Annotated in this window: 56 protein-coding genes (2 of these 56 cut by a window edge); 38 read left to right on the top strand and 18 right to left on the bottom strand. The window is 66.5% G+C overall.

Translation table 11 applies throughout. The annotated features are described in order from the left end of the window. Positions 1-207, bottom strand: partial view of an O-antigen ligase family protein gene (locus ACGFK1_RS07625; RefSeq protein WP_393427623.1) — the start only. The gene continues 1,347 nt to the left of window position 1, outside the view; the window shows 207 of its 1,554 coding nt (coding positions 1-207); it begins with the start codon at positions 205-207; its stop codon lies beyond the left edge, outside the window. A gap of 39 nt (positions 208-246) precedes the next feature. Here ACGFK1_RS07625 and ACGFK1_RS07630 point away from each other — a divergent pair, with 39 nt between their 5' ends. The 13 genes from ACGFK1_RS07630 to ACGFK1_RS07690 all read left to right on the top strand — a co-directional run bounded on the left by ACGFK1_RS07630 (position 247) and on the right by ACGFK1_RS07690 (position 15,137). Further along, positions 247-1,770, top strand: a complete 1,524-nt coding sequence (locus ACGFK1_RS07630; RefSeq protein ID WP_393427624.1) for a Wzz/FepE/Etk N-terminal domain-containing protein — start codon at positions 247-249, stop codon at positions 1,768-1,770. A 2-nt stretch (positions 1,771-1,772) separates the two neighbouring features. Then, positions 1,773-3,017 carry a lipase family protein gene (locus tag ACGFK1_RS07635; protein ID WP_393427625.1) on the top strand — a complete coding sequence of 415 codons (1,245 nt, stop codon included), beginning with the start codon at positions 1,773-1,775 and terminating at the stop codon, positions 3,015-3,017. Then, positions 3,014-3,682: a YveK family protein gene (locus tag ACGFK1_RS07640; protein WP_393427626.1), complete on the top strand. Its 669-nt coding sequence runs from the start codon at positions 3,014-3,016 to the stop codon at positions 3,680-3,682. The genes ACGFK1_RS07635 and ACGFK1_RS07640 overlap by 4 nt, the downstream gene beginning before the upstream one ends. Next, the gene (locus ACGFK1_RS07645) at positions 3,679-4,989 is read left to right on the top strand and encodes a lipase family protein (RefSeq protein WP_393427627.1); all 1,311 of its coding nucleotides are present in this window, start codon (positions 3,679-3,681) and stop codon (positions 4,987-4,989) included. The genes ACGFK1_RS07640 and ACGFK1_RS07645 overlap by 4 nt, the downstream gene beginning before the upstream one ends. Beyond that, the gene (locus ACGFK1_RS07650) at positions 4,986-6,248 is read left to right on the top strand and encodes an acyltransferase family protein (protein WP_393427628.1); all 1,263 of its coding nucleotides are present in this window, start codon (positions 4,986-4,988) and stop codon (positions 6,246-6,248) included. The genes ACGFK1_RS07645 and ACGFK1_RS07650 overlap by 4 nt, the downstream gene beginning before the upstream one ends. Beyond that, positions 6,248-7,468 carry a lipase family protein gene (locus ACGFK1_RS07655; protein WP_393427629.1) on the top strand — a complete coding sequence of 407 codons (1,221 nt, stop codon included), beginning with the start codon at positions 6,248-6,250 and terminating at the stop codon, positions 7,466-7,468. Before ACGFK1_RS07650 ends, ACGFK1_RS07655 begins: the two co-directional genes overlap by 1 nt. After that, positions 7,455-8,339 carry a sialate O-acetylesterase gene (locus ACGFK1_RS07660; protein WP_393427630.1) on the top strand — a complete coding sequence of 295 codons (885 nt, stop codon included), beginning with the start codon at positions 7,455-7,457 and terminating at the stop codon, positions 8,337-8,339. The genes ACGFK1_RS07655 and ACGFK1_RS07660 overlap by 14 nt, the downstream gene beginning before the upstream one ends. After that, positions 8,326-8,940, top strand: a complete 615-nt coding sequence (locus ACGFK1_RS07665) for a YdcF family protein (protein ID WP_393427631.1) — start codon at positions 8,326-8,328, stop codon at positions 8,938-8,940. Before ACGFK1_RS07660 ends, ACGFK1_RS07665 begins: the two co-directional genes overlap by 14 nt. A gap of 19 nt (positions 8,941-8,959) precedes the next feature. Continuing rightward, positions 8,960-10,360, top strand: a complete 1,401-nt coding sequence (locus ACGFK1_RS07670; protein ID WP_393427632.1) for an alpha/beta hydrolase — start codon at positions 8,960-8,962, stop codon at positions 10,358-10,360. Between the two features lie 392 nt (positions 10,361-10,752). Then, on the top strand, positions 10,753-12,243 hold the full coding sequence (locus ACGFK1_RS07675; protein WP_393427633.1) for a sugar transferase: 1,491 nt from the start codon (positions 10,753-10,755) through the stop codon (positions 12,241-12,243). 197 nt (positions 12,244-12,440) lie between these two features. Next, on the top strand, positions 12,441-13,238 hold the full coding sequence (locus tag ACGFK1_RS07680) for a biotin--[acetyl-CoA-carboxylase] ligase (RefSeq protein WP_393427634.1): 798 nt from the start codon (positions 12,441-12,443) through the stop codon (positions 13,236-13,238). Positions 13,239-13,339: 101 nt separating this feature from the next. Beyond that, positions 13,340-14,578 carry a lipase family protein gene (locus ACGFK1_RS07685; RefSeq protein WP_393427635.1) on the top strand — a complete coding sequence of 413 codons (1,239 nt, stop codon included), beginning with the start codon at positions 13,340-13,342 and terminating at the stop codon, positions 14,576-14,578. A gap of 40 nt (positions 14,579-14,618) precedes the next feature. After that, positions 14,619-15,137 (top strand): PH domain-containing protein, encoded by a 519-nt coding sequence (locus tag ACGFK1_RS07690; protein ID WP_393427636.1) that lies wholly within the window; start codon positions 14,619-14,621, stop codon positions 15,135-15,137. On the opposite strand, the gene ACGFK1_RS07695 is transcribed toward ACGFK1_RS07690, so the two are convergent. Then, a complete protein-coding gene (locus ACGFK1_RS07695; RefSeq protein ID WP_393427637.1) occupies positions 15,092-15,760 on the bottom strand; it encodes a GtrA family protein in 669 nt (222 codons plus the stop codon). The two genes, ACGFK1_RS07690 and ACGFK1_RS07695, sit on opposite strands and share 46 nt — an antisense overlap. Positions 15,761-15,872: 112 nt before the next feature. On the opposite strand from ACGFK1_RS07695, the gene ACGFK1_RS07700 reads away from it, so the two are divergent. Genes ACGFK1_RS07700 through ACGFK1_RS07715 form a run of 4 tightly spaced genes read left to right on the top strand, consistent with a single transcriptional unit; the run spans position 15,873 to position 19,599 of the window. After that, positions 15,873-17,075: a 5-(carboxyamino)imidazole ribonucleotide synthase gene (locus ACGFK1_RS07700; protein WP_393427638.1), complete on the top strand. Its 1,203-nt coding sequence runs from the start codon at positions 15,873-15,875 to the stop codon at positions 17,073-17,075. Continuing rightward, on the top strand, positions 17,068-17,571 hold the full coding sequence (gene purE, locus ACGFK1_RS07705) for a 5-(carboxyamino)imidazole ribonucleotide mutase (RefSeq protein WP_393427639.1): 504 nt from the start codon (positions 17,068-17,070) through the stop codon (positions 17,569-17,571). The genes ACGFK1_RS07700 and purE overlap by 8 nt, the downstream gene beginning before the upstream one ends. A gap of 11 nt (positions 17,572-17,582) precedes the next feature. Further along, entirely contained in the window at positions 17,583-18,407 is an 825-nt protein-coding gene (locus ACGFK1_RS07710) for a class I SAM-dependent methyltransferase (protein WP_393427640.1), read from the top strand. Positions 18,408-18,435: 28 nt separating this feature from the next. Continuing rightward, positions 18,436-19,599, top strand: coding sequence for an acyl-CoA dehydrogenase (locus ACGFK1_RS07715; RefSeq protein ID WP_393427641.1), 1,164 nt, complete (start codon positions 18,436-18,438; stop codon positions 19,597-19,599). Between the two features lie 78 nt (positions 19,600-19,677). Here ACGFK1_RS07715 and ACGFK1_RS07720 read toward each other — a convergent pair whose 3' ends face one another. Then, on the bottom strand, positions 19,678-20,346 hold the full coding sequence (locus ACGFK1_RS07720; protein ID WP_393427883.1) for a TIGR03089 family protein: 669 nt from the start codon (positions 20,344-20,346) through the stop codon (positions 19,678-19,680). Between the two features lie 32 nt (positions 20,347-20,378). Further along, entirely contained in the window at positions 20,379-21,848 is a 1,470-nt protein-coding gene (locus ACGFK1_RS07725) for an LCP family protein (RefSeq protein ID WP_393427642.1), read from the bottom strand. Positions 21,849-21,915: 67 nt separating this feature from the next. Between ACGFK1_RS07725 and rfbD the strand changes: the two genes are divergently transcribed. Beyond that, on the top strand, positions 21,916-22,764 hold the full coding sequence (rfbD, locus tag ACGFK1_RS07730) for a dTDP-4-dehydrorhamnose reductase (protein ID WP_393427643.1): 849 nt from the start codon (positions 21,916-21,918) through the stop codon (positions 22,762-22,764). Here rfbD and ACGFK1_RS07735 read toward each other — a convergent pair whose 3' ends face one another. After that, positions 22,765-24,429 (bottom strand): GMC family oxidoreductase, encoded by a 1,665-nt coding sequence (locus ACGFK1_RS07735; protein WP_393427644.1) that lies wholly within the window; start codon positions 24,427-24,429, stop codon positions 22,765-22,767. It abuts the gene before it with no gap. A 159-nt stretch (positions 24,430-24,588) separates the two neighbouring features. Here ACGFK1_RS07735 and ACGFK1_RS07740 point away from each other — a divergent pair, with 159 nt between their 5' ends. Further along, positions 24,589-25,464, top strand: coding sequence for a glycosyltransferase family 2 protein (locus ACGFK1_RS07740; RefSeq protein ID WP_393427645.1), 876 nt, complete (start codon positions 24,589-24,591; stop codon positions 25,462-25,464). After that, positions 25,464-26,543 carry a sugar phosphate nucleotidyltransferase gene (locus ACGFK1_RS07745; protein ID WP_393427646.1) on the top strand — a complete coding sequence of 360 codons (1,080 nt, stop codon included), beginning with the start codon at positions 25,464-25,466 and terminating at the stop codon, positions 26,541-26,543. Before ACGFK1_RS07740 ends, ACGFK1_RS07745 begins: the two co-directional genes overlap by 1 nt. A 46-nt stretch (positions 26,544-26,589) precedes the next feature. On the opposite strand, the gene ACGFK1_RS07750 is transcribed toward ACGFK1_RS07745, so the two are convergent. The 3 genes from ACGFK1_RS07750 to cofD are packed head-to-tail and all read right to left on the bottom strand — an operon-like array spanning position 26,590 to position 29,554. Next, a complete protein-coding gene (locus ACGFK1_RS07750) occupies positions 26,590-27,147 on the bottom strand; it encodes an NUDIX hydrolase (RefSeq protein WP_393427647.1) in 558 nt (185 codons plus the stop codon). After that, positions 27,144-28,493: a coenzyme F420-0:L-glutamate ligase gene (locus ACGFK1_RS07755; RefSeq protein WP_393427648.1), complete on the bottom strand. Its 1,350-nt coding sequence runs from the start codon at positions 28,491-28,493 to the stop codon at positions 27,144-27,146. Before ACGFK1_RS07755 ends, ACGFK1_RS07750 begins: the two co-directional genes overlap by 4 nt. Next, positions 28,490-29,554, bottom strand: coding sequence for a 2-phospho-L-lactate transferase (gene cofD / locus ACGFK1_RS07760; protein ID WP_393427884.1), 1,065 nt, complete (start codon positions 29,552-29,554; stop codon positions 28,490-28,492). The genes ACGFK1_RS07755 and cofD overlap by 4 nt, the downstream gene beginning before the upstream one ends. Before the next feature lie 425 nt (positions 29,555-29,979). Between cofD and ACGFK1_RS07765 the strand changes: the two genes are divergently transcribed. Further along, complete coding sequence (locus tag ACGFK1_RS07765; protein WP_393427885.1) at positions 29,980-30,249, top strand: WhiB family transcriptional regulator; 270 nt, start codon at positions 29,980-29,982, stop codon at positions 30,247-30,249. A 9-nt stretch (positions 30,250-30,258) separates the two neighbouring features. On the opposite strand, the gene ACGFK1_RS07770 is transcribed toward ACGFK1_RS07765, so the two are convergent. After that, a complete protein-coding gene (locus ACGFK1_RS07770; protein WP_393427886.1) occupies positions 30,259-30,681 on the bottom strand; it encodes a metallopeptidase family protein in 423 nt (140 codons plus the stop codon). A gap of 130 nt (positions 30,682-30,811) precedes the next feature. On the opposite strand from ACGFK1_RS07770, the gene ACGFK1_RS07775 reads away from it, so the two are divergent. The 4 genes from ACGFK1_RS07775 to manA all read left to right on the top strand — a co-directional run bounded on the left by ACGFK1_RS07775 (position 30,812) and on the right by manA (position 35,069). Further along, positions 30,812-31,231: a DUF3499 domain-containing protein gene (locus ACGFK1_RS07775; RefSeq protein ID WP_393427649.1), complete on the top strand. Its 420-nt coding sequence runs from the start codon at positions 30,812-30,814 to the stop codon at positions 31,229-31,231. Between the two features lie 85 nt (positions 31,232-31,316). After that, positions 31,317-32,744 (top strand): phosphomannomutase/phosphoglucomutase, encoded by a 1,428-nt coding sequence (locus tag ACGFK1_RS07780; protein ID WP_393427650.1) that lies wholly within the window; start codon positions 31,317-31,319, stop codon positions 32,742-32,744. Next, complete coding sequence (locus ACGFK1_RS07785; RefSeq protein WP_393427651.1) at positions 32,741-33,838, top strand: TobH protein; 1,098 nt, start codon at positions 32,741-32,743, stop codon at positions 33,836-33,838. The genes ACGFK1_RS07780 and ACGFK1_RS07785 overlap by 4 nt, the downstream gene beginning before the upstream one ends. 4 nt (positions 33,839-33,842) lie before the next feature. Then, the gene (gene manA / locus ACGFK1_RS07790) at positions 33,843-35,069 is read left to right on the top strand and encodes a mannose-6-phosphate isomerase, class I (RefSeq protein WP_393427652.1); all 1,227 of its coding nucleotides are present in this window, start codon (positions 33,843-33,845) and stop codon (positions 35,067-35,069) included. Here the strand turns inward: manA and ACGFK1_RS07795 are convergent. The 4 genes from ACGFK1_RS07795 to ACGFK1_RS07810 all read right to left on the bottom strand — a co-directional run bounded on the left by ACGFK1_RS07795 (position 35,066) and on the right by ACGFK1_RS07810 (position 39,705). Next, entirely contained in the window at positions 35,066-36,004 is a 939-nt protein-coding gene (locus tag ACGFK1_RS07795) for a DUF808 domain-containing protein (protein WP_393427653.1), read from the bottom strand. The genes manA and ACGFK1_RS07795 overlap by 4 nt on opposite strands. Before the next feature lie 25 nt (positions 36,005-36,029). Continuing rightward, positions 36,030-36,332: a hypothetical protein gene (locus ACGFK1_RS07800; RefSeq protein ID WP_393427654.1), complete on the bottom strand. Its 303-nt coding sequence runs from the start codon at positions 36,330-36,332 to the stop codon at positions 36,030-36,032. A gap of 10 nt (positions 36,333-36,342) precedes the next feature. Next, positions 36,343-38,259, bottom strand: coding sequence for an acyl-CoA dehydrogenase family protein (locus ACGFK1_RS07805; protein WP_393427655.1), 1,917 nt, complete (start codon positions 38,257-38,259; stop codon positions 36,343-36,345). Positions 38,260-38,334: 75 nt separating this feature from the next. Next, positions 38,335-39,705 carry an FAD-dependent oxidoreductase gene (locus ACGFK1_RS07810; RefSeq protein ID WP_393427656.1) on the bottom strand — a complete coding sequence of 457 codons (1,371 nt, stop codon included), beginning with the start codon at positions 39,703-39,705 and terminating at the stop codon, positions 38,335-38,337. Between the two features lie 53 nt (positions 39,706-39,758). On the opposite strand from ACGFK1_RS07810, the gene ACGFK1_RS07815 reads away from it, so the two are divergent. From ACGFK1_RS07815 to ahcY, 6 genes are all read left to right on the top strand, one after another. Then, positions 39,759-41,228, top strand: a complete 1,470-nt coding sequence (locus ACGFK1_RS07815) for an amino acid permease (protein ID WP_393427657.1) — start codon at positions 39,759-39,761, stop codon at positions 41,226-41,228. Between the two features lie 166 nt (positions 41,229-41,394). Further along, positions 41,395-42,594, top strand: a complete 1,200-nt coding sequence (locus ACGFK1_RS07820; RefSeq protein ID WP_393427887.1) for an alkane 1-monooxygenase — start codon at positions 41,395-41,397, stop codon at positions 42,592-42,594. Then, the gene (locus ACGFK1_RS07825) at positions 42,594-42,755 is read left to right on the top strand and encodes a rubredoxin (RefSeq protein ID WP_393427658.1); all 162 of its coding nucleotides are present in this window, start codon (positions 42,594-42,596) and stop codon (positions 42,753-42,755) included. The genes ACGFK1_RS07820 and ACGFK1_RS07825 overlap by 1 nt, the downstream gene beginning before the upstream one ends. A 21-nt stretch (positions 42,756-42,776) precedes the next feature. Beyond that, positions 42,777-42,956: a rubredoxin gene (locus ACGFK1_RS07830; RefSeq protein WP_393427659.1), complete on the top strand. Its 180-nt coding sequence runs from the start codon at positions 42,777-42,779 to the stop codon at positions 42,954-42,956. Then, on the top strand, positions 42,953-43,597 hold the full coding sequence (locus tag ACGFK1_RS07835) for a TetR family transcriptional regulator (protein ID WP_393427660.1): 645 nt from the start codon (positions 42,953-42,955) through the stop codon (positions 43,595-43,597). The genes ACGFK1_RS07830 and ACGFK1_RS07835 overlap by 4 nt, the downstream gene beginning before the upstream one ends. Before the next feature lie 86 nt (positions 43,598-43,683). Then, positions 43,684-45,153: an adenosylhomocysteinase gene (gene ahcY, locus ACGFK1_RS07840; RefSeq protein ID WP_393427661.1), complete on the top strand. Its 1,470-nt coding sequence runs from the start codon at positions 43,684-43,686 to the stop codon at positions 45,151-45,153. A gap of 106 nt (positions 45,154-45,259) precedes the next feature. Here the strand turns inward: ahcY and ACGFK1_RS07845 are convergent, their stop codons facing one another. After that, complete coding sequence (locus tag ACGFK1_RS07845) at positions 45,260-45,619, bottom strand: heme-binding protein (protein ID WP_393427662.1); 360 nt, start codon at positions 45,617-45,619, stop codon at positions 45,260-45,262. Positions 45,620-45,833: 214 nt separating this feature from the next. Beyond that, positions 45,834-45,962, bottom strand: a complete 129-nt coding sequence (locus ACGFK1_RS07850) for a hypothetical protein (protein WP_393427663.1) — start codon at positions 45,960-45,962, stop codon at positions 45,834-45,836. Between ACGFK1_RS07850 and ACGFK1_RS07855 the strand changes: the two genes are divergently transcribed. Genes ACGFK1_RS07855 through lpqB form a run of 4 tightly spaced genes read left to right on the top strand, consistent with a single transcriptional unit; the run spans position 45,955 to position 50,763 of the window. Beyond that, positions 45,955-46,584: a dTMP kinase gene (locus tag ACGFK1_RS07855; protein WP_393427664.1), complete on the top strand. Its 630-nt coding sequence runs from the start codon at positions 45,955-45,957 to the stop codon at positions 46,582-46,584. The two genes, ACGFK1_RS07850 and ACGFK1_RS07855, sit on opposite strands and share 8 nt — an antisense overlap. A gap of 48 nt (positions 46,585-46,632) precedes the next feature. Then, positions 46,633-47,319: a two-component system response regulator MtrA gene (gene mtrA / locus ACGFK1_RS07860; RefSeq protein WP_393427665.1), complete on the top strand. Its 687-nt coding sequence runs from the start codon at positions 46,633-46,635 to the stop codon at positions 47,317-47,319. Positions 47,320-47,344: 25 nt separating this feature from the next. Beyond that, the gene (gene mtrB / locus ACGFK1_RS07865) at positions 47,345-49,009 is read left to right on the top strand and encodes an MtrAB system histidine kinase MtrB (RefSeq protein WP_393427666.1); all 1,665 of its coding nucleotides are present in this window, start codon (positions 47,345-47,347) and stop codon (positions 49,007-49,009) included. Further along, positions 49,006-50,763, top strand: coding sequence for an MtrAB system accessory lipoprotein LpqB (gene lpqB, locus ACGFK1_RS07870; protein ID WP_393427667.1), 1,758 nt, complete (start codon positions 49,006-49,008; stop codon positions 50,761-50,763). The genes mtrB and lpqB overlap by 4 nt, the downstream gene beginning before the upstream one ends. Before the next feature lie 9 nt (positions 50,764-50,772). On the opposite strand, the gene ACGFK1_RS07875 is transcribed toward lpqB, so the two are convergent. Beyond that, positions 50,773-51,060: a hypothetical protein gene (locus ACGFK1_RS07875; protein WP_393427668.1), complete on the bottom strand. Its 288-nt coding sequence runs from the start codon at positions 51,058-51,060 to the stop codon at positions 50,773-50,775. Positions 51,061-51,264: 204 nt separating this feature from the next. Between ACGFK1_RS07875 and ACGFK1_RS07880 the strand changes: the two genes are divergently transcribed. The 3 genes from ACGFK1_RS07880 to ACGFK1_RS07890 are packed head-to-tail and all read left to right on the top strand — an operon-like array spanning position 51,265 to position 52,950. Beyond that, complete coding sequence (locus ACGFK1_RS07880) at positions 51,265-51,915, top strand: hypothetical protein (RefSeq protein ID WP_393427669.1); 651 nt, start codon at positions 51,265-51,267, stop codon at positions 51,913-51,915. Further along, positions 51,908-52,477 carry a DUF6529 family protein gene (locus ACGFK1_RS07885; protein ID WP_393427670.1) on the top strand — a complete coding sequence of 190 codons (570 nt, stop codon included), beginning with the start codon at positions 51,908-51,910 and terminating at the stop codon, positions 52,475-52,477. The genes ACGFK1_RS07880 and ACGFK1_RS07885 overlap by 8 nt, the downstream gene beginning before the upstream one ends. A gap of 14 nt (positions 52,478-52,491) precedes the next feature. Further along, positions 52,492-52,950: a ubiquinol-cytochrome c reductase iron-sulfur subunit gene (locus ACGFK1_RS07890; RefSeq protein WP_393427671.1), complete on the top strand. Its 459-nt coding sequence runs from the start codon at positions 52,492-52,494 to the stop codon at positions 52,948-52,950. 4 nt (positions 52,951-52,954) lie between these two features. Here the strand turns inward: ACGFK1_RS07890 and ACGFK1_RS07895 are convergent, their stop codons facing one another. Beyond that, complete coding sequence (locus tag ACGFK1_RS07895) at positions 52,955-54,268, bottom strand: DUF2252 domain-containing protein (protein WP_393427672.1); 1,314 nt, start codon at positions 54,266-54,268, stop codon at positions 52,955-52,957. Positions 54,269-54,308: 40 nt separating this feature from the next. Continuing rightward, positions 54,309-56,107, bottom strand: partial view of a molybdopterin cofactor-binding domain-containing protein gene (locus ACGFK1_RS07900; protein WP_393427673.1) — the 3' portion only. It continues 316 nt past the right edge of the window; only the last 1,799 of its 2,115 coding nucleotides appear in the window; the start codon falls outside the window, past its right edge — the gene reads right to left on this strand; its stop codon occupies positions 54,309-54,311.

Here is a 56,107-nt window from a genome sequence, read left to right on the forward strand (position 1 = left end):
TCCGAAGGTCGCCAGCCTGCCGCCAGTGATGACCGCAAAGACCCCCAGCGGGACTACAGCAACAGTTGCGACGGCTAACATATATTTGCCGAGCGGATTCCAGCGGGGCTTCACGAGGTCTATGGTGTCAGGTCGAACGACATGACACCAGCTTGCCCCGAAGACTTCACAGACTCTTCGGGCGGCACAACCGGATACCCTAGACATTGTTTGCCGAGTTTTTCGAAAGGGCTGATCTTGGAGATCATGGATTACCTGCGCATATTTCGCAGGTACTGGTGGCTGGTAGTGGTCCTGACGATCGTCGGCGCGGCCGGCGGCTATGTGACGACGCTTTTCCTGACACCCGAATATCAGTCCACTGCTCGGCTGTTCGTGGCAACGCAGAATGGGACTTCTGTCACAGAGGCGTACCAGAACAATCTTTTTTCCCAAGAACGGGTGAATTCATATGCTGGGTTGGCCACCAGCGAACAGGTGGCGGCGCGAGCGGTCGACCAGCTGAAGGCGCCCATTTCCCCTGAAGAACTCCGCAGCAAGATTCTCGCGGCCCCAGAAGGCAAAACCGTCCTGCTGGACGTCGCCGTCAGCGACCCCAATCCCGCCCAGGCCCAGACCTACGCAAACGCCGTTGCCGATCAGCTCGTCGGACTGGTCAGCGAACTGGAAACCTCGCGCCGCGGTGGCAGCCCTGCCGCGGGTGTCGTCGTCGTCGACGAGGCCAGCTACCCGACCGAAGCCACCGGACTCGGCTTCTGGACGATGATCGGCCTTGGCGCGGCCGCCGGTCTGGTGGTGGGGATCATCGCCGCGGTGCTGTGGGGCGTATTCGACAAGCGGCTGCGCGGCCGCGATTCCGTCGAGGGCACAACGGGCACCAACCTGATCGGCGCGCTGCCAGAGGATTCCACGCGGCCCAGGGTCGAGGTGGTCGACCTGGACGGTAACGGGCTGTACGCCGAGCGGATCCGTGAGCTGCGCACCAACCTTCGGTTCGCCGTGCCGGCGGGCGGCAGCGCTCCGGCCCGCACCGTGGCCGTGACCAGCCCCTCCAGCGGAGAAGGCCGGACCACCACGGCGATCGACCTGGCGGCCGCGCTGGCCGAATCCGGCCGGTCGGTGGTTCTGGTGGAAGGCGACCTGCGCAACTCGACACTTGCCGATCGTCTGACGCTGGACCCGCACGCCAGGATGGGCGCCGCCGAGCGCGGGGTCAGCACCGTGCTTTCTGGTGAGCACGCGTTGCCGCAGGCGCTGATCGGCGAGGTACCGGTTGGCGCGCATGCCATCGCGCTGCTGCCCGCCGGGCCCAAGCCGCCGCGGCCTGGCGAGTTGTGGGCCAACGACCGCGCCGGCGCACTGTTCGAAGACCTCTCACGCGGCTTCGACTATGTGGTTGTCGACACGCCGCCACTGAACACCTACGCAGACGGGGCCAATGTCGGCGCGTTGTGCGACGGAGTCCTCGTGCTGTCGCGCATCGGCCGCACCACCAGTTCGGCATTGCGACAGGCGATTCAGGCGCTCAAGGCCGCCAACGTCAAGATCCTCGGGCCGGTCGTCACCTTCGACCGCATCGGCATGCTCAGCAAGCGCCAGCACCGCAAGCAGGTCGAGCACGACGCTGCGGGCAACGGCAATCCACACACCGAGTCGTCGAGCGGCGGGAACGAGAGCTCGGATGACACCGCGGTGATCGGGACGCAAGAGGGTCAGCTGGTCGGGTCCGGCGGCCAGCAGCGTCCCAGAGCCAGGCACGGAAGCGATTGATCGTGCGGTTGCGGCGTGTCGTGGCCGTTGCCGGCGCGATGTCGATCCTGGCTGGCTGCGCTCCGAGTCCACCGGCGCCGCCGCCCCATTACGACCGTCCACAACGGTCGGTCGTGCCGCCGTTCGCAGGTGCGGCCGAGTTGCCCGCGCCGAACATGGCAGACGACGGCCCAGGATCGTTGGTCGACGTTAAGCCGTACACGAGCAGCGTGGTGTTTCAGACCGCCAACGCAACGGCGGTGCGGGTGGTGTACCGCTCGACGTCGAGCACGGGCGACGAAACCCAGGTCTCTGGAATCGTCGCGGTGCCTGCGGGTGAACCGCCCAAAACCGGATGGCCGGTCGTGTCGTTCGGGCATTCCCTTACGGGGCTGGACATGAAGTGCGCGCCGTCGATGGCGAAGGAACTCGGCGGCTACTCCTCGGCGATGGTGACGTTGCTCAACCGCGGCTATGTGGTGGTGATGTCGGACTACCAGGGCCTCGGCATCAAGGGCCAGGACCACGACGCAACCGACTGGATCACGCTGGGCAACAACATGATCGACGCGGTTCGCGCGGCCCGCCGAGTGTCGCCCGACACCAGTGCGAACTGGGCCGCCGACGGTAGCGGCCAGGGCGGTCTTGCCGCATGGGCAGCCGCACAGCGGGCGCGCGCCTACGGGACCGGGCTCAACATGGTTGGCGCCGTTGTGCTTTCACCGTTCGCCGACCTCTCGCCGCTGGTGGACATCGCGAACAAGGGCGCATTGAGCAACATGCAGGAGCGGCTGATGATGGTGCTGCTGCAGAACGCGGCGGTGCACAGCCCCGGCTTCGACCTCGACCAATACCGGTCGGGCATCGCGAAGGACAACTGGGATGTGCTGACCGACTGTGCCCCCACCGATCCGAATGCGGCGCAGAAGATCGCCTCCCAGGTCAAGGCCGACGACCTTCGTCCGCGGGACGATGCGGCGGCCGATGCGTTGCGCAACCTGCTGAGCGCCGCCGCGTTGCCGGGCAACACCGCGCCCGCGGTGGCGCCGGTGCTTGTCGTCTATGCCACCGACGACACCCTGGTGCCGCAGGCCGGCGTCGCACGGGCGCTGAAGAGCGCATGCGCCAAGGGTGATCAGGTGGTGGTGATGAAGCAGATCGGCGACACCTCGACGACGAACTATCAGATCATCCAGACGTCGCTGAGCTGGCTGACCAACCGCTTCAACGGGGTGAAGCCGACCGACGTCTGCGTGGGCGCCTCATGAAGGCACCCGCCCGGGTGCCGTTGGTGCGCGACTACCTCCGGATGCTGCGCAACGGCTGGATTGTGATCCTGTGTGCGACGGCGCTGTCGGTGGGCGCGGGCTGGCTGGCGTGGGAGACTTCGACTCCGGTGTACAGGTCCACCGCCAAGGTGTTCGCGACGACGAAGGGCAGCGCGACACCGGTGGATGCCTACTACGGGCATCTCAACTCGGTCTCGCGGACCTTGACGATCCAAAGCCTCGCCCGCAGCCCGCAGGTCACCATGCGCACCATCAATCAGCTGGACCTCGATGCGACACCGAGCGATCTGGCCAGTCGCATCACCGTCGTGGTGACCAATTCCGCGCTGATGGACATCATGGTGACCGGCGGCGATCCGGGTCTGACCCGGCGCACCGCGAACGCGGTGGCGGCCAACCTCATGCAGCTGACGCGTGAGATCGGCGGCATCGACACCTCCAACGTGGACCTGACATTGGTGGACAGCGGCAGCGCACCGGAGCGAGTAGGTTCGATGTGGCAGTTCATGTTCCATGCGGGTGCGTTGGGCCTCGCTGTGAGCGCGGTGCTGGTGCTCGGCTACGGGCTGGTGAGAAACAAACTACTTGGCAAAGATCACGTCGGCCGCGTCGTCGACGAGGCTGTCGCGGGAAGGGATGCATGAACCGCGCTCCGTTCGGAACCGCACTGGCGTGCCTGGCCCTGCTGACCGGCATCGCCGTCTCCGGCTGCGGCAAGGACCAGGCGCCGCAGCAGGAACCCTCGGCGGCTCAGGGCATGCACCTGAATGCCGACTACAGCGGCGCAGGCCAGGAGCCCGGCGCGCTGTCGGATGCCACCACACTGCCGACGATCGACCGCAGGCTGCGCGCCGCGACCTCGCTGGCGGCCCGCATCGAGTACACCTCGACGTCGGGCATCACCGGGGGCACCGAACAGGTGTCGGGCTCCGTTTTCGTGCCGCCGGGCAAGCCGCCGGAGGACGGCTGGCCGATCGTCGCATACGCGCACTCGACCACCGGCATCGAACCCGAATGCGCGCCGTCGCTGTCGCCGACACTGCTGAAGTCGTCGACCATCGTCACGACGTTGGTGAAGGCAGGCTTCATCGTGACCATGCCGGATTACCAGGGGCTCGGGCTGGACAAGACGTACCACCCCTATCTGGATGCCACCACGGCAGGCTACAACGTGATCGACGCGGTGCGGGCAACGCGCAAGCTGGTCCCTGAGGCGTCGAATCGCTGGGTGGCTCTTGGCCTTTCGCAGGGCGGGCAAGCGACCTGGGCGGCCAACGAGCTGGCCGCCAACTACAACGGCGGGCTCGCCCTTGTCGGCACCGTCAGCCTGTCTCCACCGGCCGACATCACCGGTTTCGCCGACGCGGCCGCCGCCGGCCAGCTCACCCCTGAGCAGGCGCCCGCGTTGCCGCTGATCCTGTCGTGGTTGAAGAAGGCTCATCCCGATCTCAACCTCGACGACTACCGGCGCGGCGTTGTCGCCGACAAGTGGGACACACTGCTGGCATGCTCGGGGCCGAAAGCCGCCGAGCGCGACAAGGTGACCGATCAGATCACGGCCGATGATCTGCGACCCAGTTCGCCTGAGGCGGCGGACACCTTGCGTGGTCATCTGCAGAAGATGAGCTTGCCGCAAGGACCGACCGCGGCGCCGATGCTGGTGATCTACGGCGGCAAGGACAACCTGGTGCCGTCGTCGTGGACCGATCGCGCGCTCACCGCGGCGTGTGGCATGGGCGATGTCATCGACATCCTGACGCAGCCCGACAAGGGGCACACCGACATCGATGTGTCCTCGGCGTTCGGCTGGATCAACGACCGCTTCCGTGGGGAGCCCGCGCCGAACAGTTGCACGTCGTTCACCGCCGCACAGCGCTTGGGTGCGACCGCCGAACAGGGGCTTGGTGACGGAGGTGCCGACGAAGCAGATTCCGGGGAGCCCCCGGCGTGACGGTCGAGCCGAGACCGGTCACCGACGCGAAGTCCGCCACGCGGTCGGACGTAGGCGCTCGGATCATCGGACTGGACGGAGCGCGTGGGCTTTCCGCCATCGGGGTGGCGGTCATGCACGTCGCGGGCAACTTCTCCCCGCATGCCGCGGCGACCACCAAGATCACGCTTGTCGGCACGAGCCTGATCTTCTTCTACGTGCTCAGCGGCTTTCTGTTGTTTCTGCCTTACGTCCGTCGCCTGACCGAAGACCCTTCTGGCGCAACCATTCCCAGCACGCGTAACTTTGCGATCCATCGGATTGCCCGCATCGTGCCCGGCTACCTGGCGATCTTCTTGCTGTGCAACTACGTCTTTCAGGTCGTCTACGTCGACAACCCCGCGCTGCAGCCGATCGGCACCGACAAGGGCACGGGCATGATCACCGACCCGTGGCAGCTGCTGGCGAACCTCACGTTGGTGCAGACCTACATTCCCAAGTACGCGCTCACCGGCCTCAACCCGTCTTGGTCGCTGACCCTGGAGTTCGCGTTCTATGCGTCGCTGCCGCTGCTGGGCTATCTACTCTTCGCCACCCGGAAGCGTTCTTCGATGCGGCCGATGCGGATCGCGCTCATCGCCCCTCTCATCCTGATCGCCATCGGGTTCATCGGAAAGGCGGTGGCACCGCTGGTCGTCACACATTTCGGAATCACCGATCCCGAACTCATTCAGTGGGGCCCCAACTGGGCAGCGGTATACATGCGCAGCTTTCTGGCCAACGCGGACAACTTCGCATTCGGCATGCTGGCCGCGATGCTCATGGTGGCGATGGAACAACGCACGGTCGGTGAGCGGATCAGCCGTCGAGTGCAGGGATATTCGGCCATCGGTATCGTGGTCGCGCTGGTGGGCTCGCTGGTGTTGATCGCGGCCGGAAATCTGTTCGGACTCAGCGGAATAGCGCTTGCGTCCGCCTTGGCGATCATGGTGATTGTCGCGCCGCTGGCGCGAGGCGAGCGGTCGGGCCTTGGGGAGGCACTCGAGCAAGCGCCATTCAGGTACGTCGGAAAGGTTTCGCTGTCGCTGTACCTGTTGCACTTTCCGGTCATGTTGATGATGTACCGGTTCGGCCTGTTGGCGGGGGACTCGATGTTGGGCATGTGCGCCAACATCGGGCTGGTGCTGGCCGTGACGATGGTGGTGTCCACGCTCACGTACTACGCCGTTGAACAACCCGCGATGAACTTCGCGAGGCGTTACCGGTATCGGTGGCGCTGATGCGCAGGCTGGTCGTCACCCTCGCAGTGAGCCTCGGGGTAGCTCTCGTCGCCGCATCCGTCGTCGTGGCATGGGTATTCGGTCCCGACATCGTGAATCACTTCAAGGGGGCGTCGGCGGAGTCGTCCCAGATCGCGACGGCGCACATCGGCGGCACGGAACCGGGTTCGTTGGTCAGCGCGACGACGATGCCCGAACTCGACAAGGACAAGGACAGCGCGTTGTGGACGTCTGCGCGCGTGCTGTATCACTCCACCAGCGGTGACACGGGGCAGTCGACGGTGGTGTCCGGATCGGTGTACGTGCCGAAGACCCCTGCGCCGCCGGGGGGTTGGCCCGTGGTTGCCTTCGGACACGGCACCACTGGGATCGACGAACCGTGTGCGCCGTCGCTGTCGCCGACGCTGCTCAACATGACGGTCTGGGTCACGTCACTGATCAAGAAGGGTTACGCGGTCGCGTTCACCGACTACCAGGGCCTCGGTGCGCCGGGGGTGCATCCGTACACCGACGCCAAGACCGAGGGGCTCAACGTCATCGACTCCGTGCGTGCCCTGCGAAACACTTTCCCCGACGTCTCCAACCGCTGGGCCGCCTTCGGTGGATCACAAGGTGGCGGTGCGGTGTGGGCCGCCGACGAGCAAGCCGCCTCGTACGCACCGGAACTCGACCTCGTCGGTGTCGTCGCGATGTCACCGGCCGCCGATGTCAGCGGAATCGTCGACAAGGCGATGTCTCAGACGTTGACCGCCGATCAAGCGCCCGCGTGGTTCCCGCTGGTCGAGGTGCTGGCACGACTGCACCCTGACTTCAATCGCGACGACTACCGCAGTGGCGCCGCGGCAAAGTACTGGGACATCTTGACGTCATGTTCAGGCCCGAAGTCGTTGGACCGCAACGCCGCGGCGGCGGAGTTGAAAGACTCCGACTTCATGCCCCGCACACCGGAGGCGGCCGACAAGATGCGAACGCTGCTCGAGCGATGGGCGCTGCCACAGCAACGGGTCACCGCGCCGCTGTCGGTTCTGTACGGCGGCCAGGACACCCTGATCGACCCGCAGTGGACCACCGACGCGATCAACCGGGCCTGTGTGCTCGGCGGCCCCATCGTGTGGGACCTGCAGCCGGACAAGAACCACGGCAACGTCGATATCAGTACTCAATTCGATTGGCTTGCCGATCGATTCGCTGGGAAGCCGGTGGTCAGTGAGTGCCCGTAGGAACCCCGACGGTGACGCCCTGCTGTGGCGGCGCGCGCTGATGGAGGCCAAGTCGGCTGTCAAGCGAAGGCTGGCGCCTGCGGGCACACCTGTCGACCCGCCGCCGACGCCTTATCTCATCGTCCCGGTGCTCGGCCAGTCCAACGCCGTCGGCATGGGTCTCGGACTCGACCTCGACGGCCTCGACCGTCCCGATCCTCGGGTGCACCAGTGGGCGATGTGCGGGCCGTCGAAGGGCAATGCGGTGCTGGCTGTCGATCCGCTCCTGCACGAAACCCCTGCCGGTGGTGTGGGATTCGGGGTCACCTTCGCCAAAAACCTGGCCGCGGAGACAGGACGGGCGGTGCTGTTGATCCCTGGCGCCCGCGGCGACACCTCGTTCACGCCCAAGAACGGCTGGACGTGGGATCCGGCCGACATGCGCACCCGCAGGAATCTGTACCGCGACGCCGTCGCCGCGATCGACGCGGCGCTGGCCCGCCATCCCGGCAGCACCGTCGCCGCGGTCCTGTGGCACCAAGGCGAAACCGACGTACCGCTGATGGCGGCGCAGGAGTACCAGACCAAGCTCGACTCCGTCATCGACGATCTGCGCGCCCGCTACGGTGCGGAACTGCCCTTCCTGGTCGGCCAGATGGTGCCAGAGGAAATGGAACTGAGCGGCAAGGACTACGGGCCGATCAACGCCGTCCACGCCGACACCCCGAACCGGCGGTCGCGTACGGCGTTCCTATCCGGCACACGTTCGTCGATCAACGGCGGAACCGATCGGCACTACAACGCCGCGGGTCAACGTGCAATGGGCCGGGCGATGTGGCTGGCTTTCCGCTCGATCGCAGTCGATGACCTTGCCGACTATGGCGCGCGGTGACCTGCGGCGCGCAGCCGTCGTGATTGCCGCCATCGTCGTTGCGCTCGCGGTGCTGATGGGGGTGTCCGGCATGGCGGTGTTCACCAACGCGAAGGTCGATCAGTTGCAGAGAGCGGACGCGGTGGTGGTGCTCGGCGGCGAACACGACGGGCGTGAGGACTACGGCATCGAGCTGGCGCGCGGCGGTTGGGCGCCGACCGTGGTGATCTCAGATGCGTATGCAAAGGATGATCCGGTGATGGACCGGGTGTGCAAGCCCCAGCCTGCGATCGAGGTGATCTGTGCGCGTGCGCCGCAGATGAATACGCGGGGTGAGGCACAGATGGTGCACCGGTTGGCCGCCAAGCGGTCGTGGAAGAAGATCATCGTCGTCACGTGGCGCTACCACCTGCCGCGGGCGCGGCTGATTTTCCGGCAGTGCTTTTCCCCCGATCCGGACGCGGTTGTGATGCAAGCGGTGCCGCGGCGATACGACTACTCCCTGGCGCGTTGGCAATTCATCTACGCGTATCAATACGCCGCGTTCGCGAAGGCGGCGGCGATGGGCGACTGCCGAGCCGTCGACCGGACCCCGTCGTCGTCGGATCGGGCCGAAATATGACGCGGGTACGGTAGCGGGCATGCCCCATTCGGAACCGATGGCGCTCGCCCCCATCTCGTTGTTGAACGGGTGGGCGCCGTTGGCGATGCAGGCCATTGCCGCCGTGGTGCTTGTCTACGCCGTGGGCTGGCGGACGCGGCGGTGGCGGCTGATCTGGCTGCCGGCGGCGTTGGCGGTCGGGTTGATCGCGGCGGCGCTGACCTATTGGTACATCCAGTGGTCGGACCTGTCGAGCGGGCGGTTGGCGCCGTACTACTTCTGGATCTGGGTCGTGCTCGGCGGTGTCGCCCTAGCGGTGCTGTTCCTCGGTTGGCGCGATACGAACTGGTGGCGACGCGGTGCATCGCTGCTGGCGCTGCCGCTGTGCCTGCTGTGCGTGGCGCTTGCCCTGAACATGTGGACCGGTTACGTGCCGACGCTGCAGACCGCGTACGACCAACTGGCAGGTAAGCCGGTGGCCGGGCAGACCGACGCCGCAGGCGTGAAGGCGATTCAGGACAACGGCGGCATTCCTGACAAGGGCACGGTGACGACGGTGACCATCCCCGACGCCGGCTCCGGATTCAAACACCGCGACGAGGTGGTCTATCTGCCGCCCGCCTGGTACGCCAGCAATCCGCCGCCCAAGCTGCCGGTGGTGATGATGATCGGCGGCGTGATCGGCCGCCCGGGGGACTGGTTGCGGGCGGGCGATGCGCAGAAAACCCTCGATGACTTCGCCGCCAAGCACGGCGGCAACGCGCCGGTAGTGGTGTTCGTCGACGTCCTCGGCGCCTTCCTGAACGACACCGAGTGCGTCAACAGCCAGCGTGGCAACGCTGCCGACCATCTGACGAAAGACGTTGTGCCGTACATGATTTCGAAGTTCGGCGTGAGCGCCGATCCGGCCAACTGGGGCGTCGCAGGCTTTTCGATGGGCGGCACGTGCGCGGTGACGCTTGCGATGAAGTACCCGGAGTTGTTCAGCGCATTCGTCGACATCGGCGGAGATCTGTTCCCGCGTGACGGCGGCGGCAGAGATGAGACGATCGCACGGCTTTTCAACGGTGATGAACAGGCCTTCACCTCCTGGGAGCCGGCCAGTGTGATCCAGGCACATGGTCCGTACGCGTCGACTGCCGGATGGTTCGTCGTGGGTGAGCAGGTCCCGAACATGTACCGGCCCCCGGATCCGAACCCGGGCACGGTACCGTCGCCGGACCCGCCGAAGAGCCCGAGCGACCACGCCGGGGCGGCGCAGTATTTGTGCGAACTGGCCAGTGACTTCGGCGTCGAGTGCGCGGTGGTGTCGGACCCCGGCAAGCATGACTGGCCGTCGGCCGCCAGTGCATTTCCGATCGCGCTTCCCTGGCTGGCAGGTCGGCTCGGCACACCTGACGTGCCCGCGGTGCCGATGCCGGGCGCCCCCGGGTCGTCGTAGGAAGCGACAGATCCCTTCCGGCGTTAGACGCATCGGGTCCACCGGACTCGATGACGGCTCCCAGCGATCACACAGCGCAAGGTTTCCTGTAATGAAATTTGGCTGCCGGCCGATACAACACGTGTCGCTGGGCAATGAAATTATCGACCGCCGCTACCGCTTCGTAATACGGATCGGCACGCGCTATTATTGGCTCGCCTGACGGCCGCCGGAGATTATCTTGGCCGATCAAAACGCCGCAACAGGCAATGCAGCCATCCGAGGGAAAGTGATTGACCAGCGTCTTTTGTGGTTCGCCCAGCGAACTCTTGACAGTAGTGCAATAGTTAACCGGTGGCCGCTATGATCTGCCTCGGCTACCGATTCTTAGCAAACGGAAGGTGCGCACTGCTGTGACCGCGGTTGAGACGTTTCTCGCGCCTGCCGAGTCGCCGGCGGCGGATGTCACCTCGGCATCCCAAACGAACTGGCAAAGGCGGTACCGAGTCTCTCTGATCGTCACCGACGTCGTCGTGGTGGCGATCGCCCTCGTCTGTGGCCAGATGGTGCGTCTCGGCCAACCGTTCACCGAGTTCGATTTGGCGATGGCCTACTACACGTTGGCCTCGCTGATCGTCGGCACCATCTGGCTGACGCTGCTGGCGGCTTACCGCACCCGGTCACCACGGATCATCGGCGCCGGAGTGGAGGAGTACCGGCGTGTCTTCTCCGCGACGCTTGCCACAGTCGGCGTCATCGCGGTCGGTTTGATGATTTTCCGTCCGGAGTACGCGCGCGGATATCTCGCCGTTGCCCTTCCGCTGGGCCTGTTCGCTCTGCTGCTCGGCCGCAGCCTGTGCAGGCGTGCCCTGGCCACGCAGCGGCGCAGGGGCAAGGCGTTGATCTCGGTGCTCGCCGTCGGTGACCCCCGCGCGGTCCGCAGCCTGGTGCAATGCCTGTCGCGCGAGGTCTGCTACGGCTATTCCGTGATCGGTGTGTGCCTGACCGGCCGGGGTACCGGAGGGACGATCGAAATCCCCGGCGCGGGCACGCTGCCGGTGCTCGGCGACGAGAACGACGTCGAGCGCGCCATCCTCGAGACCGGCGCCGATACCGTCGCCTTGACCGCCACCGAGCACCTCGGCCCCGAAGGCATCCGCGAGTTGTCTTGGCAGCTGGACAAACTCGGCGTCGACCTGGTGGTGTCACCGGGCGTCGTCGACGTGGCGGGCCCGCGGTTGACCATGCAACCGGTGTCGGGACTGCCTCTGATACACGTGGAGAAGCCGCAGTACAGCGGCACCAAGCGGTTGCAGAAGCGCGCCTTCGACATCTGCGTGTCGCTGACCGTGCTCGCGGGCGCGCTGCCCGTGATGCTGCTCGCCGCGATCGCGATCAAGCTGACCAGCAGGGGACCGGTGTTCTACCGCTCGGAGCGGATCGGCCTCGACGGCAAGCCGTTCCAGATGATCAAGTTCCGCACCATGGTCGACGGCGCCGACAAGCAGATCGATACGTTGGAGGCGCTCAATGAGAGTGCCGGCGGCGTGCTGTTCAAGATTCGCCAGGATCCACGGGTCACCAAGGTGGGCCGGGTGCTGCGCCGCTACAGCATCGACGAACTGCCCCAGTTCTTCAACGTGCTTCGCCGCGACATGAGCGTGGTCGGGCCGCGGCCGCCACTGCGCCGCGAGGTCGACACGTACGACTACCAAGTGCGTCGCCGCCTGCTCGTGCTGCCAGGCATCACCGGTTTGTGGCAGGTCAGCGGTCGCTCCGACCTGTCCTGGGAGGACTCGGTCCGGCTGGACCTGTCGTATGTGGAGAACTGGTCGATCGCCAACGACCTGCTGATCGCGACCAAGACGGTGCGCACCGTGTTCGCCGGGACCGGCGCCTACTGACCGACCGGCGGCAGCGCCTTACGCGCCACGGCTCACAGCAACATCACAGCGGATCTGTTTGCGCGCACGCTCGCAGGCGTCTGCCGGAGGTGAAGGTGCGTATGGGCTAATTCAAAATTGACATAGACGTTAGAACTGCTTACTTATGCTTACGAAAAATTTAGATGGCTGGGTTCGCTTGATGGATATAAGTTCAGATGATGGCAAACGCGAATGCCGATTCTCCGATTGACGCTCATGCGCTTCGGGACGGTTTAGCGCCGCCGTGGCGGCAACTGGACGTGGTCGAGCGGACGAAATCGACCAACGCCGATCTACTCGCACGCGCCGCCGGGGGTGAGGATATCGCAGGGGCCGTGTTGATCGCCGAACACCAGACCGCAGGGCGTGGCCGCAGCGGCCGCGTGTGGACGTCTCCGGGGGCCCAGCTGACGATGTCGGTCGGCGTCGACGGCGGCGGCGTGCCGCCCGACGGGTGGGGCTGGTTGCCGCTTGCCACCGGAGTGGCGGTCGTGGCGGCGGTGGCCGCGGTCGCCGGCGTCGAAGCGGGGCTCAAGTGGCCCAACGACGTGTTGGCCGGGGGACGCAAGCTGGCAGGCATCCTGACCGAGGTCGCTGCGGCCCAGCGCTTCATCGTCGTCGGCATCGGAGTCAACGTGACGCTGCGCGACGACGAGGTGCCCGACGCGGAGGCGACGTCGCTGAGCGGCCTGGGGGTCGCGGCGCCCGATCGGACTCGGCTCACGGCGGCGCTGCTGCGGGAGTTGGGCGGCCGCATCGACCGCTGGCAGGCGGCGGCAGGCGCCGACGCCGGGCTGATCGCGGAGTACCGGGCACGCAGCGTGACCATCGGATCGACGGTGCGGGCGATCCTTCCCGGCGGTCGCGATGTGGTCGGGGTGGCGCAGTCAATCGACGAGCAGGGCCGGTTGCACATCAACTCCGACGCCGGCACGGTTGCTGTCTCGGCAGGGGACATCGTGCACCTGCGCTGAAATCGGCGTGCCGCGTTGGCAACCGACGATGCGAAGGTTGGTCGGGTAGGTTGTGCCGCGGGTCTTGGACCTTTTGCTGACGACCGAATCCAAGGAGGCGCATGCGCCGTACAGCGCTCTGGTCGGGTGTGGCGCTCGCGCTGGTGGCCGGGATCGCGGCCGTGGTGCTGCTGATTCCTTATCTTCAGCCGTCGGCCATCAAGTTCCTGGATCTGTTTCCCTCATCGGGCGGGCCGCCGACGCGGGTGGCGTCGGCCGATCTGACCGGCGCCGGGCCCGGCAGCCTGGTGTCGGCCACCACGATGCCGGGAGTGACCCGCACCTTCATGGGCAGAGACCTCCAGGCTGCACGGGTGCTGTACCGGTCCACCTCGGGTGACACCGGCGCGCCGACGGTGGTGTCGGGATCGATGTTCGTGCCGAAGGGGAAGGCACCTGATGGGGGGTGGCCGGTGGTCGGTTTCGGGCACGGCACCCTGGGTATCGACAACGAATGCGCGCCTTCGCTGTCGCCTGATCTGTCCAGCTACATCGGCGTGGTGCGGGTGCTGACAAAGCTCGGGTATGCGGTCGCGTTCCCCGACTATCAAGGACTCGGCGCGAAAGGTGTTCACCCCTACGCGGATTCGAGGACTGCGGGTCTCAATCTGATCGATGCGGTGCGGGCGCTGCGCCGGACATTTCCCGGCGTCTCCACCAAGTGGGCGGCGATGGGCGGCTCGCAGGGCGGTGGCGCGGCGTGGGCGGCAGACGAGCAGGCCGCGACCTACGCGCCGGAGTTGAATTTGGTCGGCGCCGCCGCGACGTCTCCCCCGACCGACCTGTCCGGCCTCGTCGACATGGCCCAGGACGGCAAGCTGAGCGCTGAACAGGGCGCGGTGATGCAGGCGATCATCGAGTCGCTCGCGCGGTTGCACCCCGATCTCGATCGCGACCTGTACCGCCACGGCACCGCCAAGAAGTTCTGGAACGCGATGTCGGCATGCAGCCAGGACACCGCATACCAGCGCGGAGAAGCGATCAAGCGGCTGGGCCCCAACGACTTCGCGCCCGATACCGCCGACGCGGCGATCCACCTGCGGGATCTTCTGAAGCAGTGGGCGTTGCCGCAGAAGCCGCTGTCCGCACCGCTTTACGTGTGGTACGGCGGCCAGGACCCGTACATCGACGCGGCGTGGACGAAGGCAGGGATCGCGCAGGCGTGCGAGATGGGTGGCACGATCACGATCGACTTCGACCCCAATGGCGGCCACAACCCGCCCACGGGCGAGACCGTGCTGGCCTGGCTGGCCGACCGCTTCGCGGGCAAACCCGCGGTCAACGATTGCAAGTCAGGGTAAGTCCCGCTCGACAGGGGTGCGGCTGGGTAGAGTCGCAGCCGTGGGCTATCCGGACAACGTGCTCGCCGGCGACGAGCAGGTCGTGCTGCACCGGCATCCGCACTGGAAGCGGCTGATCGGCCCGGTGCTGATCCTGTTGATTGTCACGGCCTTAGCGGCGTTCGGCGCCGGATACGTCAATCAGACGAACTGGGACCGCACCGCGCGCAACGTCGTGCTGATCGTCATCGGAGTGATCTGGCTGGTGATCATCGGATGGCTGACGATGTGGCCGTTCCTCAATTGGTGGACAACGCATTTCGTCATCACCGACCGTCGTGTGATGTTCCGCCACGGTCTGCTCACCAGGTCGGGCATCGACATTCCGCTTGCGCGGATCAACAGTGTGGAGTTCCGGCACGGCTTGTGGGACCGGGTGCTGCGCACCGGCACGCTGATCATAGAGTCGGCGTCGCAGGATCCCCTTGAGTTCCACGACATTCCGCGCGTGGAACGGGTGCATTCACTGCTGTATCACGAAGTCTTCGACACCCTGGGCTCAGAGGAATCGCCGAGCTGACCCAGGCGGCGCGCACGCCGGTTTGGGCGACGCAGTGGGGTGACCGTGCTGTTCTCGTGTGTGCGTTCGTACTCGTCTTCCATCGCCTCGGCGATGCCGCCCGCGGTGATGGATTCGATCGCCATGTCCGGGTGGCGGCCGAACTCGTCGGGGAACACCCAGCGGCGGAAGGCCCAGAACCGGAAGGCCATCTGCAACATGTTGCCGATGATGTACGCGGAGACGAAGTCCGCGATGTTCTCGACGGTCAGCGAGACATCGGGGACCCGCAGTTGCAGTACGTAGCTGGAGAAGTACAGCGGCGCCATGGACAGCAGCACGCCGACTCCGCTGAATGCGAAGAACATCAGCGCTTCGTGATGGCGTTCGCGGCCGCCGCGGTTCTGGAAGCTCCACTCGCGATTGAGGATGTAGGACGCGATCACCGCGACGATGCCTGCGATGATCTTGGCCGTCACCGGCTTGGGCTCGAGGACCGTCAATTTGAGGGTGTAGAACACCGCCGAGTCGATGACGAATGTCGTGGCCCCTACGATGGCGAACTTGATCAGTTCGTGATGCCGCTCGAAGTACGGCCGAACCGGGCGGGGCAGCCGTGCGATCGTGGCATCGGTAAAGGACACAACAGCGCAGTGTACGGAAATACCACAGGCCACGCGTACCCATGCAGGTCACGGCCTGTAAACAAGATGATTGCCGCCATGACACCATGGTGTTGTGCCACGAAGCCCGAGTATGCCCCCTGTGGTCACCATGGTCGGCGGCGGGCAACTGGCCAGGATGACCCATCAGGCCGCGATTGCGCTGGGTCAAACGCTGCGCGTGCTTGCTGCCAGCCCCGACGATCCAGCCGCCCAGGTCAGCCCGGATGTGGTGATCGGTGCCCACACCGACCTCGACGCACTGAGGAAGGCCGCGGCCGGCGCCGACGCGCTGACATTCGATCATGAGCACGTGCCGACGGAACTGCTGGAAACGCTGGTCGCGGAGGGTGTCAACGTGGCACCGCCGCCGTCGGCGTTGATCCACGCGCAGGACAAGTTGGTGATGCGCAGGCGCCTCGAAGCGCTTGGCGCGCCCGTGCCGCGGTTCGCCGAGGTGACGGACATCGCCGACGTCGACGCGTTCGTCGAGCGCGTCGGCACGGACGTCGTGCTCAAGACGGCACGCGGCGGCTACGACGGGCGCGGTGTGACGCTGGCGCGTGACGTCGCCGAGGCGCGGGATGTCGCGGGCAGGTATCTGGCCGGTGGTGCGGCGGTGTTGATCGAGGAGAAGGTCGCGATGCGACGGGAGTTGGCTGCGCTGGTGGCGCGGTCGCCGTTCGGGCAGGGTGCGGCGTGGCCGGTGGTCGAGACCGTGCAGTGCGACGGAATTTGTGTCGAGGTGATCGCCCCGGCACCACGGCTGGAATCCGAATTGGCCAGCGCGGCAGGGCAACTCGCGCTTCGGTTGGCCGACGAACTCGGCGTGGTGGGCGTGCTTGCGGTGGAGTTGTTCGAAACCGTTGACGGCAGGCTGGTGATCAACGAGTTGGCGATGCGTCCGCACAATTCGGGACACTGGAGCATGGACGGCGCGCGCACCGGTCAGTTCGAGCAGCATCTTAGAGCGGTGCTCGACTATCCACTCGGCGACACCTCGCCGATAGCGCCGGTCACGGTGATGGCCAATGTAATTGGCGCGCAGCATATTCCGGCGATGAGCATGGATGAGCGGCTGCATCACCTGTTCGGCCGGATTCCTGAGGCGCGGGTTCATCTGTACGGCAAGGGGGAGCGGCCGAACCGCAAGGTCGGCCACGTCAACATTCTGGGCGCGGCGGGCGGATCGCTCGACGACGAGACTTACGTCGCGGATGTCCGGGAACGGGCGGTGCGGGCCGCGCATTGGCTGTCGCATGCCGAGTGGACGGACGGATGGAGTGGACATGACTAGTCCGCGGGTCGGCGTGATCATGGGCAGTGACAGCGACTGGTCGGTGATGGAGGAGGCCGCGCAGGCGCTGGCCGAGTTCGACGTGCCGTTCGAGGTCGGCGTGGTGTCCGCACATCGCACCCCTGGCCGCATGCTCGAGTACGCGCAGAGCGCGGCGGGGCGCGGCATCGAGGTGATCATCGCGGGCGCGGGCGGCGCGGCCCACCTACCGGGCATGGTCGCGTCGGCGACCCCGCTGCCGGTGATCGGGGTGCCGGTGCCGCTGGCCAAGCTCGACGGCATGGATTCGCTGCTGTCGATCGTGCAGATGCCTGCGGGGGTGCCGGTGGCCACGGTGTCGATCGGCGGCGCCCGCAACGCCGGATTGCTCGCGGTGCGCATCCTGGGCGCCTCGGATGAGGCGTTGCGCGCACGGATGGCGGAATTCCAGAGCAACTTGGCGGACATGGTGTTGCAAAAGGATGCCGCACTGCGAAATCGGCTGCTCGGGCAGTAGGCTGCCTACCGATGCAGCCAAACTTCAATCGATACCGGGCAATTGGCCACCGGTTTGTCACGGGCTTTCTGGAATCAGAGATTCTGTTGGTTCTCGACGTGCTCGACGCGGCGCAGCGCGCAAAGCAGGTGTCGGGTGCCGTCGCGGAGATCGGCGTGCACCACGGCAAACTCTTCATCGGGTTGCGACTGTTGCAGCGGCCGGGAGAGAAGTCGGTGGCGATCGACATCTTCGGCGACCAAGACCTCAACGTCGACGGCTCCGGTCACGGCGACTACGAGAAGTTCGCCAACAACGTCAAGCTGTGGTCGTCGATGGACGACGTTTCGGTGCACCAGGGCGACTCGACCAAGCTGGAGCCGGGCAGGCTGCGTGAGCTCACCGGTGGGGACGTCCGCTTCTTCTCCGTCGACGGCGGGCACACCGACGACATCGTCTACAGCGACATGAAGCTGGCCGAGGCGACGCTGGCCGACGGCGGCATCGTGATCGCCGATGACGTCTTCAACGAGTACTGGCCTGGGGTGGCCACCGGCACACTGCGCTACCTCAACGATGGTGCCAAGCTGGTGCCGTTCCTGATCGGCTTCAACAAGGTGTTCTTCACTCAGCCCGAGCACAGCGAGTTCTATCGCAATGAGGTCGACTCGGCATTGTCAGGCAAGTTGCGCCTGGCCACGGCGACGTCCGAATTCGCCGGTCACGAGGTCGGGCTGGTCGCGCCGCAGGGCGCCATGGACATCCTGCGCAAGAGCCAGCTGGCCAGGACGCTCTACCACAGCACCTACCGTGGGATGGTCCGAGGGCTTCAGGTCGTGTCCGGAGGAAAACGGTAAGGTTACCGGCGAGTAGCAAGGAGTCGCCATGGCCTTCGGTAATCCGTCGTTTGACGCTTTCAAGCTTCCCGACGAGCACATTGAGCTGCGCGCGGTGCTGCGTGATCTGTGTGAGAAGGAGATCGCGCCGTACGCGGCCGACGTCGACGAGAAGGCTCGTTACACCGATGAAGCGCTGGCGGCGCTGACGTCGTCGGGCTTCGCCGCGATCCACATCCCAGAGGAGTACGGCGGCCAGGGCGGCGACTCGATAGCCGCCTGCATCGTCATCGAGGAAGTCGCGCGGGTGTGCGCGTCGTCGTCACTGATCCCGATCTGCAACAAGCTGGGCACGATGGGCATGCTGCTGCGCGGATCCGAGGAGCTCAAGAAGCAGGTGCTGCCGTCGATCGCGGCGGGCGAGGCCGTGGCGTCGTACGCGCTGTCCGAGCGCGAGGCGGGCAGCGACGCGGCGTCGATGCGGACCCGCGCGCGCCAGGAGGGCGACGAGTGGGTGCTCAACGGCGCCAAGTGCTGGATCTCCAACGGCGGGCACTCGACGTGGTACACCGTGATGGCGGTGTCGGATCCGGACAAGGGTGCCAACGGCATCTCGGCGTTCGTGGTGCACAAGGATGACCCTGGCTTCTCGGTAGGTGCCAAGGAGCACAAGATGGGCATCAAGGGGTCGCCGACCACAGAGTTGTACTTCGAGGACTGCCGCATCCCCGGCGACCGGATCATCGGCGAGCCGGGCACCGGCTTCAAGACGGCGCTTGCCACGCTCGACCACACCCGGCCGACGATCGGGGCGCAGGCGGTGGGAATCGCGCAGGGTGCGCTGGATGCTGCCGTCGCATATGTCAAGGAGCGCAAGCAGTTCGGCAAGGCGATCGCAGATTTCCAGGCTGTGCAGTTCATGCTCGCGGACATGGCGATGAAGCTGGAGGCGGCCCGGCTGATGGTGTACACCGCGGCCGCGCGCGCCGAGCGCGGTGAGGCCAATCTCGGGTTCATCTCGTCGGCGTCGAAGTGTTTCGCATCCGACGTGGCAATGGAGATCACCACCGACGCCGTGCAGTTGTTCGGCGGCTACGGCTACACCACCGACTTCCCGGTCGAGCGGTATATGCGCGACGCCAAGATCACCCAGATCTACGAGGGCACCAACCAGATCCAGCGCGTCGTGATGTCGCGTGCGCTGCTGAAGTAGGCGGCATCTCTACGCGAGCAGACGCAAAACTGCCCATTTTCAGCGAATTTCGGGCATGTTTGCGTCTGCTCGCGAGCCCTAGCCGCGGGTGACCTTCTCCATCTGACGACGGCGGTCGAGCAGCGCGGCGTCCGGATTGGCCACCTGAACCAGCGAAGCGCCCGCGGCGAACACCGCCAGCAGATTGGCGATCACGTCATCGCCCGTCGCCCAGTCGGCCGTCGACATCACGCGGTCGTCGCCGCTGAAACCGTTTGCCGCAGCGCAAGATCGGGCGGCCGCGAGGACGTCGTCGACAGAACGTCCGTCCAGCGCGGGGCCGGGCCGGGGTTCCGGCGATATTTGGTCACCGTGCACCCGCACCGCCGTCGCGTAGTCGGTGAGGCCGACCGGCAGATCGGCGACCGGCTTCCCGAACGGGTCCAGCGAGAGCACCGCGATCTCACCGATACCGACCGCAGCGTCGGCGTCGGCAAGCCGGTCCGCCGTGCACAGCGCGAGGTCGGCCTCCCCACTCAGCACGGCTTCGGCGCCGATCCACCAGATCCCGAGCAGTACGGCCGCGGTCTGCCAGTGCGCGGGCAACAGCACGGCGACCCGGCTTCCGGGCCCCGCGCCCAGCTCATCGCGCAGCAGGTTACCGGTCTTGGCCGCCCAGTTGGCGAGCGTGACGGTCGACAACTCGATGCGTTCGGAGGTGGCGTCGTCGTAGTAGGTGATCCGCGGGCCCATCGGATCGGCCGCCATCAGCGGATCCAGTAATGCCGAAGTGAGCGTGGTCAGTTGACGCACTCCGGATCGTTGGCGCCTGCCGTCAGGATCGGCGACGGCGCGGCGTCGGCATCACCAGAATCGGTGCTTCCCGACGCGGCAGGGTCGACCGTGGTCAGGGACGGATCGACGCCGCTGGAACCCGGACCCGTGTAGTCGCCGGCCAGCACCACACGCGCCGAACCCGGTGCCACCGAGGCGTTCTCGACCACCGGTATGCCGCCGAGCTCCCTGGAAACCGCTTGTGCGCCAAGGTCATCGGCCTTGGCCGCCTGCACCTGGCTGCTGGTGACATGGCCGCCGTCGTTGTTGCCCACATTGCCCGACGCGAAGCCCTTGCCGGCAAGCACCTGCGATACGGCGGCGGCCAACCCGTTGATGTCGGTGTCGTTGATCACGTCGACGGTCGTTTTGCTTGGGCTGTACGCCAATTGCTCGGTCTTGCCCTCGTCCTGGTCGTGCAGCAGGCCGGCCACCCACTCCTTGACATGAGCCGGGTCGACGCGCACCACGCTCTGCATCCCGTCGTCGCTCCATCCCGCCTCTTCGACGATCGGAATGGTTGCGAACGCGACGCTGCCCGCCGCCAACTTCTGCAACTGTTCGATGAAATCCATGATGTCCCAACCCTCGGACAGCACAACCGAGCGCTGGACGGCGTCTTGGAGGCGGTTGAGGGTGGCCGGGCTCGACAGCGTCTTGCTGGAGATCACATCGTGGGCCAGCGACGCCATCACCGCCTGCTGTCGGGTCACCCGGTCCAGGTCGCCGCGCGGGAGGTCGTGGCGCTGCCTGACGAAGCTGAGCGCCTGCGGTCCGTTCAGCTTCTGCCAGCCTGTCGGGAAGTCCGCTCCGGAAAGAGGTTCGTAGACAGCATTTTTCAAACAGACGTTGACGCCGCCGAGAGCGTCGGTGATCAACGCGAAGCCCAGCAGCCCGATCTCGGCGTAATGGTCGACGGTGACGCCGGTCAGGCTGGCGACCGTCTTGATCAAGGCTTCCCGGCCGGCTTCGGTGGCCTCCGGTTCGGCCTTCGCGGGATCCATGCCGTCCTGTTCGACGAGTTCGGACTTCTTCTCGAAATAGGCCGAGCCATAGACGCCGTTGATCTTCATCTTGTTTCCGCCAGGCGTCTGGACGTAGGAGTCGCGGGGGATGGAGATGGCCGTCGCCGACTTCCCGTTGTTCGGGATGCGCACCAAGATGATCGTGTCGGTGTTGGTGGACTCGTCGTCGCCGGCCCGCAACGTGGCCAGTTCGTCCTGCGACAGCGGATTGCCGTGCGCGTCGGTCCGGCTGTCCAAGCCGACCAGCAAGATGTCGATCGCTCCGTCCGCGCCGCCCTCGCCGAGCGCAACCGAGGAGAAGTGGTTGATGCCGGATTCGAAGGAGCGGATCTTTCCCCACGCGACGCCGGTGCCGACGACGACGGCCAGGGCCACCGCGACAGCGATGACACGTGTCAGGCGAGCGGGCATCTGCCCAGGTTACTTGCGACGCGCCCGCAGACCGGGTAGCCAAGGTCGGCGTGCCAGACTCGAGTGCATGTCTGACCGAATTGTTATCTCCGGTGCCGGTGGCATGGTGGGCCGCCGCGTGGCCGCGAAGGCTCGCCAGCAGGGGCGCGACGTGCTGGCGCTGACCTCGGCACAGTGGGACATCACCGATGCGACCGCCGCCGAGCGGTACATCGAAGCCGGCGACGTCGTGATCAACTGCGCGGCCTATACCCAGGTCGACGGTGCTGAACAGGAGCCCGAGCGGGCACACGAGGTCAACGCCACCGGGCCGGAGAACATCGCTCGAGCGTGCGCGCGTGCCGGCGCCGACCTGATTCACATCTCCACCGACTACGTGTTCTCCGGCAATCAGCGCCATCCCTACGAAATCGATGACGAAACCGGCCCGCTCAGTGTGTACGGCCGCACCAAACTGGCAGGCGAGGTATTGGTGCTCTCCGCCTTGCCCGACGCGCATATCGTGCGGACCGCGTGGGTGTACGAGGGCGCCGACGGTAAGGACTTCGCCGCGGTCATGCGTCGACTGGCCGCCGGTGACGATGAGGTGGAGGTGGTGGCCGATCAGATCGGATCGCCCACGTACGTCGGTGATCTCGTCGATGCCTTACTTCAACTCGCCGACGACGGATCGATCCGCGAGCCCGTGCTGCACGCGGCCAACGACGGCGCGGTCAGTCGTTTCGAGCAGGCTCGAGCGGTGTTCGAAGCCGTGGGCGCCGACCCTGCACGGGTGCGCCCGGTCGGCACCGATCGCCATCCGCGTCCGGCGCCGCGGCCCGCCTATTCGGCGCTGTCCGCCCGGCGCTCAACCGAGGCCGGCCTCACGCCGCTCCGCCCGTGGCGCGATGCAGTAGCCGCCGCACTGGCGCAGTAGTCAGGCGCGGCGGGCCTTCTCGGCTGGGGCGGTGTCGAGGATCAACTCCGCGGCGCGCCCGGCCATCGCCAGCATCGGACCGGCAAGGTTGCCCGACATCTGCTTCGGCATGATCGAGCAGTCGACGATGCGCAGTCCCTCGATCCCGCGGACGCGCAACTGGTCATCGACGATCTCCTCGTCGGTGGGCCCCATCATGCACGTGCCTGCCGCGTGGCTGCCGGTGGCGCCGGTCTTGATGGTGGCGTCGATGATCTGCTCGTCTGTCTGCACCGCCTCGCCCGGTGTGGTCTCGAGGTCCACGTGTTCGGCCAGCGGCGACTGCTCGAAGATCTGCCGGATCTTGCGCACCACGCCGACCATCGTCGTCCGGTCGTACTCGGTGGCCAGGTAGTTGGGCTCGATCGACAGCGCAGCGCTCGGATCGGGCGAGGTGATCCACACCCGGCCCTCCGATGTCGGCCGCAGTATCTCCGCAGCGCACGAAACACCGCCGTGCGAATCGATTTGACCGCGCTCACTGCCGCTGACGTCGGCCACCGACATCAGCCGCGCGAGGAACTGGCCGTCCACCCGATCGAGTTCGGGTCTGGTCTTGAAGATCGCCATCACGTCACCGGTCGGCGTGGCAAGCGGACCCCGCCGGGTGGCCGCAAACTTCAGTGCGGCAAGGGCTTTGCCGACCGTGGTGCGCAGCTGCCTGTTGTAGCCGAGGTCGTCCTTCAACCGGTAGGTGACGATGGCGCAGAAATGCTCCGTCATCCGACGACCGACGTTCTCGCGTTCGAGATACACCGGCACACCGGCCTTTTCGAGCACCTCGCGCGGGCCGACACCGGACAGCTGCAGGATCTTCGGCGTATGCAATGCGCCCATCGCCACGATCACTTCACGACGGGCTCGCACCTGCGAGGTGTTGCCCCCGGCCCGGATCTCGGCACCGACGGCACGGCCGTTTTCGAAGACCAGTCGCTGCGCGTAGGTGTCGGTGGCCAGGTGCAGATTGGGCCGCTTGAGCACGGGGTCGAGGAACGCTTTGGCGGCGCTGACCCGCAGCCCCCTGCGGATCATGGCCATCGCAGGCCCGACGCGTTCGTCGTCGGATTCGTTGTAGTCCTCGACACTACGCAGTCCGCTGTTGGCTGCCGCATCAATGATGTACTGGCTCAACTCGTCTGGGAACCTCGGTTGCGAGATGTGCAGTGGTCCGCCGACGCCGCGCGTCGGTGAGGCGCCAAACTGGTTGTCCTCGAAGGCCTTGAAGATCGGCAGGATGTGGTCCCAGCCCCAGCCGTGATTACCGAGCCGTTCGAGCTCGTCGTAGTCTTCGCGGTTCCCGCGGTTGTACACCAGGCCGTTGATGGCGGTGGAGCCGCCGACCGCCTTACCGCGCACCCACCGTTCGTTGAGTTTGTCGGCGGCGCCGTACGGCTGGAGCTGGTAGACGAAGCTGTGCTTGTGGCCCTCGTAGGCGTGCGGCTCCGGGTGGTCGGTCCGCTGCTCGAACAGCCCGGCGCCCATCATCGGGATGGCGAAGTACGGACCGCGGGCCGGTGGGCCGGCCTCGACCAGCAGCACCTCGGTTCGAGGATCCTCCGAAAGCCGGTTTGCCAGCACACAGCCGGCGGCTCCTGCACCGAGGATCACATAGTCGAACGCGGGCATGCGGCTTGTCCTTTCCCGGCCGCGTCGTCCACCCCCTTAGCGGCCGTAGACAGACTACCGGGCTGACGCGCCGACACTGGTGTTGGTTGCCGTTGCTGCGGTGGCCCATTCGGATGCCGCTACCCTCTAGCCAATGAGTGACGAACTGGTTTCGCTCGCGTGAGCGACGGTCTGGCCGTGGTGACGGTGACGTATTCACCGGGCCCACATCTCGATCGGTTCCTGGCGTCTCTCTCGCATGCCACCGAGCGGCCGGTGACGGTGCTCATGGCCGACAACGGTTCAACCGACGGCGCACCCGAGGAAGCGGTGCAGCGCTATCCCAATGCCCGGCTGATCCGGATGGACGGCAATTTGGGGTATGGCACCGCGGTGAACCGTGCGGTCGCGGAGATCATGCCGGAGTCGGAGTTTGTGGTGGTCGCCAACCCTGACGTGCAGTGGGGGCCGCGCAGCATCGACTTGCTGTTGGAAGCGGCCGAACGCTGGCCCAAGGCGGGTTCGCTTGGGCCGCTGATCCGTGACCCGGACGGCTCGGTGTATCCGTCGGCTCGTCACCTGCCAAGCCTGATTCGCGGCGGCATGCACGCCGTGGTCGGACCATTGTGGAAGACCAATCCGTGGACGGCCGCGTACCGCCAGGAGCGCACCGAGCCCAGCGAACGTCCTGTCGGATGGTTGTCCGGCTCCTGTTTGTTGCTGAGGCGTTCGGCCTTCGATGAGGTGTCCGGCTTCGACGAGCGCTATTTCATGTATATGGAGGACGTCGACCTGGGAGATCGGCTCAGCAAGGCGGGCTGGCAGAACATCTATGTGCCGTCGGCGGAGATTTTGCACGACAAGGGACACGCCACCGGCCGCGATCCGGCCCGCAACTTGGCGGCCCACCATACGAGCACTTACACTTTCCTCGCAGATCGGCATCCGAAAATGTGGCAGGCGCCACTGCGGTGGACGATCAGGGGCGCGCTAGCTGCGCGTGCGGGCGTGGTGGTGCGCAATTCCCGGCGCAGGCAGAAGAAGGGACGGCTCTAGTGGTCAATCCGGCGGAGGTGGACGCGGTCATACTCGTCGGCGGCATGGGCACCCGGCTGCGACCGTTGACGCTGTCGGCGCCCAAGCCGATGCTGCCGACCGCGGGCCTTCCGTTTCTCACCCATTTGCTGTCACGCATCGCCGACGCCGGTATCGAGCATGTCGTGCTCGGCACCTCATATAAGGCGGGCGTGTTCGAGTCCGAGTTCGGCGACGGCTCCAAGCTGGGGCTGCAGATCGATTACGTGGTCGAGGAGGAACCGCTGGGCACCGGTGGCGGCATCGCCAACGTGGCCGACAAGCTGCGTCACGACACCGCGCTGGTGTTCAACGGCGACGTGCTCTCCGGTGCGGATCTGCGCGCGCTGCTGGACGCGCATGGCGACAGCGGCGCCGACGTCACACTTCATCTGGTTCGCGTCGGTGATCCGCGCGCATTCGGCTGCGTGCCCACCGATTCCGACGGCGTGGTGACGGCGTTCCTCGAGAAGACGCAGGATCCGCCGACAGACCAGATCAACGCGGGCTGCTACGTGTTCAAGCGTGAGGTGATCGAGCGGATTCCCAAGGGTCGCGCGCTCTCGGTGGAGCGTGAAGTGTTCCCGGGGCTGCTCTCCGACGGCCTACGGGTCTGCGGTTACGTGGACTCGACCTACTGGCGCGACATGGGCACACCGGAGGACTTCGTACGCGGCTCAGCCGATCTGGTCCGCGGTATCGCGCCGTCACCCGCGCTCGGTGGTCAGCGTGGCGAAAAGCTTGTGCACGACGGTGCGGCCGTCGCGCCCGGCGCGCTACTGATCGGCGGCACCGTGGTCGGCCGCGGCGCCGAGATCGGCGCGGGCGCGCGACTCGACGGTGCGGTGATCTTCGACGGCGCATGCATCGGGGCGGGCGCGGTGATCGAGCGGTCGATCATCGGCTTCGGCGCCCGCGTCGGGCCGCGGGCGTTGATCCGCGACGGGGTCATCGGCGACGGCGCCGACATCGGTGCGCGTTGCGAACTGCTGCGCGGCGCGCGGGTGTGGCCAGGGGTGGCCATTCCCGACGGCGGCATCCGCTACTCGACCGACGTGTAGGTACCGCCGAAACAAGGTTCCGGTACGCGCATCCGCGATTCGCGTGTCACAACTCTGATCTCGCGGCGATTCGGCGCCTCGCAGCCTCCGCCAGCTGGGTGAGGCCGAAGTCGCAGTCGTCCGGTAGCGCGTCCAGCGGCCACCAGCGCAGGTCCAAAGACTCGTCGCTGGCCGCGATTTCGGCACTCGCCGGCGCGTGCACGACGAACTGGATGTCGAGGTGACGTGTCGGCACCCCCAACGAGCAGGTGACGGGATGCACGTGCAGTGCGGCGGGCTCGGGATCGATCCTCAGGTCGTCGATGCCGGACTCCTCGGTGGCCTCGCGCAGTGCAGTGGCGACGACGTCGGCATCACTTTGTTCGCAGTGTCCGCCCAACTGCAGCCATCGCCCGACGCGTGGGTGCAGTGTCAGCAGCGCGCGGGTCCCTGCGTGATCGAGGACGAGCGCGGAACCGGTGACATGACCTGGTGCGCACTCGCGCAGGCACCCGTCGGGTCTGGCGGCCAGAAACGCCAGCACCGCGTGTCGCAGCGTGTCCTGTGCGGGATCGGGTGCGCGCCACTGTGTCAGCGTTGCGACGGCCGACTCGTGCAGACTCACTTTCGAACCAGCAAGCCGTCGGTGTTGACCGGATCGCGCGGGCCGGACGGCCCAGTGCCCTCGCCGGGGTAGCCGATCGCGATGGCGCCCAATGGTTCCCAGTCACTCGGCAAGTCAAGTTCGTCGCGCACCAGGTCGGCGGCGAAAATCGTCGAACCGATCCAGCAGCTGCCGACACCGCGCACCGCCAGCGCCACCAGCAGCGCCTGCACCGCGGCGCCGACCGCAACCGTGAACATGGTGTGCTCGGCGGCGGTGCGGGCGGCGTCCGGATAACTGTGGGCACCGTCGGGCACCATGAAGGGGATGACGAGTTCGGGTGCGTCGTAGAGGATTTGGCCGCGGGCAACGCGCCGCTCGACCGACTCTGGTGTGCGGCCGTCACCGGTCAGGTCGGCGCGCCACTGCTGCTTCATCCGATCCAGCAGCCGCAATCGTCTGGCCGGATCCTGCACCCACACGAACCGCACCGGTCGGGTGTGGTGCGGCGCCGGAGCGGTGAGGGCTTCGGCGACGGCCGCCTCGACGAGGTCGGGCGCTACGGGGTCGGCACTGAACCGGCGGACCGACCGGCGCAGCAGTTGCGCTTGGCTGCGGCCGAGGGCAAGCGCTTCTTCTGTGCCGAGCCAGAACAGGTCGTCCTCGCCTGACCGCACCAGGGTGCCGGCGTTGGATCCGTTGTCCGACAACGTGAGTCCGCGCACCACGGCGACCGGGATATCGGTCAGCTTGCCCTTCACCAGGTCTGCCGCCGCGGCGATCTCGTCGGCGACGGCGATCTCGGTGACAACCAGGTCGTTGCCGTGCCGGTCCTGCGACCCCGCGTAGCCGTGCAGCACGGTCAGGCCCGCGGCGCCGATCGCGAAGTCGGTCTGGCCATTACGCCAGGCTCGTCCCATGGTGTCGGTGATGACCACGCCGACCGTGACACCGAGTCGTTGGCGCAGCCCTTCTCGCAACGCCGCGGCGCTGCCGTCGGGGTCGATGGGCAGCAGCGCCAACTCGCCCGAGTCGACGTTGGAACCGTCTACGCCGGCGGCGGCCTGCACAAGGCCGAGCGCATTCTCCGTGATCAGGGTCCGGCCCTTGCGGGCCAGCACACGCACGGCTTCAGCGTCGATCAGCTTGCGCCGCAAGACATCCCGCTCCACGGGGTCAGTCGGTGCGTCGACGATGCGGCCCTCGCACTTGGACACTACCTTGCTGGTGATCACCACCACGTCGTCGTCGCGCAACCACGATGCGGCGCCGGCGAGCGCGGCGGCGAGGTCGTCACCCGGCCGAAACTCGGGAAGCCCGAGGACGGGGAGGATCTCGACCGACGCCGCCGAACCGTGCTCGGTCATGGTTTGACTCCCGCGAGATCCAGTCCGGCGTGTACCATCTCGGCGGTCGCGCGCGGATCGGTCATCAGCAGCGGCACCGACCGCACCTCGACGCCGTCGATCTCGGCGTGGTCGCCTTCGTGCACCAGCCAGCCGTCGAGGATGCCGACGCCGGCTCGGGCGCCGTAATAGCCGCCGACCGCTTCGGAGGTGCTGGCCACGCCGATCACCGAGAGGCATTCATCGGCCATGCCGCGCAGAGGTTTTCCGTCGATGATAGGGGAGTAGCCGATCACCCTGGCCGTCGTCGACCGCAGTGCGCCTCGGATGCCGGGCACGGCAAGGATTGCGCCGATGCTGACCACCGGATTGGACGGCGCGATCAGCACCACGTCGGCGGTCTCGATGGCTTCGGTCACACCGGGACCCGCGCTCGCCTTGTCGGCACCGACGAACGCAAAGCTGTGGGTAGGCACCTGCGCGCGGTAGCGCACCCACCATTCTTCGAAATGAACGGCGCGCTTCTCGCCGTCCGCCGGATCGGTGATCACGACGTGGGTTTCGCTGCGGTCGTCGCTGGCCGGCAGCAGTCGCGCGCCGGGTTGCCACCGGTCGCACAGCGCCTCGGTGACTTGCGACAGCGGATAGCCGGCGCGCAGCATCTGGCTGCGCACCAAGTGGGTGGCCAGGTCGCGGTCGCCGAGGCCGAACCAGTCGGGTTGGACGCCGTAGGCCGCGAGTTCCTCTTTGGCGTGCCAAGTTTCGTCGCGACGACCCCAGCCTCGCTCGGAGTCGATGCCGCCGCCCAGGGTGTACATGCAGGTGTCGAGATCCGGGCAGATCCGCACCCCGAACATCCAGGCGTCGTCACCCACATTGACGATCGCGGTGAGTTCGTTATCTGATTGGGATTCGCCAAACCGGCTCGTGCTGGATTGGCCGCCGAACCGGCTCGTGCTGGATTGGCCGCCAAACCGGCTCGTGCTGGATTGGCCGCCAAACCGGCCGAGACCCAGCAGGTGCTGCACGCCCAGCAGGAAACGTGCGCCGCCGACGCCGCCGACCAGAACCGTGACCTTCACATTGATCGAGACTAGGCGGTGCGCGCCAACGGCGGCGCGGCGCGGTGGTGTGACGGACACGCCGATGTGACGACGCGCCGAATTCATGTCACGGAATGGTATGAATTTCTGTTCCAGCGCTTGACCCCGGCAGCTAACACGTGTGTAATCACACCAGTGTCATTTCCTGGTTGGACGGCCGGCTTCGGTGGCGCAGACCGAGATTCGATCACTTGTTCGAATTGAGATGGCCGCACATGGAAATAGTGGGGCTCAATTTAGGGATCTACGAGACACAGGTGAGGAGGCGGAGCATGGCGTTTGAGCAGGCCCAATCCGGGCAAGACGATCGATTCGACAACCGGATTCTCGGCTCAGTAGGCGACATCCGTCACACCATTACCGGACCTACACCGATTGGGGTGCCGGGACGTCCTCAATTGAGTTTGGTGCCCGATTCACCCGAGAGATATGACGTTGCTCCGGCAACTACCGAAGATGATCAATGGCAAGAGCGCGCATTGTGCGCTCAAACCGACCCCGAGGCGTTTTTCCCCGAGAAGGGCGGATCGACTCGCGAGGCCAAGCGAATCTGCCTCGGTTGCGAGGTCCGCGATCGGTGCCTGGAGTACGCGCTCGCCCACGACGAGCGCTTCGGCATCTGGGGCGGCCTGTCCGAGCGGGAGCGCCGCCGCCTCAAGCGCGGGATCATCTGACTCGTTGGATCACTCGTCGTCGATCGTCGGGTCGATGACGGAGGGTTCGACGCCAAGATAGGTGGCCACCTGAGCCACCAGAACTTCATGCAGCAGCTCGGCGAGGTCGACGGTGTCCTTCGCTCGACGCTCAATCGGCTTACGAAACAACACAATTCGCGCACGCGTCGCGTTGCCGCGGACATCGACTCCTGCGGGTATCAGGCGGGCGAGCGCGATCGGGCCGTCGGCCACCACCTCGGGCGGCCACTGCACGGAATCGGGGTCCTTCGGCGAGATCCGAGGTATCTCGTCGACTGCGACGTCGAGTCCGGACACCCTGTCCTGCCAGCGCCGCTCGATCGGTTCATAGGCTTCCAGCACCGCCATGTCGAACCGCTCGGCGCGACTGCGCCAACCCGGAACGGTCGGCGGGAGCAGCGGACCGCGCATCTCCCGGCCACGGCGTGATCCGCGTAATCTGCGCTCGGCCACATCCGAAGAGTAACGGTTGGAGATCGGCGCTCCGATAGCTGCGCGTGTCCGGCGGCTTACGACGTTTGCGCACGATAACCTCTCGTTCGTGAATGTTCCCCGTCGCTGCTGCCGGCCCGGGTGTCCCCACTATGCGGTCGCGACGCTGACCTTCGTCTACTCGGATTCGACCGCCGTTGTCGGGCCGTTGGCCACGGTGTCCGAGCCGCATTCGTGGGATTTGTGCGTCGCGCACGCCGGTCGGATCACCGCGCCGCGAGGCTGGGAGCTTGTTCGCCACGCGGGACCGCTGCCCGCGCATCCCGATGAGGACGATCTGGTCGCGCTCGCCGATGCCGTCCGCGAGCGGCGCGACGGCCCGCCGCCGATCAACGGGGTGGCGGCAGGCTTTTCCGATCCCGCCACCGGCGTCCACGGCGGTGCGCTGATGGCACCCGTGGCCCGACGACCCGAGCCGAACGGCCGACGCCGCGGCCACCTGCGGGTGTTGCCAGACCCCACCGATTAGCCAGGGTCTAGCCCGCCTAGTCGCGGGCTGCCCACAGTCCGACGGTTAGGCTGGCGCCAACGGTCCCCTTCGCAAGGAGCTCCATGTGACGCGCTCTTCGCCCAGGCGCTCATCGCAGTCTCGGCCAGCCGCGGCTGTTCACCGCGTCATCAAGGCGTATGACGTCCGCGGCTTGGTCGACGAGGAGCTCGACGAGGCTTTCGTCGCCGACGTCGGTGGCGCCTTCGCGCGGATGGTCCGCGACGGCGCGACGCGAGTGGTGATCGGCCATGACATGCGGGCGAGCTCGCCGGCCCTGGCGGCCGCGTTCGCCGACGGCGTGATGGCTCAGGGGCTGGACGTCGTGCAGATCGGACTGGCGTCGACCGACCAGCTGTACTTCGCCTCCGGGCTACTGGACTGCCCTGGCGCGATGTTCACCGCCAGCCATAATCCCGCGGCCTACAACGGCATCAAGCTGTGTCGAGCAGGCGCGAAGCCGGTCGGCAAGGACACCGGACTCACTCAGATCAGCGATGAGGTCATCGCCGGAGTGCCCGCGGGCGACGGCGCGCGCGGCAGCATCTCCGAGCGCGACGTGCTGGCCGAATACGGTGAATTCCTGCGGTCCCTGGTCAGCCTGGCCGAGCTGCGCCCGCTGCGGGTGGCCGTTGACGCAGGTAACGGCATGGGAGGTCACACCACGCCCGCGGTGCTCGGCGTGATTCCGTCAATCACGCTGTTGCCGTTGTACTTCGAACTCGACGGCACGTTCCCCAATCACGAAGCCAACCCGTTGGACCCGGCGAACCTCGTCGACCTGCAGGGTCACGTCGTCGAAACCGGTGCCGACGTCGGGCTGGCGTTCGACGGCGACGCCGACCGCTGTTTCGTCGTCGATGAAAAGGGGCATCCGGTCTCACCGTCGGCGGTGACGGCTTTGGTCGCTGCCCGGGAACTGAACAGAGAGATCGGCGCAACGGTGATCCACAATCTGATCACCTCCCGCGCGGTGCCCGAACTGGTCGCCGAGCGGGGCGGTACCCCTGTGCGCTCGCGGGTCGGGCACTCCTACATCAAGGCCCTGATGGCCGACACCGGAGCGATTTTCGGCGGCGAGCACTCCGCGCACTATTACTTCCGCGACTTCTGGGGCGCCGACTCCGGGATGCTGGCCGCGCTGTACGTGCTGGCCGCACTCGGCGAGCAGGACCGGCCGCTGTCGGAGTTGATGGCCGACTATCAGCGCTACGAGGCCTCCGGCGAGATCAACTTCACCGTCACCGACGCCGAAGGCTGCGTCGACGCCGTGCTGAAGTCGTTCGGCTCCCGCATCTACTCCATCGACCACCTCGACGGCGTGACCGTCGACCTCGGTGACGGCAGCTGGTTCAACCTGCGAATGTCCAACACCGAACCGTTGCTGCGGCTCAACGTCGAAGCGCGCACCACCGAAGAGGTCGACGAGATCGTCGGACTCATCTCCCAAACCGTGAAGGCGCAGCTTCCCGCAGCGGACGGGGCGCCCGTGTGAACGGCACCCAGGCCACCGTGGACCTCGACGACGTCGACGGTCTGCTCGCAGCCGACCGTGACGGTTTGTTGCGCGCGGCATCGATGGCCGGTGCGCAGGTGCGTGCCACCGCGGCGGCACTCGACGAAGGCGACCTCGACTCGCTGACGTCGGATCAGCCTCCGCGGACGGTCATCTGGGTGGCAAGCCGCGGTACCGCAGGCACCGCAGGGGCGATGTTGTCGGCGACGCTCGGGGGTTCTGTCGGTGCGCCGATCGTCCTGGCCTCCGAAGTGCCGCAGTGGATCGGTGCGCTCGATGTGCTGATTGTCGCCGGCGACGATCCTGGCGATCAGGCGTTGGTGTCGGCCGCCGCGACGGGGGTTCGTCGCGGCGCCAGGATCGCGGTCGTCGCGCCATACGAAGGCCCACTGCGCGATGCGACGGCAGGCCGCTCCGCTGCGCTGGCTCCGCGGCTGCAGGTGCGTGACGACTTCGGCCTGACCCGCTATCTCGCGGCGGGGATGGCCGTGCTGCAGGTGGTGAATCAGGGCCTGAGCCACGACCTTTCGAGGTTGGCAGACGAACTCGATGCCGAGGCCTTCCGCAACAGCGCCGGGCGCGAGTTGTTCACCAACCCGGCCAAGGCTCTGGCGGACCGCATGATGGGCCGCGACGTGGTGTTGGCTGGAGACAACTCGGCGACGCTGGCTCTGGCCCGGCACGGTGCGGCGGTGCTGCTGAGGATCGCACACCAGTCGGTGGCCGCGGTGGGGTTGGCGGACGCGCTCGTGGCGCTGCACGGCGGAATGGGCAACACCTCCGGCGCGGGTGGCGAGCAGTCGATCTTCCACGACGAGCAGATCGACGGACCGCTGGCAAGGCGGGTGCGCACGTTCGTGTTGGCCACCGATGAAGAGCGGCCGGCCGTGCACGCGCGGGTGAGTGGACTCGACGACGTCTCCCTGATCAACGCCGAGGACGTGCCCGAAGCGCTGGGGATGGTGGACGCGCCGCTGGCCGTCGCGCCGCCGGGGCGACCGGAACAACAACTGGCGATGTTGGCCGTGCGATTGGAGATGACGGCCACATACCTGCGACTGGTTCGAGGTTAAGCGAGTGCATCTGCTACGCGGGGCGGTCCGAACCTATGCATGGGGTTCGCGGACCGCTATTGCTGATTTCACTGGAAGGCCAAGCCCCACAGCGCATCCGGAGGCCGAACTGTGGTTCGGCGCGCATCCGGGTGACCCGGCCTGGCTGCAAACCGACGCTGGTGAGGTATCGCTGCTCGAGACGCTGCGAAGCGATCCGGAAGGCCAGTTGGGCGCAGCGGTGCGCGGGCGGTTCGGTGACTGCCTGCCGTTCCTGGTCAAGGTGCTCGCGGCCGACGAACCGCTGTCGCTGCAGGCGCATCCGAGTGCGGAACAAGCGGCGGAGGGATTCGCCCGCGAGGACAAGCTGGGCATTCCGGTTTCGGCGCCGACCCGCAACTATCGCGATCGCAGCCACAAACCCGAATTGTTGGTCGCGCTGGGGGATTTCGAGGCTCTGGCCGGATTCCGCTCGGCGGCGAGCAGCGTCGAGTTGATGCGCGCGCTCGCGGTCAGCGACCTCGACCCGTTCGTCAACCTGCTGGCTGGTCAGTCCGACGCCGACGGTCTGCGCGCGTTGTTCACCACGTGGATCACCGCGCCGCAGCCTGACCTCGACGTGTTGGTGCCGGCGGTGATCGAAGGTGCGATCGAATACCTCCGGTCGGGCAAGAAGACGTTCGCGGCCGAAGCCAAGACGGTACTCGAGCTCGGTGAGCGCTATCCCGGCGATGCGGGTGTGCTCGCCTCGTTACTGCTGAACCGGATCAGCCTGAAACCCGGTGAAGCCATTTACCTGCCTGCGGGCAACCTGCATGCGTATCTGCACGGCGTCGGCGTCGAGGTGATGGCCAACTCGGACAATGTGCTCCGTGGCGGGCTGACGCCCAAACACGTCGACGTACCCGAGTTGTTGCGGGTGTTGGACTTCACTCCCGCCACCGACGACGTCATGCACCCCCGAATCGCAAGGGACGGAATGGAACTGGTGTACAACACGCCGGCACCGGAATTCGCGGTGTCGGTGGTATGTATCGAAGGCGAGCACCTTGGCCACGAGATCGACGCACCGACACATCACGACGGACCGCAGATCCTGCTCTGCACGGAGGGTTCGACGGTCGTGCACGCGAAGTCGACGGCGGTGACACTCGAGCGTGGTGCAGCGGCATGGGTTTCCGCCGATGACGGTCCGATCCGACTTTTGGCCCAGACTCCGACGAGATTGTTCAGGGCGACCGTCGGGATCTAGTGCTCGGCCTTCTTGCCGAATGGCAGCACGTGCATGATCGCGACCACCACCGCGCCGACGACAAGGCCCACCACCGCCGACACCGCGGTGTTCAATAGCCACGCCAGCACCGCCCCGACGCCGGGCACGGCGTGATGCACCCATTCCTCGGCATGGTGGACGAGGCCGTAGGGCCAATGCCAACCCAGCGTGTCCGTCCCCTGCAGCAGGATGTGGCCGCCGACCCAGAGCATCGCGACAGTGCCGACGGCCGAAAGCGTCGCCAGCAGTCGGGGCATCGCAGCCACCAAGCCGCGGCCGACCCGCTGCGCAAAGCGGGACTCGCGCTGCGCGAGGTTCAGCCCGATGTCGTCCATCTTCACGATCAGTCCGACCACCCCGTACACCGCGAGGGTGATCACGATCGCGACGATGACGAGGATGATCAGCCGCGGCCAGAACGACTGGTCGGCCACCTCGTTGAGCGCGATGACCATGATCTCGGCGGACAGGATGAAGTCGGTGCGGATCGCGCCTGCCGTCATCTTCTTCTCGGCGTCCTGGCCGACCGGCGACGAGGCGCGCGCGGCGTGACCGTGCCCGCCCATATAACCCCATGCCTTTTCCGCGCCCTCGAAGCACAGATAGGTCGCCCCGACCATCAGAATCGGGGTCAGCAGCCACGGCACGAACTGGCTGAGCAGAAGCGCCGCGGGCAGGATGAAGACCAGCTTGTTGCGCAGCGATCCGACCGCGATCCGCTTGATCATCGGCAGTTCGCGGTCGGCGGTGATCCCGTGCACGTACTGGGGCGTCACCGCGGTGTCGTCGATCACGACGCCCGCAGCCTTTGCCGTGGCGCGTCCGGTGGCCGCACCGATGTCGTCGACCGAGGCGGCGGCCAGCCGAGCCAGAGCGGCGACATCGTCAAGTAGCCCGAACAGACCAGCGCTCATCGCGACGTCCCCATGGCACCGAAGGCTACCTGGCGCGCATGTACCGGATCAGCACGTCCTCGGCGAGGCCGTATTGCATCGCGTCGACCCACACGCGCGAGCAGACCGGGCCTTGTGCGCGCGCCCTCCTACCGCCGGGGACTGCGGCGTAGCCGCCGACATCGGCATTGGCCAGCAGTTCGAGAAATGTGCTGGCCTCCGCGGACTCGAGGTCGGCGATGGCCACCCAGATGTCGGCCCACACACCGTTGTCCCTGCCGCCCGGCGGCAACCAGTACGCGATGCTGAATCGCGTCAAGTCCTCCAGCGGCCGGATCTGCGAGGTCATGTGTCCAGTATCAGGCCGCACCGCGGCTTGACGCGCCGGAAATGACGCGGTGCACATCGGACGTCGACCCGGCGCCATCCTGGGCGATCCACGGTCCCTCGATCGACGGATCGAGGATGCCCTGCTCCAGCCAGGCGTAGCTTCCGTCGAGCAGCTTTCGGGACAGTGCGCGGTCGCTGTCGTCGGTGTTGTGCCACAGTTCGCCGAACAGCTTGTCGGTCCGCATCCTGGCCTGCCTGCAGAAGGCGTCGGCAAGCTCGACCGTCGAGGCGTCCGTCCGGTCACGTTGCGCACGGACACATGTGGCGGTCATCGCGAACAACTCCGCGCCGATGTCCACGATCCTGCCGAGGAAGCGCTGCTTGTGCTCCAGCCTGCCCTGCCATCGCGACATCGCGTAGAACGTGCTGCGCGCCAGTCGACGGCTGGCACGTTCTACATAGCGAAGGTGCGTGCCGAGTACTCCGAATTCGCCGAATGAGGTTGGCAATTGGCCTTTTCCAGCGACAAGGCCGGGTAACCAGCGAGCGTAGAACCGACCGGCGTTCACCGCGGCGCGGGCCTTGCGCCGCGTGTCGGCGTCTGGATCGATGATGTCGCCAGCCACGGAGAGATGCACGTCCACCGCCTCGCGAGCGATGAGCAGATGCATGATTTCGGTTGAGCCTTCGAAGATCCGGTTGATGCGGGCATCCCGCAACACCTGTTCGGCCGGCACACCGCGCTCGCCCCGGGCGGCCTGCGATGCGGCCGTCTCGAAGCCGCGCCCGCCGCGGATCTGCACCAGCTCGTCGGCGATCAGCCAGCCCGTCTCCGAGCCGTAGAGTTTCGCCAGCGCCGCCTCGATGCGGATATCGTTGTGGCCGGCGTCGGCGAGTTCACACGCCAGTTCGACCATCGCTTCGAGGCCGTAGGCAGTGGCCGCCATGAACGCCAATTTGCCTGCGACGGCGTCGTGTTCGCCGACCGGCTTACCCCACTGCACGCGTTCCTTGGACCACTCTCTGGCGATCTTGACCGCCCACTTCGCCACCCCGACGCACGTCGCGGGCAGCGACAGCCGCCCAACATTCAACGTGGACAGGGCAATCCGCAGCCCGTCGCCTTCCTCGCCAATCCGGTTCGCCGCAGGCACCCGCACGTTGGTGAACCTGGTCAGGCCATTCTCGATGCCGCGCAGCCCCATGAACGCGTTGCGGTTTTCCACCACGATGCCTGGCGTGTTCGCCTCCACGACGAAGGCGGAGATCCCGCCGCGATGCCCCTCGCTCTTGGGCACCTTGGCCATCACCACCATCAGGTCGGCGATCACGCCGTTGGTGGTCCACAGTTTCACGCCGTCCAACACGTAGTCGTTGCCGTCGGGAGTTGCGGTGGCATGCAGTCGGGCCGGGTCGCTGCCGACGTCGGGTTCGGTCAGCAGGAAAGCGCTGATCTCCCGGGTGCAGCGGGGCAGCCACGTCTGCTTCTGTTCGTCGGTGCCGAACATCGAGATGGGCTGCGGCACCCCGATCGACTGGTGTGCGGACAGCAATGCGCCAAGCGCCGGGTGAACCGAGCAGACCAGCGCCAGCGCCCTGGTGTAGTACACCTGCGACAAGCCTAGCCCGCCGTATTCGGTGCCGATCTTCATGCCGAGCGCACCGAGTTCCCTCAGGCCGAGGACCACGTCGTCGGGGATCTGCGCATCGCGCTCGATCACCGAGGAATCGACCTGCGTCTCACAGAACTCGCGCAGCGTGGCCAGGAATGCCTCGCCACGGGCGGCGGCTTCGGCGGACCCGCTGGGATGCGGATGGATCAGGTCCAACCGCAGCCTGCCCAGAAACAACTCCTTGCCGAAACTGGGCTGCAGCCACTCCGACGCGCGCGCGTGCTCGGCGACCTCCCTGGCATGCTTTTCGCTGATTTCCCCGGTAGCGGTCATCGCGGCCTCCCCAAGCAACTGGACCTACTCGACAGTAACTCCAACTGTCGGCCGGGGACTACGACTTTGGACAGCTCAGCTGACGGGGCTGATTGCGGGCGCAATGGCGGGCCGCCGCTTGTCGGCCAGCCAGAGTGCCATGTTGTGCCGGATCGTGCGGCCCACCAGGCGCGCAGACGGCACCATGTAGAGGCTGTCGAGCAGGCTGAACCGGCGCAGAAACCATTCGGCAAGAACAGGATCCGTCTCAGCGGCGCCGAGGAACTGGTCGAACAGGTTGCCCACCAGGCGGTACCACCGCGGCGTCGGCCCGGTGGCACGGTGCAGCACCAGGTCGCCGATCGCGTTCATGGTCCAGACCGGAAAGGTGGTCTTGGCCGCAGCCCGGATGACCTCGCGCTCGAGGTCGGCGCCCGAGGTCTGCAGCACCCGGCGCAGATGACCGGTCTGCAGAGACGTCATCGTCATTCCCTGACCGAACGTCGGGTTGAAACTGACGACGGCGTCCCCGAACGGGATGATGCCTGCGGGAAAGCGGCCCATCTTGTCGTAGCGGCGCCACCGGCTGGCCGGGTATTTGTGTAGCGCCACCTCGCCGATCGGCTCACCCTGCCGGATCGCGGCGGCGACGTGCGGCGGCACGATCTGGTCGGCCAGCGCGCACATGCCCGCGAAATCGTGCGGCGGTTCCACCTTGCCCACCCCGAACGTGGTCAGGCCCCAGGTGCCGTCTTCGTAATACAGCATCCCAAGCCCGAGCGGCTGTTCCCGAGAGGCGCCTGCGACGACGACCTTCTCGGCCAGCAACCCGTCGGGAATGCGCAGTTGATGGGTGGCGTATCCGATGCCGACGTAGACGACGTCTTCGCGTGGGCGCTCAAAACCCCACTGCCCCAGCCACACTGGGAGCCGCGTGCCGCGGCCCGCGGCGTCGACGACGAGGTCGGCGTCCACCGCGTCGCCGGAGTCGAGGACGACGCCGGTGACCCGTTGTCGCGTCGCATCGAAGCGCGGTTCACTGACCCCGACGCGGACGATGTCGACGTTGTCGATCGCCTTCACCCGGCGCCGGATCTGCCATTCCAGGTGCTTGCGGCTCGGCACGTACGCGGTGAACTCGTTCTGCAGTCGATGGTGCGTGCCCAGCACATGGCCCGCCGCGCCGAAGTGGATGCAGTCGGGCCGGTTCTCCAGGATCGGGACGCCGTCGGCGACCATGTCGGCGAGCAGGCCGGGGAAATGCGATTCGAACTCTTGCGCCCCGCGCGCCATCAACAAGTGCACGTGCCGGTCCTGGGGAACCGCCGATCGGTGCGCGGGCGTCTCGGGCAGTTCGTCGCGCTCGTAGACCGTGACCCGGTCGTAGAAGTCGGACAGCACCCGCCCCGCGCACAGACCGGCGAGGCTGGCACCGATGACAACTGCGTGTTTATTAGACCGCCCCATCGGGTGCACAGTACTCGGTACATTCCGGACAACGGACCAGGGAAGGTGCGCTCATGGCCGGTAGATGGCGGACGAAGTCTGTAGAGCAATCCATTGCGGACACCGATGAGCCGGGCACCCGGTTACGCAAGGACCTGACGTGGTGGGACCTCACCGTGTTCGGAGTGTCGGTGGTGATCGGGGCGGGCATCTTCACGATCACCGCGTCGACCGCGGGCAACATCACCGGCCCGGCGATTTCCATCTCGTTCGTCATCGCGGCGGTCGCGTGCGGGCTGGCCGCGTTGTGCTACGCGGAATTCGCGTCGACGGTCCCGGTCGCGGGCAGCGCGTACACCTTCTCCTACGCGACGTTCGGCGAATTCGTCGCGTGGATCATCGGCTGGGACCTGATCTTGGAGTTCGCGGTCGCCGCCGCGGTGGTCGCCAAGGGGTGGTCGAGCTATCTGGGCACGGTGTTCGGATTCGGCGGCGGCACAGCTGTTTTCGGCGGGCTGCAACTCGACTGGGGCGCGCTGCTGATCATCGCGTTCGTCACCGTGATCCTGGCCTGGGGCACGAAGCTGTCGGCGGAGATCAGCCTGGCCATCACCGTGGTGAAAGTGGCGGTGGTGTTGTTGGTCGTCGTGGTCGGGGCGTTCTACATCAACACCGCGAACTTCTCGCCGTTCATCCCGCCGGGGGAGGCCGGCGAGGGCGCCAGCGGCACCGAGCAGTCGCTGTTCTCGCTTATCACCGGCGCCGAAGGCAGCCACTACGGCTGGTACGGCGTGCTTGCAGGCGCCTCCATCGTGTTCTTCGCGTTCATCGGTTTCGACATCGTCGCGACGACGGCCGAGGAGACCAAGAACCCGCAGCGCGACGTGTCGCGCGGCATCATCGCGTCGTTGGCCATCGTCACGGTGCTGTATGTCGCGGTGGCCGTTGTCCTTTCGGGCATGGTCAGTTACACCGAGCTACGCGACGCGGGGGAGAAGGCGAACCTTGCGACGGCCTTCGCCGCCAACGGCGTGGACTGGGCCGCCAAGGTCATCTCGATCGGCGCGCTGGCCGGACTGACCACGGTGGTGATCGTGCTGGTGCTCGGCCAGACTCGGGTGTTGTTCGCGATGTGCCGCGACGGATTGCTGCCCCGTCCGCTGGCCAAAACCGGACCGCACGGCACCCCGGTGCGCATCACGGTGTTGGTCGGGGTCCTGGTCGCGATCACGGCATCGGTGTTCCCGATCGGCAAGCTCGAAGAGATGGTCAACATCGGCACGCTGTTCGCGTTCGTGCTGGTTTCGGCGGGTGTGATCGTGCTGCGTCGGACGCGACCGGACCTCGAGCGCGGGTTTCGGGCGCCGGGAGTGCCCTTGCTTCCGGTGGCGTCGATCCTGGCCTGCGGCTGGCTGATGCTGAATCTGACCGGGCTGACCTGGATCCGGTTCCTGATCTGGATGGCGATCGGCGTGGTCGTCTACTTCCTGTACGGCCGTAGCCATTCGGTGTTGGGCCGCCGGGAGCGTGCCATTTCGGCGTGACGAGCCGCGCTTGAGCGCGACCGTTCACTCCTGAGTTGGGGCGCTGCACGCCCTGTCGTGTTTTACAAAATAAGCCTTTATGTCTAGACGGGCGACAAAATCGACTCTATAGTCAAGCCAACGTCGTGACCGCATTCGCACGAGGAGGCTGGCAGTGACCACGCACATGTCCGAAGTCGACATCGCCCAGTGGCGTGACAGGAAGCGCTATCTGTGGCTGATGGGGCTGATCGCCCCGACGGCACTGTTCGTGATGCTGCCCCTGGTGTGGGCCTTCAACCAGTGGGGCTGGCACGCCGCGGCGCAGGTGCCGTTCTGGATCGGGCCGATCCTGCTCTACGTATTGCTGCCTGCGCTCGATCTGAAGTTCGGCCCGGACGGGCAGAACCCGCCCGACGAAGTGATGGAGCGGCTGGAGAACGACAAGTACTACCGGTATTGCACCTACATGTACCTCCCGTTCCAGTACGCCAGCGTGATCATGGGTGCCTACTTGTTCACCGCATCGGATCTGAGCTGGCTGGGATTCGACGGCGGGCTGGGCTGGCCGGCCAAGATCGGTTTGGCGCTGTCGGTGGGTGTGCTTGGCGGTGTCGGCATCAACACCGCGCACGAAATGGGCCACAAGAAGGACTCGCTGGAACGTTGGCTGAGCAAGATCACGCTGGCGCAGACGTGCTACGGGCACTTCTACATCGAGCACAACCGCGGCCACCACGTCCGCGTCGCCACTCCCGAGGACCCCGCGTCGGCCCGCTTCGGTGAGACGTTCTGGGAGTTCTTGCCGCGCAGCGTGTTCGGCAGCCTGCGCTCGTCGTGGGAGCTGGAGGCCAAGCGGCTCGAACGGGCGGGCAAGAGCAAGTGGCATTGGTCGAACGACGTGCTCAACGCGTGGGCGATGTCGGTGGTGCTCTACGGCCTGCTGATCGCGGTCTTCGGTCTGGCGCTCGTCCCATACATCGTGATCTCGGCGGTTTTCGGATTCACGCTGCTGGAGACGGTCAACTACCTCGAGCACTACGGCCTGCTGCGGCAGAAGACCGAGAGCGGCCGCTACGAGCGGTGCGCGCCCGTGCACAGCTGGAATTCCGATCACATCGTGAACAATCTGTTCCTGTATCACCTGCAGCGGCACAGCGATCACCACGCCAACCCGACACGGCGCTACCAGACGTTGCGCAGCATGGACGGCGCACCGAACCTGCCAAGTGGATACGCGTCGATGATCGCGCTGACCTACTTCCCGCCACTGTGGCGACGCGTGATGGACCATCGGGTGCTCGCGCATTACGGCGGTGACATCACCCGGGTCAACGTGCACCCGCGGGTGCGCGACAAGGTGCTGGCCCGCTATGGAGCGTCCTGATGGCCGCCTACCGCTGCCCCGGCTGCGATTACGTCTACGACGAGGCGAAAGGCGCTGCGCGGGAAGGCTTTCCGGCGGGCACGCCATTCAGTGAAATCCCCGACGACTGGTGCTGTCCGGACTGTGCAGTACGCGAGAAGGTCGACTTCGAAACCGTCTAGAGCCACGGAAAGGAAACCGAAATGGACTACAAGCTGTTCGTCTGCGTGCAGTGCGGATTCACTTACGACGAAGCCAAGGGCTGGCCCGAGGACGGCATCGCACCCGGCACCCGGTGGGACGACATACCCGACGACTGGAGTTGCCCGGACTGCGGCGCGGCGAAATCCGACTTCGAGATGGTGGAGGTCGCCCGTCCGTGACCGCTACGGTTGCGGCTGTGAGCGATGGTCGGAGCGCGCAGCGCATCCCGTACGCCGAGGCGTCCCGGGTGCTGCTGCGCGATTCGATTCTGGACGGCATGCGGGAGCTGCTGCTCACCCGTGACTGGTCGGCGATCACGCTTTCGGATGTCGCGAAGGCCGCCGGCATCAGCAGGCAGACGATCTACAACGAGTTCGGATCGCGGCAGGGCTTGGCGCAGGGCTACGCGCTGCGACTCGCCGACCGGTTGGTGGATCAGATCGAGGACGCCATCGGCGGAAACGTCGGCGACATCTATGCGGCGTTCCTACAGGGGTTCCGCGACTTCTTCGCCGAGTCGGCGTCCGACCCGCTGGTCATTTCGCTGTTCACCGGCACCACCAAACCGGATCTACTGCAACTGATCACCACCGACTCCGCGCCGATCATCACGCGATGTTCGGCGCGGCTGACGGAAACCTTCATGCATAGCTGGGTGCGCACCAGCGAGGAGGACGCCGGCGTGTTGGCCAGGGCCATCGTCAGGCTCGCGATGAGCTATGTCTCGATGCCGCCGGAGGCCGACCACGATGTCGCCAGGGACCTCGCTAGACTCATGACGCCGTTTGCCGAACGCTACGGTGTGATCGAGCAGAGTTAGCGGCGGCGCCGCGCCCGATCGCGGCCTAATATATAACAAAGCTAAGTAAATGCGACGCGCCAACGAGCCACGAGAAGGAATCCCTTATGACCACGACTGAGCAGCGGCTGACGGCCGATGTTCGCAACGGCATCGACTTCAAGGTCGCCGATCTGTCCCTGGCCGATTTCGGCCGCAAGGAGATCCGGCTGGCCGAGCACGAGATGCCAGGGCTGATGGCGCTGCGGCGGGAGTATGCCGATGTGTTGCCGCTCAAGGGGGCTCGGATCTCGGGCTCTTTGCACATGACGGTGCAGACCGCGGTGCTCATCGAGACCCTCGTCGCGCTGGGCGCCGAAGTTCGCTGGGCGTCGTGCAACATCTTCTCGACCCAGGACCACGCGGCCGCGGCCGTCGTGGTGGGCCCACACGGCACCCTGGAGGAGCCGAAGGGCACCCCGGTGTTCGCATGGAAGGGCGAGACGCTCGAGGAGTACTGGTGGGCCGCCGAGCAGATGCTCACCTGGGAGGGCGAGCCCGCCAACATGATCCTCGACGACGGCGGCGACGCCACCATGATGGTGCTGCGCGGTGCTCAGTACGAGAAGGCTGGCGTGGTGCCACCGGCCGAGGATGACGACCCGGCGGAGTGGAAGGTGTTCCTCGGCGTGCTGCGGGAGCGCTTCGAGACCGACAAGAACAAGTGGACGAAGATCGCCGAGTCGGTCAAGGGTGTCACCGAGGAGACCACCACCGGCGTGTTGCGCCTGTACCAGTTCGAGGCGTCCGGCGAACTGCCGTTCCCCGCGATCAATGTCAATGACTCGGTGACCAAGTCCAAGTTCGACAACAAGTACGGCACCCGGCACTCGCTGATCGACGGCATCAACCGCGGCACCGACGTGCTGATCGGCGGCAAGAAGGTGCTGATCTGCGGTTACGGCGACGTCGGCAAGGGCTGTGCGGAGTCGCTTGCCGGTCAGGGGGCCCGGGTGTCGGTCACCGAGATCGATCCGATCAACGCGCTGCAGGCCCTGATGGACGGCTTCGACGTGGTGACCGTCGAGGACGGAATCAGCCAGGCCGACATCGTGATCACCGCGACGGGCAATAAGGACATCATCACGCTCGAGCACATGCGGGCGATGAAGGACCAGGCGATCCTGGGCAACATCGGCCACTTCGACAACGAGATCGACATGGCCGCGCTTGAGCGGTCGGGCGCCAAGAAGCTCAACATCAAGCCGCAGGTCGATCAATGGCTCTTCGACGACGGCAAGTCGATCATCGTGCTGAGCGAGGGCCGACTGCTCAACCTGGGCAATGCGACCGGCCACCCGTCGTTCGTGATGAGCAACAGCTTCTCCAACCAGGTGATCGCGCAGATCGAGCTGTGGACCAAGAACGACGAATACGACAACGCGGTGTACCGACTGGCCAAGCATCTCGACGAGAAGGTGGCGCGCATCCACGTCGAGGCGCTCGGCGGCACGCTGACCAAGCTCACCAAGGAGCAGGCGGAGTACATCAACGTCGACGTCGAGGGCCCGTACAAGCCCGAGCACTACCGATACTGACTCGTCGTCAGACCAAGACCGCCGAGACTGCGGTCAGATCGCAGGTTTACGCCGAAACGCGATCTGGCCGCAGTTTCGCGTTTGAGCGGCCGGCGGCGCCGAGGGGTTACGCGCTGGGCGGGGCCCCGCAGCGGTTCTTGATGTCGACGAGCGGCTGACGGATGTTCGTCATGTCGGCTTGTTCGTCCGGATGAGAAGCCATGTAGCCCTTCACTTTTACGGCAACCTGCTCGCGGGACATGGCCTTGAGGCTCGACATGAAGTCGTTCAGGTCGGGATGGGCGAACAAGTAGGCCGACGTCGAGGCATCGACTCCCGCGCGTACGCCTTCGAGGTCGGCGGCGCTGCAGTTCGGCGGGTTGGCGGCGGGGTCCTGGTTGGCGTGGGCGAGCGGGCTGGCGACGACCAATGCCGCGCCGATCCCGGCGCCGGTGCACGCGGTGGTGACGAGGCGAGACAGAATCATGGCTCACAGTCTGTGCACAACTGGCGCTAATACGCCGTTATCGCAAGCGATTCCACAGGAGATTGGGTCAGCGCTCACAGCCAGCAAGCGTTCAGGCTCGGAGTTACCTAGGTTGCGCCACCTTGTCTGGTGGACGACCCGTGGCGTCGATGAAGTGCTCGTCCACGACGAAGATCGCACGGCCATTGCTGGTGTCGAATAGCAACCCCTTGTGTCAAGCGAACGTGAGCTCGTGCTCGAAGAATCGCCCGATTCTCGAGCGGTAATTCACGTTCGCCGCGAAAAGGGGCACCAGCCAGCCGAACAGCAACGCAGTGGCCGGATAGGCTCCCCGCGTGCTCATCGTGATCGAAGGTGTCGACGGGGCGGGCAAGCGCACGCTGACCGACGGGCTGCGCTCGGCCTTCGAGGCCAATCACAAGTCCGTGGCGAGCGTGGCCTTCCCGCGCTACGGCCGTTCGGTCGAAGCGGACCTGGCGGCCGAAGCCCTGCACGGACAACATGGTGACCTCGCCGACTCCGTATACGCGATGGCCGTTCTGTTCGCCCTCGACCGCGGGGCCGCCAAGGACGAGATCGGGCACCTCACCGCCGCCTACGACGTGGTGATCCTCGACCGTTATGTGGCATCCAACGCGGCATACAGCGCCGCGCGACTGCGTCAAGGCGCCGACGGCGACGTCGTCGAGTGGGTCCGCACCCTCGAATACGAGCGTCTGCGTCTGCCGAGGCCCGACATGCAGGTGCTGCTCGACGTGCCCACCGAACTCGCCGCTGAACGCGCCGAGCACCGCGCCAACACCGAATCCGACCGGGCCAAGGACGCCTACGAACGCGACGACGGCCTGCAGCGGCGTACGGCACATGTGTATGCCGGACTGGCGGCCGCGCAGTGGTGTGGCCGCTGGACGGTGGCCGGACCCGATGTGAACGCCGCCGCGCTCGCCGCCCAGCTGGCTCAATAGCCGACTCGCGGGCGTGCTAGCAGCGTTTTATCCCAATCTGGTGCCACCATGGAGACCATGAGGCAAAGGATTCTGGTTGTCGATGACGACCCGTCGCTGGCCGAGATGCTCACCATCGTCCTGCGCGGGGAAGGTTTCGACACCGCGGTCATCGGCGATGGCACGCAGGCACTCACGGCGGTCCGCGAGCTGCGGCCCGATTTGGTGTTGCTCGACCTGATGCTGCCCGGCATGAACGGCATCGACGTGTGCCGGGTGCTGCGCGCCGACTCCGGTGTGCCGATCGTCATGCTGACGGCCAAGACCGACACCGTCGACGTGGTGCTCGGCCTCGAATCGGGCGCCGACGACTACGTGATGAAACCGTTCAAGCCCAAGGAGCTGGTCGCCCGCGTGCGTGCGCGGTTGCGCCGCAACGAGGACGAGCCTGCCGAGATGCTGTCGATCGCAGACGTCGACATCGATGTGCCCGCGCACAAGGTCACCCGGCAAGGTGAGCAGATTTCACTGACACCGCTGGAGTTCGACCTGCTCGTGGCGTTGGCGCGCAAACCACGGCAGGTGTTTACTCGTGATGTGCTGCTCGAACAGGTGTGGGGATACCGGCACCCCGCCGACACCCGTTTGGTGAACGTGCATGTCCAACGTTTGCGGGCCAAGGTCGAGAAAGACCCGGAGAACCCGCAGGTGGTCCTGACCGTTCGAGGAGTGGGATACAAGGCCGGACCCCCGTGACAAAATTGACCGCTCGGCGGTCGCCGTGATCTTTGGCTCGAGGCGGCGCATGCGGGGCCGCTGGGGGCGTTCGGGACCACTGTTACGCGGATTCGGCGCGCTGAGTCGAGCGATGGGTCTGGCGTGGAAACGCTCCCTGCAGTTGCGGGTCGTGGTGCTCACGCTGGGGCTGTCGCTGGCCGTCATTCTGGTGCTGGGCTTCGTGCTGACCAGCCAGATCACCGATCGCATCCTCGAGGTGAAGGTCCGCGCCGCCACCGAAGAGATCGAGCGCGCGCGCAACACCGTCAGCGGCATCGTCGGAGGCGAGGAAACCCGCTCGCTCGACAGCAGCCTGCAGTTGGCCCGCAACACCCTGATCGACCGGAAGGCCGACACCGGCGCCGGGCTCGCGGGCGCCTTCGATGCGGTCCTCGTCGTTCCCGGCGATGGCCCCCGCGCGGCGACCGCCGCAGGCCCGGTGCAGCAGGTGCCCAACGCGCTGCGCGACTTCGTCAAGGCGGGTCAGGTCAGTTACCAGTACGCGACGGTGCACACCGACGGCTTCTCCGGTCCGGCGTTGATCATCGGCAGCCCGACGTCCTCACCGGTTACGAATCTCGAGCTGTACCTGATCTTCCCGCTCAACAATGAGGAGTCCACCATCGCCCTGGTGCGCGGCACCATGCTGACGGGCGGCGTGGTGCTGCTCGGCCTGCTGGCCGCCATCGCGCTGCTGGTGGCCCGCCAGATCGTGCTGCCAGTGCGGTCGGCGTCGCGGATCGCCGAACGGTTCGCCGAGGGCCACCTCACCGAGCGCATGCCCGTGCGCGGTGAGGACGACATGGCGCGGCTGGCGGTGTCGTTCAACGACATGGCCGAAAGCCTGCACCGCCAGATCACCCAGCTCGAGGAGTTCGGCAACCTGCAGCGCCGGTTCACCTCCGATGTCAGCCACGAGCTGCGCACGCCGTTGACAACGGTGCGGATGGCCGCCGACCTGATCTACGACCACAGCGAGGACCTCGACCCCGCGCTGCGCCGCTCGACCGAGCTGATGGTCAGCGAACTCGACCGCTTCGAGACCCTGCTGAACGACCTGCTGGAGATCTCGCGCCACGACGCCGGCGTCGCCGAACTCTCGGTCGAGGCGGTGGATCTGCGCTCGACAGTGCAAAGCGCGCTCGACAACGTCGGGCACCTTGCAGCCGACGCCGACATCGAACTGATCGTCGACATGCCCGCCGACGAGGTGATCGCGGAGGTCGACTCGCGGCGGGTGGAACGCATCCTGCGCAACCTGATCGCCAACGCCATCGACCACGCCGAGCACAAGCCGGTGCGGATCCGGATGGCCGCCGACGAGGACACCGTCGCGGTGACGGTCCGCGACTACGGCGTCGGGTTGCGGCCCGGCGAGGAGAAGCTGGTGTTCAGCCGGTTCTGGCGCTCGGATCCGTCGCGGGTGCGGCGGTCCGGTGGTACCGGCCTTGGCCTGGCGATCAGCATCGAGGATGCCCGGCTCCACCAGGGCAGGCTGGAGGCGTGGGGCGAACCCGGCAAGGGCGCCTGCTTCCGGCTCACCCTGCCGCTGGTGCGCGGCCACAAGGTGACGACGAGCCCGCTACCCCTCAAACCGACCGGGCAGCCTGCTGGGCGCGAGCGATCCGCGCGCCGGTCCCGCGACCGCGAACCGGCGGAGACGGTGTGAGACGGCTAGTAGCGGCGCTGTGGCTGCTGGCCGTCGTTCTCGCGGGCTGTGCCGGGGTGCCGAGTTCGTCTGCGCCGCAAGCCATCGGCACCGTCGACCGGCCTGCGCCGCCGAGCCTGCCCAAGCCGACACCGGGTATGGACCCCGACGTGCTGTTGCGCGAGTTCCTCAAGGCGACAGCCGATCCCGCGAACCGGCATCTGGCCGCGCGGCAATTCCTCACCGAATCCGCTTCGCGCGCATGGGACGACGCGGGCAGCGCCCTGCTGATCGACAACGTGGTCTTCGTCGAGACACGCGGCCCCGAACGGGTGTCGGTCAGCATGCGCGCCGACATCCTCGGCTCGCTGTCGGACGTCGGCGTCTTCGAGACGGGGGAGGGCGCGCTGCCCGATCCCGGTCCCATCGAACTCGTCAAGACCCCTGGTGGCTGGCGCATCGACCGACTGCCCAATGGGGTTTTCCTTGACTGGCAACAGTTTCAGTCGACCTACAAGCGCAACACGCTGTACTTCGCCGACCCGACAGGACACACCGTCGTCCCTGACCCACGCTATGTCGCGGTGTCCGATGCCGATCAACTGGCCACCGAACTGGTCAGCAAGTTGATCGCGGGTCCGCGGCCCGAGATGACCAACACGGTGCGTAACCTTCTCGGGCCGCCGCTGAAACTCCGCGGCCCGGTGACGCGCGCCGACGGCGGTAAGACCGGTGTCGGCCGCGGCTATGGGGGAGCCCGCGTCGACCTGGAGAATCTGTCCACCACCGACCCGCACAGCAGGCAACTGCTTGCCGCGCAGATCATTTGGACGCTGTCGCGCGCCGGGATCAACGGCCCGTACGTGATCAACGCCGACGGCGCGGCGCTCGACGACCGGTTCGCCGACGGCTGGAACACCTCCGACGTCGCGGCCACCGACCCGGGAGCGGCCGACGGAGCCGCCGCCGGCCTGCATGCGCTGGTCGGTGGAACGCTGATGTCTCTGGACGGTCAGCGCGCGACACGGGTGGCAGGCCAGTTCGGCCAGATGCCGAGCCAGACCGCGGCCGCGGTGTCGCGCACCGGCCAAGAGGTCGCGTCGATCGTGACGCTGCGTCCCGGTGCACCCGACATGGCGTCGTCCCTATGGGTCGGGCCGCTGAACGGCAACGCGACCCAGGCGATGGAGGGGCGCACCCTGTCGCGGCCGAGTTGGGCGCTCGACGACGCGATCTGGGTGGTCGTCGACGGGATCAACGTGGTTCGCGCGATCCAAGACGCGTCAGGGCAACCGGCCCGCATCCCGGTCGACTCCAGCGTGGTGTCGACGCGTTTCCCCGGCGCGATCGCCGAGCTTCAGTTGTCTCGCGACGGCACTCGTGCCGCGATGGTCATCGAGGGCCAGGTGATCCTCGCCGGTGTCGAGCAGACCGCGGGCGGCGGTTACGCGCTGACCTACCCGCGGCGGCTGGGCTTCGGCCTCGGCAACACGGCCGTCTCGCTGTCGTGGCGCACCGGCGACGACATCGTCGTCAGCCGCACCGACCCGCAACACCCGGTGTCCTACGTCAACCTCGACGGGGTCAACTCCGACGGTCCGAGCCGCAATCTGCTGATGCCGGTCACCACTGTGGCCGCTAACCCGTCCACGGTGTACGTCGCCGATGAGCGCGGCGTGCTGCAGCTGTCGGGCTCCGCGGCCGACAACGATCCGGCGTGGGTCGAGGTGCGGCCGCTGATGGTCCCCGATGCGATACCGGTGTTGCCGGGCTGAGGAACCGGCTCAGTCGATGTGCGTCGGTGGGTCGGCGAACGCGAAATCCCACGCGGGCTGGCCGGGGCCCATCGAGTCGCAGCGCTTGACGGGCACCAAGTAGGAACTGGCGCCGCGAGGAATCATCTGCGGCACTGCCGTGCATCGTTGCCAAGTGCCGTCCGGCTGGACTGGTCCATCGCACTTGCTGATGAAGGGTCCGCCGTACAGGCAACCGGCGGTCGCCGGCGGCGCTGCGGCCATCAGTGCCGCGCCCATCAGCACGGCAACAGATCCTCCGACGAGGCAGCGCTTCATGGTTGTCTCCCGTCATATCGCCCCGCAGGCAACGAATGACGGTACCGCTTCTATGCCTGCCATTCGCCGCCTTTGAAGGCTTCCCTATCAGGTGTCTGGCCGGAGCAAGAAAGGTGACTTCGAATCTGAACCGTCGCCCTGCATCGCCCGTTGTGCAGACAAAACCTCGCCAGAGGTGTTTTGCTCGACTCCCAGGAGGGGATGATGAAGATCCGCGGTCCGCTGCTCACTCTGGTCGCCGTCGCGGTGCTCGGGGTAGCCATCTTGGTGATCAACATCTCCAAGGAGGAGCCCGCGCCCTCGGGCAAACCCCCCGCGACGACCGCCACCGCCGCTGCGCCCCCACCGGCGCCCTCACCGGTGACACCGCCGCCGCCCGCGTTTCCCGCCAAGGCCGATTACGTCGGCAAAGTGCCGACGGCCAACGGCACCGTCACGGTTGAGATCACCGTCGAAGGCGACAAGGCCATCGCCTACGCCTGCGACGGCAACACCGTCGAGTCGTGGCTGCGGGGCAGCGCGGTCAACGGCGCGGTGAGCCTTGCGAACAAGGACAAGACGAGCCGACTCGACGGTCGCCTTCAGGGTGACGCGATCGTCGGCACACTGACGATCGCGGACAAGAAGTGGGACTTCAGCGCCGCCATCGCGCAACCGCCGGCGGGCCTCTATGTCTACGAGAACGCGGGTGTGCGTAACAGCTGGGTCGTCGACGCCGACGGGAAGGTGACCGGCGTGCAGCGACGCGAAGACGGTTCGACGAAGCCCGCACCCACGCTGACGACCGACGGCATCGCCAACATCGACGGCATCGAGGTCAGGGCCATCCGAGTCGAGGGCGACAGCGATGTCTGATCCCGCCGCCACCCAACGGATCAGCACCTCGAGAGGAGGCGCCGCGGTGTTGACCGCGGCCGCCCTCGGCGCCCTTGTCGCGGTCGGTCTCGGCGTGTTCGGCAAGCTGCATGAGCCACAATTCTTTTCGATCAGCGTCGCGGGATTTTCCAGCGGCTCCGCCGTCAAGGCGTGGCTGGCGACCATCGCCGTGGTGCTTGCGCTGTTCCAACTGGTTTCCGCCTTCGCGATGTACCGGCTGATCCCCGGCGGCAAGGCGCCGTCGTGGATGCGTCCCGCCCACGTGTGGTCGGGCCGACTGGCGGTGCTGGTCAGCGTTCCCGTCGCGGTGCACTGCTTGTACGCGTTGGGCTTCCAGTCCTACGACAACCGGGTACTGTTCCACTCGCTCTTCGGCTGCTTCTTCTACGGCGCGTTCGTGACGAAGATGGTGCTGCTGACCCGCAAAGGCCTTCGGGCATGGGTGATTCCGGTTGCGGGCGGCCTGGTGTTCTTCGGATTAGTCTACGTCTGGCTGACGTCGGCACTCTGGTTCTTCGACACAAACGGCATCACGTTCTAACTGAAAGGTAGTGCATGAACATTTCCGAATTCCCGATCTCACGGCAGAAGGTTCTGCTCGGCGCAGGGCTGGGCCTGGTGACCGCCATCGTCGCCGCGTGCAGCACCTACGGCAAGAAGGACGAAGCGGCAGGCGAATCCAGCGCGACCACCGCAGCGCCGACCTCACCCGGCGATGGCACGGCCGCGCCAGCGGCCAAGGCGCTGGCCAAGACGGCCGACGTGCCGGTGGGCTCGGGTGTGATCGTCGGCGAGGTCGTGGTGACGCAGCCCACGGCCGGCGTCTTCAAAGGATTCTCCGCGAAGTGCACCCACAAGGGTTGCCTTGTCGACAAGGTGGCCGACGGTACCATCGACTGCCCTTGTCACGGAAGCAAATTCAATCTCGACGGCACAGTGGCCCATGGTCCGGCTGCCAAGCCGCTCGAGCCGGAGAACGTCACCGTGCAAGGCGACTCGATCGTGCTTGGTTGACCGGTCAGGTCGAACTGACTCCGGGGATGCGACCCTGCCGGAAGGCTTCCACGAAATGTCGGTGGTCGTCTCGCACCGTGGCGGCGTACTTATTCCCGAACGCGACGATGTCGGCGACGAAGTCGTCGATGTCGTCACCGATCACGTCGACGATCGCCTCCTCGGTCTGAAAGTCGACCAGCGTCTGATCGCTGTCGGTATCGCTGACGCAATGCACCTTGGCCACCGCCCGCCCGAGTTGTTCGATGACTTCTGCGAGCTCATCGGGCTCGGTGAGCTCGCTCCAGTCCAAATCGGCGTCATACGGCGATATTTCGCTGACCACGTAGCCGATGTCGTCGATGTCGGTGTAACCGAGTAACGGGTCGGCGTGTGCCTGCAACGCACGCTGGGAGACGGCGGTCCGGTGGCCGTGGTGCTCGAAGTACTCGTGCACGGCTCGGTCGTCGACCACCCGACTCGGTGCGGCCACGTTGCCCTGCTTCATCGAAAGCACCACGTCGTTGTCCAGCGCCTGGTTGAATCCCTCGATCAACAACGTGTACGCGGGCAGACCGGCGCTGCCGATGCCCATGCCGGTCTTGCCTATGACGTCCTTGACGTCATAGGCGATGCCGTGGAAGCGCTTGGTCTCTGGGATCGTCTCGAGGTAGCGGTCGAACGCGTCGGTGACCTTCGAGCGTTCGGCGTCGTCCAGACGCCGCACGCCAGTCAGGTCGCGAAATCGCCGATCCGACTCGTCCACATGCGTCATCCGCTCGAGCATCTGCGAGCGGGTCGACAGCCGCGCGGACTGCAGCGCCGACAACACCGCACCGCGGGCGGTCTGCAGGTTCAGCGAGAACGACGAATCGTCCTCGACGTCGACGAACCACCGGACCTGTTCGACGTACGCACGGACGAATGTTTCGATCAGGCTTGCGATTTCCTCATCTGACAGCGCCTTCTGCCAGCAGATCAACGCGATGCTGGCCGCGAACCGCTGAAGGTCCCAGGTGAAGTGCCCGACGTATGCCTCGTCGAAGTCGTTGACGTCGAAGATGAGCACACCGGAGCCGTCCATGTAGGTGCCGAAGTTCTCCGCGTGCAGGTCGCCCTGTATCCACACGCGGGAAGTCCGGTCGTCGGCCCAGCGGTCGTCGCGGTCCGCCACGTCGGCGTAGAACACGCAGGCGCTGCCGCGGTAGAACGCGAACGGGTCGGCCGCCATCTTGCGGAACTTGGTTCGAAACGCGTCGGGGTCCGCCTTCATCAGCCCTTCGAATGCCTGCACGAGGCAGTCGACGATGAACGATTCCCGCGGGTCGCTGTCGGCCATCCCACCGGGTACCCGCGGCGATCGCCCGCTATGCGGTCGGTCAGCGGTCCGGCATCGCGGACACGATCCGCTCCGGCGTCAGCGGCAGCGAACGCACCCGGACGCCGAGCGCGTCGGCAACGGCGTTGCCGATCGCGGCCGCGGTCGGGCCCTGCGCGCATTCCCCGACCCCGAGCGGTGGCCGGTCTGCGCCGGCCACGAACTCGACATCGACCGCGGGCACCTCGGAGAAGCGCAGGATCGGGTAGCTTTCCCAGGTGTCACTGGTCACCGTGAACCGGTCGAACCTCACCCGCTCCTTAACCGTCCAGCTGGTGGCCTGAATCGCGCCGCCCTCGATCTGGTTCGCCGCGCCGTCAGGGTTGATCACCAGCCCGGCGTCGACGGCGACCGTGAGCCGGCGGACGCGGACCTCAGTGACCGCCTCGACGTCGGCGACGACCGCACAGTAGGCGCTCGAGTTCTTGTATCGCGCGAATCCGACGCCACGACCGACCGCGTCACCGGGCTGTCGCGATGCCCAACCCGATTGTCTGGCAACGTGTTCGAGCACCACTCTGGCGCGCGGGTCGGACAGATGCGCCAACCGGAACTCGATGGGGTCCCGGTCGACGAGGGCTGCGAGTTCATCCATGAACGATTCGGCCGCGAACACGTTGAGGTGTGCCCCCAGCGAGCGCAACGCCGACGTGCGCAACGGCATCGCGGTGAGCAGGTGGTTCACCACCTGGTAGGCCGGAAAGTCGTAGCCCGGAACGGCATTGCGGCTCGCACCGCCCCCGCGCTCCTGAGGAGGTTCGCCGCCCGACCGGATCTCTTCGCCGCCGGCACTGTGACTGGACGCCAGGAACGCCAGATTCGGTGTCATGCCGGGCCTGCTGATGTAGCTAGGGCTCCAGATTTCGTGACGCCAGGACAGCACCGCGCCATCGGGGCCGCAGTCGGCCGAAAGCCGCACCACGCCAGCGGGACCCAGCGGCGACCAACTCAACTCGTCGGGCCGCGACCACACCACCTGCACCGGTCGGCCAGGAACGGCCCGCGCCAGAACTGCCGCGTCCATCGCCACGTCGTCGGCGCCGTTGTGCCCGTAGCAGCCGGCGCCGTCGACGTGCCGGACAGTCACGCGCTCCGGTGAAATGTCCAGTCCGCGTGCGATTTCGCGACGCAGGACGTGGATTCCCTGGCTGTGTGTCCAGATGTGCATCCCGTCGGCATCGGCGAGTGCGACTGCGCAGGAGGGACCAATCGAACCGTGCGCCAGATACGGGCGGTGGTACTCCGCGGTGACCGAGTGCTCGACACCTTCCGGCGGCCGCTGCCCCACGTCGGCGATGACCGTGCTGTCCGCGGGTGCGGACGTCAAGAACGCGGGCAGGTCGTCTTCGTCCGGCAGCGTCGGTCGCTGGTCCCAGGACGCATCCCTGCGCAGAAGATCCGCAGCCGAAAGCGCGGTCTCCTCGCGCTCAGCGACGACGGCGAGGAAGTTGCCGTCGCGGACCACCGCGATCACCCCTGGCACGGCTTGCGTTGGGGCACAGTCGATGTCGCGCAGCGTCGCACCACGGGACGGCGGCCTGACCACCCGGCCGTGCACCATCCCTTCGAGGGTCAGGTCGTGGACGTAACTCGGCAGGCCCGCCAGCTTGCCGGGGAGATCGAGCCGTGCCACGCTCGCGCCGACGACTCGATACGCCGTCGCCGGCTTGGGTGTCGCCTCACCCGTCGCCGCGTGGTCCAACAAGGTGTCGTCGGCCAACTCCCAGTAGCTGGTCGCCGCGCCGTCTGGTGCGCGGATCTGCCCGTCCTCGATCGTGAGGTCAGCCCTGGGCACGGCGA

It is taken from the genome of Mycobacterium sp. NPDC048908 (genome assembly GCF_043197955.1).
In the GTDB taxonomy this organism is placed as follows: Bacteria; Actinomycetota; Actinomycetes; order Mycobacteriales; family Mycobacteriaceae; genus Mycobacterium.

What these genes read in the sequence shown, in the direction of transcription:
- ACGFK1_RS07825 (WP_393427658.1), top strand. Translation starts at nt 42,594, where the DNA reads ATGGCCGCCTACCGCTGCCCCGGCTGCGATTACGTCTACGACGAGGCG.
- ACGFK1_RS07685 (WP_393427635.1), top strand. Translation starts at nt 13,340, where the DNA reads ATGCGCCGTACAGCGCTCTGGTCGGGTGTGGCGCTCGCGCTGGTGGCC.
- ACGFK1_RS07700 (WP_393427638.1), top strand. Translation starts at nt 15,873, where the DNA reads ATGCCCCCTGTGGTCACCATGGTCGGCGGCGGGCAACTGGCCAGGATG.
- rfbD (WP_393427643.1), top strand. Translation starts at nt 21,916, where the DNA reads ATGTCTGACCGAATTGTTATCTCCGGTGCCGGTGGCATGGTGGGCCGC.
- ACGFK1_RS07815 (WP_393427657.1), top strand. Translation starts at nt 39,759, where the DNA reads ATGGCCGGTAGATGGCGGACGAAGTCTGTAGAGCAATCCATTGCGGAC.
- ACGFK1_RS07830 (WP_393427659.1), top strand. Translation starts at nt 42,777, where the DNA reads ATGGACTACAAGCTGTTCGTCTGCGTGCAGTGCGGATTCACTTACGAC.
- ACGFK1_RS07875 (WP_393427668.1), bottom strand. Translation starts at nt 51,060, where the DNA reads ATGAAGCGCTGCCTCGTCGGAGGATCTGTTGCCGTGCTGATGGGCGCG.
- ACGFK1_RS07885 (WP_393427670.1), top strand. Translation starts at nt 51,908, where the DNA reads ATGTCTGATCCCGCCGCCACCCAACGGATCAGCACCTCGAGAGGAGGC.
- ACGFK1_RS07710 (WP_393427640.1), top strand. Translation starts at nt 17,583, where the DNA reads ATGCAGCCAAACTTCAATCGATACCGGGCAATTGGCCACCGGTTTGTC.
- ACGFK1_RS07810 (WP_393427656.1), bottom strand. Translation starts at nt 39,705, where the DNA reads ATGGGGCGGTCTAATAAACACGCAGTTGTCATCGGTGCCAGCCTCGCC.
- ACGFK1_RS07890 (WP_393427671.1), top strand. Translation starts at nt 52,492, where the DNA reads ATGAACATTTCCGAATTCCCGATCTCACGGCAGAAGGTTCTGCTCGGC.
- ACGFK1_RS07640 (WP_393427626.1), top strand. Translation starts at nt 3,014, where the DNA reads ATGAAGGCACCCGCCCGGGTGCCGTTGGTGCGCGACTACCTCCGGATG.
- ACGFK1_RS07680 (WP_393427634.1), top strand. Translation starts at nt 12,441, where the DNA reads ATGATGGCAAACGCGAATGCCGATTCTCCGATTGACGCTCATGCGCTT.
- ACGFK1_RS07670 (WP_393427632.1), top strand. Translation starts at nt 8,960, where the DNA reads ATGCCCCATTCGGAACCGATGGCGCTCGCCCCCATCTCGTTGTTGAAC.
- ACGFK1_RS07655 (WP_393427629.1), top strand. Translation starts at nt 6,248, where the DNA reads ATGCGCAGGCTGGTCGTCACCCTCGCAGTGAGCCTCGGGGTAGCTCTC.
- ACGFK1_RS07805 (WP_393427655.1), bottom strand. Translation starts at nt 38,259, where the DNA reads ATGACCGCTACCGGGGAAATCAGCGAAAAGCATGCCAGGGAGGTCGCC.
- ahcY (WP_393427661.1), top strand. Translation starts at nt 43,684, where the DNA reads ATGACCACGACTGAGCAGCGGCTGACGGCCGATGTTCGCAACGGCATC.
- ACGFK1_RS07800 (WP_393427654.1), bottom strand. Translation starts at nt 36,332, where the DNA reads ATGACCTCGCAGATCCGGCCGCTGGAGGACTTGACGCGATTCAGCATC.
- purE (WP_393427639.1), top strand. Translation starts at nt 17,068, where the DNA reads ATGACTAGTCCGCGGGTCGGCGTGATCATGGGCAGTGACAGCGACTGG.
- ACGFK1_RS07895 (WP_393427672.1), bottom strand. Translation starts at nt 54,268, where the DNA reads ATGGCCGACAGCGACCCGCGGGAATCGTTCATCGTCGACTGCCTCGTG.
- ACGFK1_RS07645 (WP_393427627.1), top strand. Translation starts at nt 3,679, where the DNA reads ATGAACCGCGCTCCGTTCGGAACCGCACTGGCGTGCCTGGCCCTGCTG.
- ACGFK1_RS07845 (WP_393427662.1), bottom strand. Translation starts at nt 45,619, where the DNA reads ATGATTCTGTCTCGCCTCGTCACCACCGCGTGCACCGGCGCCGGGATC.
- ACGFK1_RS07820 (WP_393427887.1), top strand. Translation starts at nt 41,395, where the DNA reads ATGTCCGAAGTCGACATCGCCCAGTGGCGTGACAGGAAGCGCTATCTG.
- mtrA (WP_393427665.1), top strand. Translation starts at nt 46,633, where the DNA reads ATGGAGACCATGAGGCAAAGGATTCTGGTTGTCGATGACGACCCGTCG.
- ACGFK1_RS07665 (WP_393427631.1), top strand. Translation starts at nt 8,326, where the DNA reads ATGGCGCGCGGTGACCTGCGGCGCGCAGCCGTCGTGATTGCCGCCATC.
- ACGFK1_RS07795 (WP_393427653.1), bottom strand. Translation starts at nt 36,004, where the DNA reads ATGAGCGCTGGTCTGTTCGGGCTACTTGACGATGTCGCCGCTCTGGCT.
- ACGFK1_RS07880 (WP_393427669.1), top strand. Translation starts at nt 51,265, where the DNA reads ATGAAGATCCGCGGTCCGCTGCTCACTCTGGTCGCCGTCGCGGTGCTC.
- ACGFK1_RS07630 (WP_393427624.1), top strand. Translation starts at nt 247, where the DNA reads ATGGATTACCTGCGCATATTTCGCAGGTACTGGTGGCTGGTAGTGGTC.
- ACGFK1_RS07735 (WP_393427644.1), bottom strand. Translation starts at nt 24,429, where the DNA reads ATGCCCGCGTTCGACTATGTGATCCTCGGTGCAGGAGCCGCCGGCTGT.
- ACGFK1_RS07725 (WP_393427642.1), bottom strand. Translation starts at nt 21,848, where the DNA reads ATGCCCGCTCGCCTGACACGTGTCATCGCTGTCGCGGTGGCCCTGGCC.
- ACGFK1_RS07755 (WP_393427648.1), bottom strand. Translation starts at nt 28,493, where the DNA reads ATGACCGAGCACGGTTCGGCGGCGTCGGTCGAGATCCTCCCCGTCCTC.
- ACGFK1_RS07850 (WP_393427663.1), bottom strand. Translation starts at nt 45,962, where the DNA reads ATGAGCACGCGGGGAGCCTATCCGGCCACTGCGTTGCTGTTCGGCTGG.
- ACGFK1_RS07720 (WP_393427883.1), bottom strand. Translation starts at nt 20,346, where the DNA reads ATGGCGGCCGATCCGATGGGCCCGCGGATCACCTACTACGACGACGCC.
- ACGFK1_RS07770 (WP_393427886.1), bottom strand. Translation starts at nt 30,681, where the DNA reads ATGCGCGGTCCGCTGCTCCCGCCGACCGTTCCGGGTTGGCGCAGTCGC.
- ACGFK1_RS07715 (WP_393427641.1), top strand. Translation starts at nt 18,436, where the DNA reads ATGGCCTTCGGTAATCCGTCGTTTGACGCTTTCAAGCTTCCCGACGAG.